The organism is Sulfoacidibacillus ferrooxidans (assembly GCF_022606465.1).
In the GTDB taxonomy this organism is placed as follows: domain Bacteria; phylum Bacillota; class Bacilli; order Alicyclobacillales; family SLC66; genus Sulfoacidibacillus; species Sulfoacidibacillus ferrooxidans.
In genome coordinates, this window is the sequence record NZ_JALBUF010000001.1 from 115,344 (window position 1) to 173,014 (window position 57,671).

The following is a 57,671-nucleotide window of genomic DNA, read 5'->3' on the forward strand; positions in this document are numbered from 1 at the left end:
CGAATAAAATCCACAGTCGTCTCAAAATAAGCATCTGTCTCACCAGGGAAACCTACGATCACATCACTCGTGATCGCAAGTTCTGGTAACGCATAGCGCACTCGATCTAATTGATATGCGTATTCCTCTATTGTGTAATGTCGATTCATTTTGCGTAAGACTTCGCTATGTCCAGCTTGCAATGGTATATGCAGATGTCTGCACACTTTGTTTGAACGTCCAATCACATCAATAAACTCATCCGTGATTTCACTCGCTTCTATCGAAGAGATGCGAATACGGTGCAAGCCATCAACTTTTTCTAAATCCAATAGCAACTTCGCCAGTGTGTACCCATCTAGATCCTCACCATATCCACCCGTGTGAATCCCTGTGAGTACTATTTCGTAATAACCTGCGTCCACAAGTCTTCTCGCTTGTGCAAGGACGCTATCAGGCTTTCTACTGCGCACAAGACCGCGTGCGTAAGGAATAATGCAAAATGTACAAAAATGGTTACAACCATCCTCAATCTTGAGTGATGCTCGCGTACGTTCTTTGAACATCGGTACATCTAAATCCTCAAATTCTTTTTGTGCGAGTATCGGTGCCACTGCTGAAAATGGTTGCCGTTCTATGGACACTTTCTCAACCATGTCCACCATTTGCGAGCGAAACTGATTGCCAACCACAAGATCTACACCGTCAATCCCCAGAATTTCACCAGGTGCCATCTGTGCATAGCACCCTGTAACGACGACGACTGCATCCGGGTTATTGCGCACCGCACGGCGAATCATTTGTCTTGACTTTCGATCACCCTCATGTGTAACCGTACATGTATTAATCACGTAAACATCAGCTTGCTGTTCAAAATCCACCTGCTCATATCCACGCGCAGAAAATAACTGCCATATGGATTCTGTATCGTAATAATTGACTTTACATCCGAGTGTATGAAACGCTACTGTTTGCGTACGTTCCACTTCACTTCACCTCCATGTGGTCCAATTCATAGAGAACAATTGCGGCAGTAACTACAGCCGCAGTTTCCGTGCGCAATATGCGCGGCCCAAGCGTTAGAACTTGTCCGCCTTTTTGCTCAGTCAACCACGACACCTCACCAACAGAGAAGCCACCTTCTGGTCCAATCACAAAGCCGATGGATACATCCTCTGATAAAAGCTGATCTTCACTTGCATCAACGATAGTTCGCAACACTGTTTTTATCGAAGGCATCTGCCCATCTTGTCGTTCATATGGAATGAGCAGTGCTGTTGGTGGATCTATGTCTAGCGCCTGCACAATAGACGTTGCAAAAAACACATCCGGAATGCGCCTACGTTTTGCTTGCTCTGCAGCTTCTTTAGCGATTTTCCGCCATCGCAAAAGCCTTCCTTCACGTTTATCAGAAGAGATCTTTGCAACGGAATGATCTGCAGCATAAACAATAATTTTCGTGACTCCAACTTCACATGCCTGTCTAATAATCAGATCGATCTTTTCACCCTTAGGTAGTCCTTGATACAAGGTAAGCTGATAGGAAGTGTCACTTGCTGGTAATACTTCTAGCAGTTCAACTACAACCTGATGCTCTGTAATATCAACAATGGATCCGAGATATACTTCGCCCTTGTACCCGATCTGTACTTTCTCACCAAGTGACATCCGCATCACATGTACAATGTGGTGGTAGTCCTCTAAAACAATTGCCACTCTGCCTGCATCTAACGCCACATCATCTGAAAGAAAGTAACGTTGCATCTTTTTTACCCTTTCTTACAGCCAGAAATAACAGCCCAATCATCCAAATACTGTACACTCACATCAACAAACTGTGCTTCTTCCATCGCCTTTACGATCCGTTCAACTTGTGACATGACGATTCCTGAAAACAGAACTACCCCACCCGGAATGATATATTCATCCAGATCAGGAAGCACACGTAGCACAAGATCAGCAAGTAAATTTGCCGTAATGATGCGATAACCCTGTTTAGGTACATTGTGCAACAAATCCGAACAAAATAAGTCAATGCGCTCGTCTACTTCATTTAAACGTGCATTTTCTCGAGCAACACGTACTGCAACCTCATCCACATCTACGGCAATCACTTTTTTTGCGCCAAGTTTTGCTGCTGCGATCGCCAAAATGCCAGTTCCTGTCCCGATATCAAGCACCATCATATCTTTTCTAACAAGCGATTCTAACGCTTGCAAACAAAGCAATGTCGTCTGATGTGTTCCTGTCCCAAAAGCAACACCTGGATCGATCAACAAATACGTATGGCCATCGATAAGTGGTGTCTTTCCCTGTTCCCACGATGGAATGATTGTCATTTGCGATGATACGTTGATCGCGTGGTAATCTGCCTTCCATGTATGAAGATAGGATTCACTTAATACCTCCGTCCACGCGTAAGAAAGAGAACCAACATCAAGGCCTGAGAGGCGCACACATTCTAACCGAGACTCAATACTGTCATCCATTGTTTGAGGAAACGTTTTTGACAGATACTCAAAGTATCCGTGAACCAGAGCGCCTTCCTTCAACTCTGCAAAATCCTTCTCCCATACCCATTCACCAAACTTTGGCTCATGCAATTTGCGCTCCCACTCTGCACGATCTTCAATTTCCACCGCTACCGCTCCAACTTCCTCCAGTGCGACACTGACCGCATCTGCCGCTTCCGATGTGGTAGAAACGGAAATACGCCACAAATCCACTCTAAAAACCCCTTTTCCCTGCATGGACACAATACTTCCGCACAATAGTTAACATTAGGTGTAGTGTAACATACTAGAGGGAGCAAAGCGAAAAGAAAGGTAGTGTAACGAGTGGATGATTACTGAAAAGCTACGTCCTGAGCTACTTGTGTTATTTATAGGATTCAATCCTTCACTTCGATCTTATGAGCGAGGATTCAATTATGCAGGACGTGCTAATCGATTTTATAAAGTACTTTATTTGTCTGGATTAACAGAAAGACTATATGCACCAGAAGAAAGTGATCAGCTGCTTGACGACTATCGCTATGGATTTACAAATATCGTCACACGCCCAACAGCTCGAGCAGATGAAATCACCAAGAACGAGTATCGCGAAGGTGCAAAGATCCTTTATCAAAAAATATCATTGTATAGGCCAAGAATCGCCTGTTTTGTTGGTAAAGGTGTATATCTCTCCTATAAGGGGACATCTAGACAGCAGTCTTGGGGCTTTACAGAGACCCCGACTATACAGAATACGCGAGATTTTGTGGCCCCATCCACCAGTGGATTGGTGCGCATGAGACTCGCTGAACAAGTTGCAATCTATTCACAACTTGCAATCGCCATACAACCATGTAAAGGTGCTACGTAAATGTTCTTCTTGTAAAGTGCAGTGGTACTTCATACAAAGATAGCCGTAGTCACTTTACATGATAAAAGTGACTACGGCTATTCTAAGCATGCAACACGTCTATCTTGCAAAGATCATTATTCTCCGCGCAATGCGCTTTTTACACGATCAAAAAAACTGCGCGACTGTTCATGTGCTTCTTCTCCAAATTCACGTGATAACTCCCTAAACAACTCACGCTGTCGATCAGTCAATCGACTTGGCGTCTGCAAAACGACACGCACTCGTTGATCGCCACGTGCTACGCCATTGCCTAAACGTGGCATCCCCTTGCCACGCAACGTAAAAACTGTACCCGTCTGCGTGCCTTCAGGGATTTTTAGTGTTTCGCGACCATAGAGCGTTGGCACCGTTATCTCGTCGCCAAGTGCAGCTTGAACGATTGTGACAGGAACTTCACAATAAACATCATTTCCATCGCGTTGAAAGAAATCGTGTTTATTGACGCGAATGACAATATACAAGTCTCCGGACGGTGCACCATGATCTCCCGCCTCGCCAGCTCCATTGACGCGCATTCTTGTCCCAGTATCTACACCAGGCGGAATCTTCACTTCAATCTTACGGCGTTTGCGAACAGTACCCGATCCTCGACACTCTGTACAAGGAGTGACAATTTTCTTCCCTGTCCCATGACAAGTTGGACAACTGCGCCGATTGACCATGCGACCAAGCGGCGTATTGGTTACAAATTCTTGTACGCCACTGCCTTGACAGGTTGCACAAGTTTCCACTTTTGTACCAGGTTTTGCACCACTTCCTGAACAAACGGTGCAAGTCTCCGTACGTGGAATTTCAATCTCTTTAGTCAACCCAAAAGCTGCATCTTTAAAATCGATAGCCAGTGTATATTCTAGATCGGCTCCGCGTTGCGGACCTCGTCCACGCCCACCGCCGTTGCCACCAAAGAACATATCAAAAATATCACTAAATCCACCGAAATCCCCTTGGAATCCTGCTCCACCAAACCCGGCTCCTTGTTGCGTCGGATCTTGGTGCCCGAAGCGGTCATACTGCGCTCGCTTATCTGAATCAGACAAAACTTCGTAAGCTTCGCTCACTTCTTTAAACTTGTCGCTTGCACTCGGATCGTCTTTATTGACGTCCGGGTGCAATTTACGAGCAAGTGAACGATACGCTTTTTTAATTTCGTCCTGCGACGCCGACTGACTGACCCCGAGGACCTCATAATAATCTCGTTTACTCACAGTGGCGTCCCTCGTTTCAACCTACTTCTTCTCTTCGTCTACAACATTGTAATCGGCATCAACAACAGGCTCAGCGCCATCTGAAGTTGGATTTGCAGTAGGATCTGCTTGTGCTGCTTGCTCATAGAGCTTAACAGCTAATGCTTGCACAGCACTATTTAACTCATCGTACGCAGACTGAATGGCTGCGGTGTCGGTACCATTTAAAGCCTCTTGCAGTTTTGTTTTAGCACTTTGCGCATGCTCTACTTCCGTAGCATCTGCTTTATCGCCTAAGTCTTTTATGGTTTTATCTGTTTGATACATCAAATTATCCGCTTGGTTGCGTAACTCTGTTTCTTCCCGACGCAAACGATCAGCTTCTGCATTTAATTCTGCTTCTTTGACCATGCGCTCAACTTCGTCTTTATCGAGGCCACCAGACGAGGTAATCGTAATGCGTTGACTCTTACCTGTCCCTAAATCTTTTGCTGACACGTTCACAATACCATTTGCATCCAAGTCAAAAGCCACTTCGATTTGTGGAATACCGCGTGGTGCAGGCGGCAAGTCTGTGAGTGTAAAGCGTCCCAACGTCTTGTTGTCGCGCGCAAACTCACGTTCCCCTTGCAACACATGAATTTCAACAGATGTTTGATTGTCAGCAGCCGTAGAGAATACTTGCTTCTTGGAAGTTGGGATGGTCGTATTACGCTCAATTAAACGAGTCATCACACCACCTAGTGTTTCAATACCAAGTGAAAGAGGAGTGACATCAAGAAGTACAACACCTGTTACATCTCCTGTCAATACACCCGCTTGAATAGCAGCGCCAAGTGCTACGACTTCATCAGGATTTACGCCCTTTGAAGGATCTTTGCCTGTAAGTTGACGAATCGCTTCCACGACAGCCGGAATTCTAGTAGATCCACCGACAAGAATGACTTTGTCTAAATCATTGACTGACATTCCTGCATCAGAAAGTGCTTGCCTTGTAGGGCTAAGTGTTGCTTCCACCAAATCACGCGTCAATTCATCAAACTTAGCACGTGTTAACGTCAATTCTAAATGCTTAGGTCCAGAAGCGTCTGCCGAGATAAATGGCAACGAGATACTTGTAGATACAACACCTGATAACTCTTTTTTCGCTTTCTCCGCTGCATCTTTCAAACGCTGTAATGCCATGCGATCTTTGCTTAGATCAATGCCTTGTTCTTTTTTAAATTCACTCACTAGATACTGTATGATCTTTTCATCAAAATCATCGCCACCAAGATGGTTATTGCCACTTGTCGACTTCACTTCAAATACCCCGTCGCCAAGTTCCAAAATCGATACGTCAAATGTACCGCCACCTAGGTCAAACACGAGAATTGTATGATCACCTTGTTTATCTAAACCATAAGCAAGTGCCGCTGCGGTAGGCTCATTGACAATACGTAAAACTTCAAGACCAGCAATTTTACCTGCGTCCTTCGTCGCTTGACGCTGACTATCATTAAAATATGCTGGCACGGTAATAACAGCTTGCGTAACCGTCTCGCCTAAGTATGCTTCTGCATCTGATTTTAATTTTTGAAGAATCATTGCAGAAATTTCAGGTGGTGTATATTGCTTATCATCCACTGCAACCTTATAATTGGTCCCCATCTGCCGTTTGATCGAGATCACTGTGCGATCAGGATTGGTAACTGCTTGACGTTTTGCTACATCCCCTACCAACCGCTCGCCATTTTTAGCAAAACCTACGATCGAAGGAGTTGTGCGATTACCTTCTGCATTTGGAATGACAACAGCCTCCCCGCCTTCCATTACAGCTACGCAGGAGTTTGTCGTTCCTAAGTCAATACCAATTACTTTTGCCATATGATTATATCTCCCTTCATACCTATTGATCTATTCGCTGACTTTAACCATAGCCGCGCGTAAAACTTTATCCTTCAAGAAATATCCTGGTCGCAATACCTCCAGAATTACACCTGGATCGCGATCCTCAACATGCTCTGAGACAACCGCTTCATGCAAGTTTGGATCAAACGAGTGACCAAGGACATCCATTGTTCGCAGACCTGCGCTATCTAACACAGATTGCAATTGCTTAAATACCATGTCAACACCTTTTGCCAATCCATCACTTCCACTAGATGTTTCAGCTGACTTCAAAGCAAGCGCGAAGTTGTCTAACACAGGCAACAAATCAGTCACCAACTTTGCGCTAGCATAGAGAGAGAGTTCTTCTTTCTCTTGCCTTGTTCGCCGTTTAAAATTATCAAAATCTGCATGTGCTCGAAGCAATTTGTTTTGCAGATCTAAAATCTCCATCTGTTTGCTATCTTCATGAGTAGATTCATCAACAATTTCAGCAGATTCTGCGTGTTCTTCTACGACTTCTGACTCTTCACTGTGCGTCGTCCACTCTTGCTCATCTGTCAAGTTCTATCCCTCCATAAAACGTACAACGCTCAACTTACATAAAACTTTGTAAAGAGCTCTGTCATATCTTTGGAAATCTGATCTAACAGCGGTATGACGCGAGCATAGTCCATACGGACTGGACCGAGAATTCCAACAACGCCAATAGCCGTTATGCCTACATGGTACGTTGCCGTCACAAGAGAACAATCGCGCAGGGTTAATAACTCATTTTCTCCACCAATGCGCACTTGCAGTCTTTCTCCAGTAGCATCATCGCCACGCAGTACATCCATCACATTTTGATGATGTTCAAGCCATGTCAACACGCTCTTCGCCTTTTGAACGTTTTGAAACTCTGGTTGGAGAAGCATATTGGTCGTGCCTCCAACGTAGAGTTTCCCTTCAGAATCCTCGCCCATCCACGCCAACACTTGATCTAACACACGTATGGCTTCTTCAAAGTCATTCATGTGGCGAGCAAGTTCAAGCGTAATTTCTTCCAGCGCTTTTGATCGAATGCGATAGAGCGGAATTCCAACGAGTTTTTTATCAAGGATTTTAAACATCTGCTCAAAATCTTTGATTAAAAGACCGTCAGGTACGGTTACCGTTTTATTGTGAACTTGTCCGTTAGATGTAACCACTAACGCAACTGCCGTTCGATCGCTAATCGGAACCAATTGCAAACTCTTCAATGTTGTATCATACACCTGTGGGCCAAGCACAACCGCAGTATATTGCGTAAGGTTTGATAAAAACGACGCTGTTTGTTGAGCTACTCGTTCCATCTCGCCAATGCGTTCTGCAAATAAGGACTTGACTCGCCCAATTTCTTGTGCAGACAGATCGCTGCCCTGTGACAACAAATGGTCTACATAAAAGCGATATCCCAGTTGCGAGGGAATCCGTCCAGCTGAAGCATGCGGTTGTTCTAAGTATCCCATTTCCTCTAAATCGGCCATCACATTGCGGATGGTGGCTGCGCTAAGTCCCAAGTCTGCTTGTTTCGAAATGGTGCGCGACCCAACAGGTTCTGCTGAAAGTACATAGTTGTCCACGATTAAGCGCAAAACCATCAATTGACGCTCCGTCAACACATGTATTCCCCCTATGGGTAAGAAATAACCACCTTGTTAGCACTCAGAAGTCGTGAGTGCTAACGATCAACCAAAATGTATCAAATCTTATACGACAGTGTCAACTATAAATAGCCAACAAATAATGAAAAAATCTCATTGGCTACTTCATCATACTGTGGAGGAATCCAGACACGTTCGTTATTTTGCGCAATCCATCCGCGCTCACACAACGTTGTTAGTAAAGAACCAAATACAGCATCGAGTTCCTGACCATGAAAACTAAAGAAGCGTTTTCGCTCTACACCTTGCTGTAAACGAAGCCCTAACATCATCGTATCTTCCATCGCTTCCGTTGCGCTTACTCTATGTGTTGACGCCACAGGCCGTTTCCCTTGCCGAATCACTTCACTGTACGCAGATAAGGACCGTTCATTTTCGTAACGCTGATTGCCTGTATATCCGTGTGCACCAGCGCCCACAGCTAAATAAGAACGGTTTTCCCAATACATCAAATTATGTCTAGCTTCATCAAAGGGCTTAGAAAAATTACTGATTTCGTATTGAGCAAATCCTTCATCTCGAAGATACGCCCGCACATACTCGTACATTTCCACTTCAGCTTCTTCTTGTGGCAAATGTAGCAACCCTTCTTTTTGCCACTTATAAAACGGCGTATTTTCCTCCACCTTTAATCCATACGCGGATATATGTGAAACTCCCGTTTGCAATGCACGGTGCAAACTTTCCTCCACATCCGCTAGTGTTTGTTCTGGCAAGCCTAACATTAAATCCAAATTGATTCGTGTAAAGCCTTGCTCAATGGCCGCATGCACACTATGTTCTACATCATGAGCATCATGTAACCGACCGATAACTTGCAACAGTGTTTCATTAAATGTCTGGGCACCAAAGCTTAGTCTATTGACCCCATTTTCCCATAAAGCGGAAAGTTTCTGTCGATCTACTGATCCTGGATTTGCCTCTACTGTCCACTCAGTTTCATCGCCTATGTCATATAATGCGTGAATATGCTTTGCAACTTCTGTAAATTCTGATGAAGTCAGTAGTGTAGGTGTTCCACCGCCAAAAAAAATTGTCTCTAGTTTTGGACGAGCATGTACGCCAAACTGTTCATCATGCAACATGGAAATCTCCACGAGCAAAGCGCGAACGTACGCAGCGCGAACCGCGTCAGAGGAAACAAAAGAATTAAAATCACAATAAAAACATTTACTACTACAAAACGGGATATGAACGTAGAGTGCCTTTGGTGGCATCGCAAACAGCGGCGCCTCAATCAATTTTTAACACCGCCATAAATGCTTCTTGCGGAACTTCCACGCTGCCCACTTGTTTCATCCGCTTCTTGCCCTCTTTTTGCTTTTCAAGCAATTTTCGTTTGCGCGAAATATCGCCACCATAACATTTAGCTAATACATTTTTGCGCATCGCTCGTATCGTTTCGCGCGCGATGACTTTATTGCCTATGGTTGCCTGAATAGGCACTTCAAACATTTGCTGTGGGATGAGCTCTTTGAGTTTTTCACAAAGCATCTTCCCACGTTGGTATGCTTTATCCCGATGAACAATAAAGGACAAGGCGTCTACTACTTCGCCATTGAGCAGGATGTCTAACTTCACAAGATGAGATGGACGGTACCCAATTAACTCATAATCAAATGACGCATACCCTTTTGTCCCAGACTTTAGACGGTCAAAAAAGTCATACACAATTTCTGTTAAAGGAAGCTCATAAATCAGCGTAACTCTGGTGTCGTCTAGATACTTCATATCAACGTACGATCCGCGCTTCTCCTGACAGAGTTCCATCACGGTGCCGACAAAATCCTTTGGAGTCATAATGGAAGCTTTCACATAGGGTTCTTCTACGCGCTCGATGAGACCAGACTCAGGTAATAAACTAGGATTATCAATCTGAATCATCGTATGATTTGTCAAATAAACATGATAAATAACACTAGGTGCAGTGGTAATCAGTGTCAATCCATATTCTCGTTCGAGTCGCTCTTGAATAATTTCCATGTGCAATAAGCCGAGAAAGCCACAGCGAAAGCCGAACCCTAGCGCTGAAGAAGTTTCTGGCTCATAGCGAAGCGCTGCATCATTTAACTCAAGGCGCAACAACGCCTCACGCAAAAGCGGGTAATCGGATGCATCTACAGGATATACCCCACAAAACACCATGGAATTCATCCTGCGATACCCAGGTAAAGGAGTGACCGCCGGATCGTGTGCATCTGTAACTGTATCCCCAACACGCGTGTCTCGAACCGTTTTAATCGCTGCAGCGATATATCCAACGTCTCCGGCGTGTAGTTCCTGCACAGTGGTCATGCGTGGGCGAAAGACGCCGACTTCAACTACATCGTATTCTGCACCAGTAGCCATCATATGCATGCGCGTTCCTTGTTTAATTACACCATCTACAACGCGCACATAAACGATCGCCCCTTTATAGGCATCATAGTGCGAGTCAAAGATCAGCGCTTTTAACGGTTTCTCCATATCCCCAATAGGTGGTGGAACGCGCCGTACCACTTGCTCCAAAATCTCATGTATACCAATACCTGCCTTAGCAGAAGCAAGTACTGCATCACTGGCATCTAGACCAATCACCCGTTCAATTTCATCGCGAACGCGTTCTGGATCAGCAGAAGGAAGATCTATTTTATTAATGACAGGAATAATCTCTAAGTTATTTTCTAGTGCTAAATAAACATTTGCCAATGTTTGCGCCTCAATACCTTGCGCCGCATCCACGACAAGTAATGCTCCTTCACAGGCTGCCAGACTGCGTGAAACTTCATAAGTAAAGTCGACATGTCCTGGTGTATCAATCAAGTTTAACGTATACACTTGTCCATCATCTGCAGGGTATGTGATACGTACAGCCTGCAGTTTGATCGTTATGCCGCGCTCGCGTTCAAGATCCATCTGATCGAGCACCTGCTCCTGCATTTCACGCGTGGAGAGTGCTCCCGTATATTCTAAGATGCGATCTGCAAGGGTAGACTTCCCATGATCAATATGCGCGATGATCGAGAAGTTACGCACACGCGAAATATCAAATTGTTCAGACACAGTTATCCTCCCTGATCTGTTACAAATAAAAAATCATTACCTCTCATTGTACGATACTGATTCAATGAGTTGCAATGATAAAGCTAAAACTTACTGTCCGTTTGTCAAGGGAACGCCTGCTGGTTCAACAGATGGAAAGTTTGCTGTACGCGTTGCACGGTCAAAAATAGATAATAACCAGTCATGTACTTCTCTCGATAAGTATAAACCTGTATCCACTGCATCCTCTTGCACATATGCATCGGCGGGATTTTGTGTATGGGCGATCCACTGATCAAGTGCATCGCCGACGGTAGGACGTTTAATTAAAGTTACCTCAATATGATTTAAAGAAGCAGGTGTTTGGACAGCTGTAGCGGAACTATTCTGCGTTTTATGCGTGGTAATAGATGATGAATTAGGTGATGTGACTTGGTTTGCAGGGCCACTTGCATGCGCTGGAGCAGGTATCATGAGTTGTGTCTGACCCACGGTATAAACAGGATATGGATTGGCTGGTGGCATGTCCATGCGCGTGATGATCACATGCATAAATGTTGCCACCATAAATACACCGCCAGATAGGGTTAACCCGCTGACAAATAAAAAGATAAGCACACCGATTAATCGTTGTAGCCTACGTGGCAAATGTTTATGTTCTAGCAATTCTTCTGCCACCTCTTGACGCCATATCTCCACATGACTCTTCAGATCGAACTGACTCATATGCTCTCCTCTTTCACACTCTATCAATAGTAGATTCCTATGATAGAAAGATTCCGCATATGCATAAACCCTCATTCATATGTCGTTTTAGTGTGTGAGTTCTCTTGCGTCTTCCATCGACATACCTGGATGCATGGCTACATTGACTCCCATTGCCACAACATGTGCTATATCGTCTACAAATTCATCAATTTCCTTTGGTGTAACCATTAAATTATTGCCAATAGGTTGAAGAACCTCTGCTATAAGTGCTCGTTTTTCTTGTGAGTCAAATTGATCAAAGATGCGACCCGCTCCATTTCCTGGAACTCGTTGTTCGAGCGTTTTTAGCAACACATCCATAGCATCTGATGTAATGGTCGCGGCGTCTACAACTGTCGGTATTCCAATAGCAACGACATCCACACCAAGCGTCTCTTTATTTAATGCTTTACGCCTATTACCTACACCAGCACCTGGCTGAATTCCAGAGTCGGAGATTTGAATCGTTGAATTGACACGATCAATCGAGCGCGCAGCCAGTGCATCCACGGCGACTACAAGGTCAGGATGTAGACGTTCGACAATGGCTTGTACAATTTCACTTGTTTCAATACCAGTGATTCCAAGCACACCAGGTGCCAAAGCACATACCGAACGAAACCCCTCATCGATAATTTCTGGCATTAACGAAAATAAATGTCTAGTAACAAAGAGATTTTCGACTACTAGTGGTCCTATTGCATCTGGTGTTACGTTCCAGTTGCCAAGCCCAATAACAAGAACGATGGCCTTTTCAGGTACCTTAATAAAGGCTTCCAATTCTTTTGCAAACCGTTCTGCTACACGAACTTGCAATTCAGGATCTTTTTTGCGTAAATCGGGAATCTCTAACGTCGTGTAATTTCCTTTTAGTTTCCCAATCTGCCTAGCTGCAGCTTCTGTTTTGACAGCAATTCTGGTAATGTGAATCTGCGGTTCATCTTCTGTTTCAATCTCTACGCCGCGAATATCTGACTGTGCTTGTTGTAATTCATGGGCTTCAATGGCAAGGTCCGTTCGCACGCTATACGACTCTGTTCCGCTGTTCTCATCGACAACTGATGGCTGAGAGATATTCTTAAAACGTTGCATTGTATGAGTCATTCGTGACATATAGCGCATAAGTGGCAGTGTTAACCCCTTCCCCTCTGTTGTATGATAGTAGTATGCCCATATGGAATTTCGTCCATGCTAACACCGTATATCGCGTCCGAGTTACTTGCGCATATGTTTCTGTGCATGTTACAATGTAAGCTGTTTATTTAAGCGATACGAATGCGTAAGGAGGTGAAATACATGCCGAATATCAAGTCTGCGATTAAGCGCGTAAAGATTACGAAAGCTCGTACGCTGCGCAACGCTTCTGCAAAATCCGCTCTGCGTACAGCACTCAAGAAGTTTGAGGTTGCTTTACGCGAGCGCGACCTGGAGACGGCGCAAACCGCCCTGCGCAGTGCAACTCGCTCGTTGGACAAGGCTGCGACAAAAGGAATTGTTCATCGTAACTACGCTGCACGTAAAAAGTCTCGTCTCACAAAGCGCTTACACAAAGTCAATCAAGCAATGTAAGACAACCTGGCTAGACAAAAGAGGCGAAAGGAGATCGCCTCTTTTTATTTCTATCCCTACTGGTTTTTATGACTTTGTTGCTCTTGTTGTAGGTGTTGTTCTGCAAGGGACACTAAACGCTTCATCATCTCACCACCGATAGCTCCACCGCGTTTGCCTGCCTCGTAGGTTGTCGTTTCACTTTGGCCAATAGGCTCTTGTATAGGATTCAAAGCGCTCCCTTGCAACGAATCCTTCATGACGTCTTTTTTCAATTGCTTCATTGCAGCTCTCGCTTCAGGGATTACTAACCGATTATTTCCCATAATAATGCCCCCAATTTATGCAGTTGACGTAGCTAGATGACGTAAAAACAACAAGTCTAGTGCTACATGCTCCGCCAAACCACCGGACTTTACCTGATACTCCAATAAAGCAATAGCTTCTATCTCCTGTTTGGCCGTATCAGCCGAGATGACTCGAGCTTGTTCCCGTGCTACTTTTAATGCATAAGGATGCACACCCAGTTTTACCGCAAGATCTTGATCTCGTCCCGCTCCTAAGTGCATAGATTCACTCACCCTTGCAATTAGGCGATACTGTCTAACCAAAAGCGCCAGAAAAGCAAATAACGATCGATCTTCTAATTTGTTATATAATGAAGATGAAAGTGCATATCTGCCTTCGATAAAATGACGAACCACTTCGAAGACGTCTACCTGTTTTGAATCCCCCACTAAATCATTCACTTCTTCCGTACTAAGTGACGTGCGATCGCCAGCATACGTTTCCATTTTTTCAAACTCTTTTGCAAGTAATCCAAGTGAATGCCCAGTTTTAGCAATGACTAACTCGATTTGCGAAGAGGTGAGTAACGAACGTCCCCCTAACAATAATCGGGCTAGTTCTACCCATTCTTTTGACGTATGTTTTCTCGTATCAATCGTCGTAATTTGTTTTGAGGCTCGCAATTTTTTTGTGAGTTTCTTACGCTCATCCAATTTTTCTGCTGCAGTCAACAAAATTAATGGCGCTTCCAGCGGATGCTCCATCAACCATTCGATCACTTCAATGAGGTGCGTATCGTCACCTTTCGTTTTGTATGTCGTAGTTAATACATCAAAATCACTACATAATGCCACAAAACGCGATCCAAACAACCCACCATCAGTCAATTCAGAGACAATCTGAGCTAGCGGTTCCGTTTGCAGTGAGTATTTAACCACATCTACCTGCTCGGAGTCCGTAGGCTGACCCTGTTGCATGGCCTCTCTACACGTTTTTGCAAACCACTGTGAAGTAAAACCATCTGCTTCACCTAGTAAAACGTAGACTCCCCCGTAAACACCTTTACGCACTGTCTGCAATGCTTCATAAAACGAACTCTCCACAGGCAATTTTCTCCTCACAACAGCCGCGGTTCGGACCGCGAATTAATATTCTCGAACAAGCGGTTTACGATTGCGTGACACCATGCGCATACCACCTAGTTGCCATAAATATTTAACCTTAGTCAGCTCTTTTGCAAGTCCAGCTGGTGCCCCAGAGGTCTGCACACCACCCACTAATCCAACACCCACATCGCGTCCAAGTGATGCTAAAGTACCCAATATCTTAGGTTCAAATGGTTTCATTGTTGTTTGATTGCTATGAGCCAAAACATTTTGGGCTACAGTCACACCCATCTGCGTAGCCAACTGTGCAGTAGGTGGAAGTGGCCTGCCGGCCGAGATAAAAGAAGCATTGTCACCAATAATAAAGATGTGTTCATCATCCACAGACTGCAAATACTCATTGACTTTGGCACGGCCACGACCATCACAAGTAAATCCGGCATCTTGTAAGAGCGGATTTGCGCGTACCCCACCTGTCCACACAATCGTCTTAGCCTCTACAATTTCACCTGACTCCAAGTATACCGCATCTTGCATAACCTGAGTAATCTTCGTATTTGTACGAATACGCACGCCTTTTGATTCAAGGACACTTTGCGCTTTATGTTGTAGATTTTCCGAAAGGGCAGGTAAAATAGCTGGTGCCGCTTCTACATTTTGTACTTCAAAAAGGTGGTTTGGAATACCCAGACGGTTGCATAAACCTGGCAACCAATCGATAAGTTCGCCTACAAATTCTATTCCTGTTAACCCTGCACCGCCTACAACGATTCGCAATCTACTTTGATCGCGATCATCGCGATACGCTTTTACTTGTTGTTCGATATGGGTGCGGATCTGTCTTGCCGTTTCAAGAGAACGAAGTTGCATGCTATATTGTGAAAGACCTGGAATACCAAAAAACTCTGGTGCACTTCCTAATCCAATAATGGCATAATCATAAGGATATTCGTCATGTTTCCCTATTACTTTTCGTTGCGTACGATCTATGGAAACTACTTCATCCTTGATGATAGTTGAAAGCCGTTGCCTAAAAATCTCACTTAATTCCACTTTATAATCATCAATTTGATGACGGCCACCTGCTGCTTCATGCAACCATGTAATAAACTGATGATACGAATGTTTATTGACTAAAGTAAATGGTTGCAAAGCTTTTTCAAATTGTAATCCTGCCATCACCCCACCATATCCTGCCCCTACAATAACAATTGACGCCATAGATATCGCTCCTCACTTACGTGATCTACACCCGATCTTGCTATAGTGTTCACAGAAAAGAAAAGGCACATTCTCATGACTAGAGAACATGCACGGTTGGATCTGGAGCTATGATCTTTGAATCTGGATGACGTGTTGTAAGTATCGTAACCTGCCATATTGTTGTACAAAGTAACGCAATTACGGTAAAATACATGATTTGCTTAGTCATGAACGCTCGTCAACAAGTGATATCACTTCTGTTGTAGATAGTGGGATGTGTATGTGACAACTAGGACATACTGTATAGAGCATCGTGGTTTCAGATCCTGTAAATAAGACCTGTTCTGCATCCAACGGCCAGTCATGAAGACACGCCATACAAGTTAACGACAGAGTTGGCGCGAACTCCACTGTAAAGCCTCCTCACGTTCTTTGAGGTATTTAGCTACTTCTGATGTCGTCTCAAGAACAGCAGTTAAAGTTTTAAAACTCGGTTCATCGCGAAAATAAAATGCATCTGAAATTAATTTTTCTGCAAGCAATTCTAAGTCAGGTGCTTCTGTAAAAATCATTTCATCACCTTCCCCATTTTGTAAGTCATAGATCGAACACCTATACAAAGTATTTGCTGACTTTGCCAAAAATATACCGAGTGACACTATAAAAAGGAAACAAAATCGCAGTATAATACATCATCAGTATCCATATGGGCGGTTTTGTAAAATGAAGTGAGAGAGGGTACGCCCGCATAGCAAGTATTTGTGTACTCAATATATGCGCAACTTGTGCTATCTCAGGTTCTATAGGCACCATCATACGCGGATCGATACAGGCGATCGTACATAATACAAATGAGATAGGTATTACCCACTCCAATAGGGGATACAAAAAAAGATTAATTAACAATGAAAAATACGGTAATTGCCCAAATTCCTCCGCAACAAGCGGCATGATACCGATTTGTCCAGCGATCCCTCGACTAACGACATGTCGCACAGAAGGCCATGTAATCACACGACCGATGTATATATGGACCTTTCTTGGCAGTAGCGCTAGTGTCGTGGCTGCACCGTAGGATAATACGACACCTGGATCAACCAACAAATGTGGCTCTATGAGCGTAATCCAGACGAGTGACACCGCATTTGCAGTGAAACGATCATAAGGTCTTTTCATTGCAACAGCTGAAAGTTCGTATCCATAAACAATCCCAGCGCGCACAGCAGGTGGTGCAAATCCTGTGCAAAACACGAGCATGACCGTACTACATATTGCAATTGGATACCACCATGCAGAGATTTTTAGCCATTTCTGCAACCTGGTTACTACAGGAGCTATCGTCATTCGAATCGTAGCTCCCGATGCTACAAAAGCGTGTATAATACCAAGTGATGTGAAGACTTGCAACACTTGCCGATTCATTTCTGTGCGGTCCCCAATGGCAAAGGATAATAAAAAAGTGCTTGCAACTTGTCCATAACTAGCATCCACACGAGACTTAATCCATCCCAGCAATTGACCCTGTAATGCATCCACATCCCAAAATGGCCGTGCACCACCTCTCATCAAGGATACGCTGTATTGCGATGAATCTCCGAGTAGCATGATCCCCTTACGCAAAAGTGCTATAGCAAATGGTCCCTTTGGCACTCGTTTCACTCGCATAAAAAGACTGATCACTGCCCCTGCATGTAGCTCGTTGATCTGTGAATAATACTCTGCAATGGTATGACTTTGTGATACTCCACCAGGAGTTGCATGACGACGAATAGACCCATCATATATTTGCACCCACACGATCGGTTGATTGGGTAGCTGTTGTAAACCAGACATTGTATACACTGCCAACACTCTGCACGGCATCTGTAATGATTTTGGAGTGCTTTCAATTTCCCCTACAATGCTAACTACAGCATTAATCTCACCTGTGTGACTAGCTGCGAGAGTTAGCAGGGAATACGCAGCTATACGACGGGAACTTTGCTCATCATGAGCTGTAGCCGTTCCTATTGCCATACATAAAAGAAGCGCTACACATAGTAAGAGTGTAGGTCCTAAGCTCCATTGTCTCCATACAATCAGTAGCTTGCTTATCTTACGTGTATATATAGTTACCACATTCCCTTTGTTCATGAAAAGTACACTAATTTGCAACAAAAGCACCATGCTTATACCAATTAAAACACTCATATAAACCATAAAATCCCTATCCCACACATCCAACAAAGCACCCAGACAAAATGCCAAACTGAGATACGCGATGATCCGATACACACGAATCTCTCCTAAACTTATAAAATCTCAAATTTACTGTTGTCACACTATGTCGTAACTGATAGAATTATAGCCAAGAGTGATATTGCCGAATCCGGTGACTCTGACCGGTACGGGGGACGCAACACCGCGGGGTGAATCTGAAGCTTTCAGAGGGGCAACCTTTCAGCCCTAACCCGTCAACTAACCTCGAAGGCAGACGAAAGGGGCCTATTCTTTGCGCATATCCACATGGGTTGCGTCCCTATCTATTATTGGGACGGCAGCTGCAACTTTGTTGTTGGCAAATCCCGCCTTTGCATCTACCAGTTCAGTGATTATGAAAGCTGGTGTGCAAGGTCCGGCAGTAGCCACATTAAAGACTGATTTAAAAGTTCTTCACGATTACCCTAAGTCAGTCAAAGTAACAGATTATTACGGGCCCCGTACTGCACATGCTGTCATTGAGTTCAAAAAAGAAAGAAAACTCGGATCAAATGACGCTGTAACGTATTCTGTTTTTGATGACATCAAGTCTGATGCTGCACATACGCTTGGTGAGCAAATTGTACAAAAAGCACTTACGTATTTAGGCGACCCTTATGTGTGGGGTGGTACTAGTCCTTCTGGCTTCGATTGCTCAGGTTTTGCACAATATGTGTATAAACAATTCGGCATGGATATTCCGCGCACAGCGGCAGCGCAAGCAACTGTTGGTACATATGTCGCTAAAGAAGACTTACAACCTGGCGATCTCGTATTTTTCCATACGATGGGATATGGGATTTCTCATGTAGGTATCTATATGGGAAACGGTTTGTTTGTTGATGCAGCAAGTACAGATGTAGAGATAGACAATATTAACAACCCCTATTACTGGAGTAGTCGATATGTTACTGCAAGAAGCTTGTTAAACTAACTTGCATATTGACTACCTACACTAAACAAATCAATAAACCTTTGAGGATGCACGTACTTTATGTACTGTGCATCCTTTTATCTCATTATAAAGTCACATAAGGCAGTATTTTAGCCAATAACCTTGGACCAATACCCTGAACTGATTGCAACTGCATAAGAGACGAAAACGCGCCATGAATAGCTTTATACGTTAAGATATTTTCTGCCTTTTTCTTTCCTATTCCCGGTATTTCCATCAACGTGGCTAAGCTCGCCTGATTGAGCTGAATGCGTTCTCCCGGTTGTAATTTACCATTTCGATGCCTACTTCTTTTTGTATCCGTACTTTGTAAAGAATTCGTTGCTACTGTCCCTGTTGTTAATAAAGCAGATGTTCCCCCATTACTTGCCACCTGACTTACATTTGGAACGACGATCTGCATACCATCCTCTACGATAGCTGCTAAATTAATTGCATAGAGATCTGCAGAATTTGTTGGACCGCCCGCTACCTTTAATGCCGCACTTACACGCGCATCAAGTGGCAGCTTATAGAGACCGGGATGACGTACTGCACCGACTACATACACTGTCATCACATCAGGTGATGTAGTCACTGTGACCAAAGGTACACTCTGTTTGTGTTCATAAGGGGTACTCATGGTGACTGATGCAGTTTGTCCGTGTGGCATAAAAAAATATAATCCCCAAGCAATAACGAGAATTCCCCCAAATAAATACACAATCACGCGTTTGCCAATACCGGCACTATGCACAATCCCACCTCCACTTGCGTATACTTCATAACATCCTGTTCGCAAGAAGAAGCAAAATTCCTTTTTACTAAATGCTATCATCCAAAATCGTAAGTTAAAGCCTTTCTATGAACCATAGCTGCAACTGATTGCGCATGATTTATGCAATCTCAGAGCATTTGTAGTACAATAATGCAGAATCTCAGTGAAAGTGGGCGACTGCATGCTTACGCCTAGCATGGAAGACTATTTAGAAAAAATCTATGAACTGATGAAGGACAAGGGGTATGCTCGAGTTTCAGATATTGCCACTTCTCTCGCCGTACAACCTTCCTCAGTGACAAAAATGATTCAAAAACTAGACGAATACGAATACGTGACTTATGAAAAGTATCGCGGAATCATTCTCACTAAATCCGGAGAACAGATGGGGCGAGCAATGAAACAACGCCACTCCATGCTTGCAGAGTTACTGCGCATGCTCGGTATTACGGAAGAAACGATTCAGGTAGATGTCGAGGGGATTGAGCATCATGTGAGTCCACAAACCGTAAAAGCATTAACGAACCTCGTCAACTTTTTTGAGTGTCATCCAGAGTATGTAACCGCATTAGCTCATCACACTCATAAAACAACGCACGCAAAAAAAGATACTCCTGACACAAGCGCAGAGATATAATCTGCTCTCATGTCAGGAGTTACCGATGGGCAAAAAACACAAAACGCTCGGCTTGATAAAGAGAAAGCTGTTTTTCTAATTGCTGTACTTGCGCATATTGCTCTTCTTCAGTCCACTTTGCAAATTGAACGACATCCACAGGTACACAGTCCACGTCTAGTTTCCCATCAGCACCTACATGGACACTTTGAAAGCCTGCCTTAGACAGTCCCCCAAATACTTCCCACAACTGATATGCACGCTGCTCGTGATGCTCATCTATGCGTTCATATAAGCCGTTTTGTACCCATCCAAAGAGCGTCACTTCATAGCTTACTATGAGGCTCTCAGGATCTACTGACGTCACCATCAACGTGGCATGTTTATCAGTCACATCGTAATGGACTTGATTGCCAAGCACATGCAGGACTTTATACGGGCTGTGCATATCAAAGAGAAAATGCCCATTTTCTGGTAAAGAGCGCGCAACTGCAGCAAAAGATTGAATTAACTCTTCTTCAATGACCATGTAATTAAACACATCACAAAAAGAAACACATAGATCTGCTTGCACCTGAACTGGCAGACGTGCGGCTGTCGATTGAACAAATGACACACGATTACTATATGCACTTAATTTTTCCTGCGCGATAGCCAACATGTGCTCAGAAGGATCCACCCCAATGACAGTACGCGACCGACGCAATAGATGCGGGATCATAACACCGGTACCACATCCTAGATCCATCACGCGTGTACATGGGGCTCCCGCGTAAGTTACTGCTTGCTCAAAAAGTTGTACAAATTGATCATATGGGATATCTTTCATCACCACATCATACACATGTGAAAATCCTTCGTACACTTTCTTGCAACTCCTTTATCAACGCCACCGCATGCCCATTAAACAGACATCGACAAGCGAGGAGCATCTCCCCAAAGTCGTTCTAAATCAAAAAAGCGTCGTTCTTCTTCTTGAAATACATGAACAATCACATCTCCAAAATCCAATAACACCCATTTCCCGTCGCGGTGTCCTTCCGTACCTCTCATCTTCACACCGCGCAATTCCATGTGCTCTTCAATTGAATCTGCAATCGCCTGCGCTTGAGTACGTGAATTTGCACTACAGATTACGAAGTAATCGGCTATGATCGATAACTCCCTTATATCAAGAATCACTACATCATTTGCCTTTTTGTCTTCCGCTGCATCTGCAGCCAATTTGGCGTACTCTCTACACTGATCGCGCATGCGCCAACCTCCTATAGGATGATAATTACCATTTTACTCTACGCTATTCAATTCGTTTCGTCTATCCCTAACCATAATTGATTACGCATTTCAACCGTTTCCCAACAGATAGGCAAATGCTGTTTAACTAAAAATAAGATAGCTGAATCTGCAACACAAGCAACTGCATAGGGTAAACTTTTCTGTGCTGCCAAACGCAATTCATCAACACCCGCGTATGAACGACCTGGTTCAATCGCATCTGCTACATACAGAACCTGTGCAACAGCAGACATCTGAGGATGCCCTAACGTATGGCTTGCAATTGCATCTTGTATCTCTTGATCAAAAACTGCAAAATCAAGTGGTAATCGTTTTGCTGCAATAGGTCCATGCCAGGTTACTGGCGCTGTTGTAGGAACAGTAACATCGACTTCCAACGCTAGACGAGTAAGTGTTTCAACATCTAATTCACGATAGATATCATGTAACCATGCAGCGATCATCGCCTGATTTTCATCTACCCCAAACTGTTTAGCCAATAACTTTGCCGTGTAGACGACTCCTTCTACATGTTTAAACCGCTTAGGAGTTAGCCTGGATTTCACTAGGCTATACCAATCATTTACGATTGCTGATACACCCCCTGTTGTACAATCCAGTTCCATACTCCATCTGGTAAGAGTGGATCCACACGCAATCCAGCAACCAATCTCTCTCTCAACCAAGAACTGGAAATATCTAACGCTGGCATTTCAAGAAAGATGATCTGAGAAGCGGACAATGTCATTTGACCTTTAGAAATGGCTTGATCCACATCTTGGTATGGACGTGGCGCAACAAGTAGCGTTACTTCCTTTGCGATCTCCTGTGCATCTTTCCATGTTGGAAAGTTCTCAAACATGTCTGCTCCAAGTATTAAAAACAATTCAGCGAAAGGATACAGTTTACGATATGCAAGTACTGTATCTACCGTATAACTAGGACCTTCACGCTGGCATTCGATAGGACTTACTTCAAATGACGAAAATGGCTTAACCGCCATGGCAACCATCGCTAATCGAGACTCTACATCTGTAATGTCTTGATGTTGCTTATGTGGTGGAATCGCTGCAGGAATGAATACCACGCGATCTAACTGAGCCATTTCACGAGCTATTTGCGCAACCATCAGGTGCCCTACATGAGGAGGATCAAATGTTCCACCAAATAAACCAATACGCATACATCACCTAACGCGGTAGCACAATTGTGCGATGGTCTTGTGATCTTCGATACACGATCATGATGCGACCGATCGTCTGCACAATCTCTGCCTTCGTTCCCTCTTGTACTGCCTGTGCTGCTTCTTGAACTGACAGCGGACTATTGGATAACACAGAAATTTTAATGAGTTCCCTAGCTTCAAGCGCTAAACCAATCTGATCAAGTACTTGATCAGTCATGCCACCTTTGCCTATCTGCATAACAGGCTGTAATGGATGCGCTAATGTGCGCAGATATCTTGCTTGCTTCCCTGTAAGTGTCATACTTTCCTCCAATGCATCTTTTGTTACTCATGATGGTTCTTCATATCGTGTAAAATCGCTTGTTCCATCACAGATCGTGGTGGATCACACCCAAACCATGCATGAAAAGCTAATGCTCCTTGCGCGATGAGCATCCCTAATCCCCCGTGTACTAAAGCCCCGCGATTTTTAGCCGCAAGCAATAAGGGAGTTTGCATAGGGCGGTAAACAAGATCGCTTACTATCATAGTAGAATGTAATAGATGTTCTGCGATAGGCATCTGCCCTTGTGCAAGTCCATGCATACCCACTGGCGTCGTATTGATTAAAAGGTCAATGCCGTCTGTGGATAGCTGATCGAGCCCTACCACCTGTATAAGAGATTGTTTATACCATGTTTGCAGATGAACAGCAAGTGTTTGTGCTCGCACGACATCGCGATTGGCAATCGTAAGTGATTCACAGCCAGCTTGGAGTAGCGCATCACAAATGGCGTGTGCAGCGCCACCAGCGCCAATAACGACAGCTCTGACACCCGTTAGTGACAGCGAAAGTTCTGTCGTGATAGACTCCAACCAGCCAGCACCATCCGTGTTGTCTCCAATCAAACGATTCTTATCTCTGATAACTGTATTGACAGCTCCAATGCGTTGCGCTCGATCGGTCAACTCATCCATGTATTCGAGCGCCCGCTCCTTATGCGGAATGGTCAAATTTGCGCCTAAAAATCCAAGCACTCGCATTCCACAAAATGCATCTCGCAACTGCTCTGGCGCCACATCAATAGCCGTGTATACAGCATCTAATCCTCGATCAACAATAGCGGCTTGATGCATAATCGGAGAAAAGGAATGCCTAATCGGATGTCCAAGAACAGCAAGTAGATCCGGCATCGCGACGTCTCCCTTCAAAAATCCACTAATCACTCAAATTAGCGCAGGTCTGACAGCAGCCTCGATTCGCACTGGTGTATGCAATCGCAAATCCACTGCAGAGCCTGACAAACGAATCCAACCGAGACCAGGAATCACAATATCGACGGGACGACCAGACTTGAAACCCATCTTTTTTGTTGTCATCTGTTGCAATGATTCATCACATGCAGAACAAGGTGGGGTCAACAACTGCCCTCTTTGTCGTGCATAGAGTTCATCAGCGTTCTCGAGTTTCGTCCGATGCACAAGTAACTGGTTTGCTGCATAGATGACAAATGATTGTGGATCACCAGACACAAAATCAAGACGCGCCAGTCCACCTAAAAACAGTGACTGACCCGGTTGCAACTGATATCCACGAGGTCGCAATGGTTGCTTTGGGAGAATCTGCTTCAAGGAAGACCCACACACACGATCTTGCAATCGATGAGTTCCCAGTAACCCTGGAGTGTCAATCACAGTCATACCCGTTTTACCGATTTTAAACGCAACTGATCCAAGGGTAGTTCCCGGAAATGGACTCGTCGTATACAGTTGACCTTCATCTGGATCACTAAGATGTAAAATGCGATTAAGCATCGATGATTTTCCTACATTCGCCATGCCTACCACGATCACAGGCTTGTCCCGCGCTTCACGAATCAATCGTTCATAAAGTCCATCAATGCCAAATCCAGTCTGTGCACTTACGACAAATATCTCTGCAGGTTCAATTTCATGCCGTCTAGCCTCTCTCCACAACCAACCGCGAACCCGATCAGGGTTTGTTCGCTTTGGGAAAAGGTCGAATTTATTGGCCGCTACAATGACTTTGTGTTGGTTGAGTAGCCCTTGCAATCCACGTACGACACTGCCATTAAAATCAAACAAATCAACCGCATAAAGCACGACTGCTGGGCGTTCCAGAGCACGCATCACAGTTGCGCGGTAATCTTGCTCCGTAACGCTCACAGGAGTGATTTCACCATAGTGTTTGATGCGATAGCAGCGCTGACAAAGCGGAAATTCACGCATAAATGCGTCTCCAGTAATATATCCCTTTTCACCCTCGCGTTCCATCTGTAACGGAACGCCACATCCTGTACAAACCATACTCATGAATGAAATTCTTCTCCTTCTTTAGCAACTCCGAGGGGAGCATATGAATCATACCATGCTTCCCCCTCACTTGGTCTCTGACCTTCTAAAATCCTTCGTTCAATACGCCGAACGAACCGCGTACCTATAAATTCATGCGGATGCACCGGTTCCACTAAAATAGTATAGAGTCCCATTCGATTGCCACCTAGGATATCTGTAAATAATTGATCTCCGATCATGGCGGTTTCCTCAGGTTGCGTCTCTAGTAGTGATAAAGCCGTATAAAAAGACCGCTTACGCGGTTTGCGCGCTTTATGAAGTGCAGGAATATTGAGCGGGCGCGCAAAACTCATGACACGCAATGCATCGTTATTGGATAAAATGCAGATGTGAAAACCCATTTTTTGAACTTCTTGTAACCACGCCACAAGTTTCTCTGTCGCAATCGGAGAATTCCACTCTACTAAAGTATTATCAAGATCCGTAATAATCCCTCGAATACCTTCTTGCCATAACCGCTCAAGGTGGATGTGATAAATCGATGTCACATACTCCCGCGGTCGCAGTGAATCGAGCACCGACATTCCGCCTTCCATTTCGTTGTAGTTTATGGTATCACAGCGACTATTCTGATGCAAAAAGGCCGATATCAAAAGTTTACCTATTGTCCAGATTTCATGAATTGTTCTTGCAATTTGTGTAGTGCTCGTTTTTCAATGCGCGAGACATAGGAGCGAGAAATCCCTAACTCTCTCGCGATTTCTCGCTGTGTCTTTTCAGCACCGTACGGCAACCCAAAGCGAGCCCAGATAATCTGACGTTCGCGTGGATCGAGAACGGCTAATCCGCTATAGATCCGATCGCGATCCATGCGGAATTGAATGGTCTGCAATAGTTCATCATCTTCCGTGCCAAGTACATCTAGCAGTGAAACCTCGTTACCTTCTTTATCCTGCCCTATAGGCTCGTGTATGGACACGTCTTTTTTCACTTTTCGAAGTGCTCTCATATGCATCAAAATTTCATTTTCTATACACCGCGCTGCATACGTGGCTAAACGCACACCTTTATCCGGTTTAAATGTTTGTATGCCTTTGATCAGACCAATGGTCCCAATAGAAATTAAATCATCCCCATCGTCTCGACCCTGATCATACTTTTTCACAATATGCGCCACTAGTCGCAAATTGTGTTCAATCAAAAGATTTCTAGCCTCTTCATCCCCTTGTTGCAATTTAAGAATCGCCTTTTCCTCTTCTTCACTAGCGAGCGGTTGCGGAAAAGTGTGATTTTTTACAAAGGAAACAAAAACGGACAGTTCTCGCACGAGCATGGCCAATATGGTCAAGAGCCCCATCTGTAAACCTCCTTTGCGCCGCGAAAAAATTGTATGCGCATAGGACAGTGAACATGCGGGGCTATACGATAGCTCTTGACTTACTATTGTTGACGCTTTGCAAGATTTTGAGCTCGTTTCGCTTCATTAGCTAATTGCTGTGCATAAGTTGTTGCAAAATAACTAGCACCTGTCCCGTTCCCTTTTGCAACATAATAGTAATAATCGGTTTTTGCAGGATGTAATGCAGCCATAATAGAATGAATGCCAGGATTTGCAATCGGACCTGGTGGCAATCCGTAAAACACATACGTGTTATATGGATTATTGACTAAAAATGCCGACGGTGGCAAAGTTGAATGATACCCTATCGCATATAAAACAGTCGCATCAATGCGTAGACGCATGGGTGGATGATGATGCAAACGATTATAGATGACACTCGCAATCAACGGGCGTTCACTATTCAATTTTGCTTCTTTTTCAATCATCGACGCAACCGTCATCATCTGCGATAACGTCATATCTTCCTTCTTTAATGCTTGTAGGCGTTCTGGCGTCAATACTTGATTCATTTCACCAAGCATGGTTTGCAAAATCAATGTCGGAGACTCACCTTTTAGAAAATCATAGGTATCCGGAAATAAATACCCTTCAAGCGGATCTCGTACCAACTTGTTGTGCGGAATGTCCTTTATAAACCCATATGAAAAATGATCATGATGCACAGCATACATAAATGATTGAACTGAACATACCTTATCTTGTGCTAACACCGCAGCAATTTGTTGTACAGTATATCCTTCTGGAATCGTCACCTTAACAGTATTAAATTGTGCAGCACCTAGTTTTAATTCTTGGATGACTTGAACCATACTCATCCCAGACGAAAACCGATATCGTCCTGCTTGTAAATCCCCACCTTGATGAGTAAGAAACAAGTATGCGCGAAACCAAAAGGGGCTACTGATAAGACCTTTCGATGCTAATGTATCGGCGATGTCTACACTCGCCATGCCCTGATGCACATCCACCCACTTACTTTGCCCAGGAACGCCAGACGGTCGATTGGCTATAAAATACAATGCACCAAAAGCAGCTAGCATGATGAGCACGAGTAGAATCACAACCGCTGCGACCACAAAAATGACGCGACGGATGGTCCCCCTCGCGAAACGAGATTCTATCATCAGCTTTGATCATCCAATTCAAAAAGAATGGTATCAAACGCTTCCGCCACATTTTCCCACTCTTCATCATCTTCAATTCCAGAGAACGTAATATTGTCAGTTTCGATATTTCCTTCAACGCGCAAAATCAATGGTTCTTCCTTTTTGTCTACTTCCGATTGCAAAACGACATAATGCCGTTCATTCATCTCCATGACGCGCAACACGCGATAAGGTTCTTCATTCCCCTCATCATCTACTAGCTCCACGCGTCCTTGTAGTAATTCATCCATCATGTCGAGTTCTCCCCTTAGACTCCAAATACGTCTGCAAAATAAGTGCAGCAGCAATTTTATCAATCACTTTTTTGCGCTTATCTCTACGTACATCAGACTGTATAAGCAGTTTTTCTGCACTTACTGTCGTTAGCCTTTCATCGATCCACTCAATAGGAACATCGACAGCTTTAGCTAATTCACTAGCAAAAGCTCTGGTTTGTTCTACTCGAGTGCCCATCGATCCATTCATATTGACCGGCAATCCGATGACGATAACCGAGACTTCCTGCTCCGAAACAATGGATGCTACGCGCAAAATAGGATCTGCAACTTTTTTGCGATCAATCACTTCAAAAGCTTGTGCAGTAAAAAATAACGGGTCACTTAATGCAATTCCAATCCGAGCGTCTCCATAATCAATACCAAGCGCTCTCATTGAAGACGTGCGGCTAAATAAGCTCGTACTAACTCTTCGATTAACTCATCGCGCTCCACTCTGCGAATCGCATCACGTGCATCTTTAAAACTTGTGATATACGCCGGATCACCAGAGATTAAGTAGCCTGATATCTGGTGAATGGGGTTATACCCCTTCTCTATCAGAGCATCATAGGCTAGCATCAGCGCACGTTCCGCTCGATTCGGCTCATCTGGCCGAAGTCGAAATTGCATCGTTTCTTCAAATGAAGACATACGGGCAAGACTCCCTTCGCGATGCTTATTCACTACGCTCGCTATATTCCACATCCTTGACCTGCAATCCTCTTTTATCAAAAGATCATTTGCAGGCCAAGCATCACAGTATCGCTACCCATTATTCTCTATTATTTTCGATTCAATGTAAAAACGCAACCTCTGTCAGCATATCATCTCAATTACACAGAGAGTAACCTGCGTGCAGTCGCAAGTGCTGCATCTATTTGCAAAGGATTTTTACCCCCAGCTTGTGCGATGTCAGCTCTCCCACCACCCGAACCACCAACAACAGCTGCGATTTCTTTTACCAACTTACCAGCATGATATCCCTTCGCTTGTAGAACAGTTGGTACATACACGACAATTGCTACCTTATCGTCTTTAACAGAACTAAGGATCATCAATAAATCTTGACGTTGTCCCTTCAATTCATCAACAATCGCTCGTAACTGATCAACATCCATCTCCGCTACTTTTGCAATCAACATAGCGCTATCTTGAAGAAGTTCAATCGATTGAAGTAACTGCATCGCTTCTAAGCGCCCTAACTTGCTCGTTAGGCTCTCCATGTCCCGCTCTAGTTGCTTAGCGTGTAGCAGCATTGATTCGACACGTTGTGGCAATTGACCAATATTTGCGCGAAGAGATTCTCCTATCGACAATAGTAGCTTCTCTTGCGCAAGTACGTATTCATACGCATATTTCCCCGTAACAGCTTCAACGCGTCGAATCCCGGAACCAATGCCACCTTCTTGCACAAGTTTAAATAGTCCAATTTGACCTGTACGCGCTACATGACAACCACCACAAAGTTCCAATGAATATGTGCCTGCCTTTACCACTCGTACAATATCGCCATACTTTTCACCAAAAAGCGCCATCGCACCGAGCGACTTTGCTGTTTGTTGATCCATTTCTTCGATAGTCACAAGTTCATCTCGCCATATTTCCTCATTGACAAGACGCTCCACGCGATCCATTTCTACCCTGGACATTGCCCCTACATGAGAAAAGTCAAAACGCAAGCGCTCCGGTTCCACCAAAGACCCTGCCTGTGCCACATGCTCACCCAGTACTTCACGCAACGCTTTGTGCAAAAGATGTGTCGCTGTATGGTGCTTTGTGATATCTGCGCGAGCCTCTAAGTCAATCGCCGCAGTCACAGTAGTACCAGCTTTAGCTACCCCCATGATCACCTCGCACTCATGGACATGCTGTCCATGCGGTGCCTTTTGAACATCCAGTACGCGCAATTCGAAGTCTGAGTGGATGATCATGCCTCGATCACACACTTGTCCACCACTTTCCGCATAAAACGGGGTGCGATCAAGGATCAGCTGCACTCGCTCGCCAAGACCTGCTGTCATGACTGGTTCACCTTCTACCATCATCCACTCGATCTTCGCAACCGTTGCATACTCTGTATATCCGACAAACGAACTGGCAACATCCAAATCCCTTAGCACAGTCGTCTGCACCTGCATACTCCCAACGTCTTGCCTTGCACTGCGGGCACGCGTGCGTTGTTCTTCAAGTGCTAAAGTAAAGCCTTCACGATCAACAGTAAGACCGTTTTCGAGAGCAATTTCCTCTGTGAGATCGACTGGAAATCCGTACGTATCATATAATTTAAACGCTTGATCGCCAGGAATCATCTGTTGATCCAAAGATTTCACTTGCTTCATCACTTGTGTCAATAATGCTTCTCCCTCAGTAAGAGTTTCAAAGAAGCGCTCTTCTTCTATGCGAATCAAGCGTTCCACGTACTCCCGCTTGTGCAAGACTTCAGGATAGTAGTCCCCCATCACTTCACCCACGACACCTACAAGCTGATGCAAAAACGGTTGACTATACCCAAGTTGTTTGCCACTTCGAACCGCACGGCGCAACAACCGGCGAATCACATAGCCTCTCCCCTCATTACTCGGTGAAACACCATCTGTAATAGAAAAGGCAACTGTGCGCACATGATCAGCAATAATCTTTAACTTCGTATCCACGTCAGTGGATGTGCCATAGTTCACGTGAATCAGTCGTGCAGCTTCTTGGATAATAGGTAAAAATAAATCGGTATCAAAGTTCGTAGCAACATTTTGCAAGACAGATGCCGTACGCTCAAGGCCCATTCCTGTATCAATATTTTTCTTTGGTAAGGGTGTATACGAACCATCAGGATTATGATTGTATTGACTAAAAACTAGATTCCATATTTCTAGATGGCGATCGCAGTCACAAGAAGCGTCACACTCCGGTCGGCCACACCCCACATCTTTTCCACGATCATAAAAAATTTCTGAGTTAGGTCCGCACGGTCCTTCGCCAATATCCCAGAAGTTTTCATCTAGCCGGAGAATTTTCTCTTTTGCAACCCCAATTTCGCGTTGCCAGATCAAGTATGCTTCCTCATCTTCAGGATGAATAGTGACGGATAAACGCTCTACCTCCATGCCTAAACGATCGGTAATAAATTCCCACGCCCAGTGAATCGCTTCGCGTTTAAAGTAATCGCCAATCGAGAAATTCCCAAGCATTTCAAAAAAAGTTTGATGCCTAGCTGTCTTCCCTACATTCTCTATATCATTTGTACGGATACATTTTTGACTATTCGTCATTCTTACATTAGGCGGAACTACCCGTCCATCAAAATACTTCTTAAGGGGTGCCATACCACTATTGATCCACAGCAAAGATGCATCATCTTGAGGAACAAGACTAGCACTTGGCATAATGTCATGCCCTTTTTCACGGAAAAATTCCACATATTTTCGTCTAAGTTCGCTACCCTTCAAGTTAAACCCTCCATCTCATACTCAAATAAAATAAGCCTCTCATCCTCAAAGGGACGTGAGACTCACGCGGTACCACCCTCATTATGCCAATATCTCTATAGAGAGATCGACATCACTTTACGCGCGTTAACGGGCGCATCCGTCACGTTCATGTGTGCAGCCTTGGGACTAGCTTCCCTACTTCTTCACATGTAAACTTTCTCAGCACAAACGAAGTCTACTCTCTGAATGTGGGCTAGAAGGTACTCTTGTCCTGCGTCGCTATTTGAGTTGGAGTATAGCAAATGTGTATGGTCTGTGCAAGTGCCCACATAGATGTAAGTGACAATTAAAAAAGGAAGTCCATAACTGGACTTCCCTACTTGCCTGGCAACGACCTACTCTCCCAGGACCCTGCGGTCCAAGTACCATCGGCGCTGGAGGGCTTAACCTTCGTGTTCGGGATGGGTACGGGTGTGTCCCCTCCGCCATCATCACCAAGCTCACGATTAATATACTATAACAGCGTGAGCTTGTCAACTATATGTATCGTTTGTCATGAAGAAATTTATTTGTCAACCGCATGCTCTGAGACATGATCAAAAATAACCTTCAGCACAGCAACGATCGGCACTGCAAAAATCAGTCCAGCAACACCAGCTACTTCCCCAGCAAACATGACCGCTAACAATATCAGTACAGGGTGAAGATTCATCGTCTTCCCCATGATCCATGGCGAAAACACATTGCCTTCTAACTGCTGCACAATTAGATTGACAAGTAACACTTTAAACAGCATGACATGAGATACTCCTAATGCCATAAATAACGCTGGAGCCGCACCAATAAATGGCCCAATATACGGAATAATGTTGGTCAGTGCAACAATTAAAGACAACATGAGCGCATAAGGCATACCAACGATCATCAGACCAATAAATGTAGCTACCCCAACTAACAGCATGACAAACAGTTGACCACGTACATATCGCCCGAGCGACCGATCAATGCCGACCATGATCTCTTCGACTCCGGCACGCGAGCGACGAGGAAATAAACGAACGACAAGCGCTGTAAATAACGAGTAATCTTTGAGTAAGTAAAATACAAGAAATGGAACAATAAAAGCTTGGATAGCCCCGCTCACCATGTCCTTAACCCCGACCAGCGTTTGTGAAACCCCATTTAGAAGTCCTTCTTCAGCTCCACTTAACGTCTTTTCAAGTGCGACACGAACTCCATCAGGCAGTATCCTTGTCGCAAACGAAAGCCGATCAATCAACCCATCGATAGCTGTTACATACCCCGGTAACTGACGAATAAAGGCCTGTATTTGCATGGATAGTAACGGGAGAGCATTGATCACTAGGATCGCCATAAAAATGACAACAACCGCATAAATAATTAAAATAGCTAGTGATCGCGGTACTTTACGAGCAGCAAGTGCATCTACAACAGGCCGTAATACGTATGTGGCAATAATACTGACGACAAGGGGCAGTAAGATCGCCCAGATAATGTCCCACATATCAAAAAGAAAATCGCGCAATTGTCCAATGAGATCAAGACACGCCAATACTACGAGCACGAAAATCGCAGTATAAAGGGCTCGATCTTTGCGATCTTGAAGCTTCATACCATAGCCCCCATTTCAAACACCAGGACGAGCATAACTACGCAACATGTATATGATACAAGATGCATAGCTACAACCTGTTATCTTCTAGCGGGGCAGACTCACACGAGGACAACTATCCTACTCCCAATACGCCTAGTCTTAGGATGGGTGTTTCGAGGAGGGATCTTCATCATCCTCCATATCCTGCATGGCACTTTCCCTTAGCTGATGAAATCTCTCTACATGGGTTTGATTTAACTCAAATTGATCATAATCACGTGTTCCTTCAGACTCTATCGTTTCATCTATGCGTTGCTCACGCTGCTCCTCAATGCGCTTTAAAATGCGATCTGACACTTTCCTACTTCTACTTTGCAAGTAAAATAGCAAGCCAAATGCTACCACTGCCACAATGACTCGTTCTGTCGTCACAATCATTTGAATACCCCTTCCATGTACTATGTACATCTACACAAACACTATACATGTTGTTTACATAACAAAAAGATCTGAGCCTAGGCCCAGATCAACATATCATACAGTATACTAAAATTCTATGGTGGAGATAAGCGGACTCGAACCGCTGACCCCCTGCGTGCAAGGCAGGTGCTCTACCAACTGAGCTATATCCCCATGTAGTGACGAGTCAAAAGCATTCAATCTAAGAATACTCTGGTGGGCCTAAGTGGACTTGAACCACTGACCTCACGATTATCAGTCGTGCGCTCTAGCCAGCTGAGCTATAGGCCCTAACCTTCGACTCTCGAAGAACTTGCGTCAACAACATGTAGGAATATAGCATACATATTCATAGTAAGTCAAGCCATTAACGCATTTCCGATAAAACAATTGGACTTTCTTCTACAATTGCAACGCCCGCATCGGGCGCCCATGCTACTAGACTTCCGTCTTCATCCACATGATAAATTTTCACTTCTTCGCCTACTAAAGCGAATTCCATAAAGCAATTCCAACAGTAAAATTGATTATTCCCGATCTTCCCTATATCTTTACAATTGCAATGCGGACACCGTTCCACTTTTCACACCTCCGCCATAGATTATGCCTTCTATGATATCCAATTTAAACCACATATAATCATAAATCATGCATCTTTCACATACTTGTCCTATCTACACCTCGAAATAAAGATTGCAACCTATGCACATGAAATTCAATCCGATCGATCGCTCGCTCGACCTCTGCTAATGTGTTAAACGAAGAAAAACTAATCCGTATAGAAGATAGCGCTTCATCCTTTGGAATGCCCATCGCTAAGAGCACATGCGAAGCGTCTACAGAACCCGCATGACATGCGGAGCCATTTGACACCGCTATTCCATCTAAATCAAGAGCCATCACTAACGCATCTGCTTGAACTCCTAATAAGGTCACATTGCAAATTCCAGGAACACGAAAATCCATACCATTTACCCGAGCAAATGGTATCTTCTCTTGTAACAAGGTTACAAATCTACGATTCAACTGCATCATGTGCCGCGATCGAACTTCTCTCTCAGTGCACAATAACTCTACTGCCGCGCCAAACCCGACTACTGCAGCCACGTTTTCCGTTCCAGCGCGACGCCCCCGCTCCTGCTGTCCACCACGCAATACAGGTGAAAATGGAGTTCCATCGCGAAGATACAGGGCACCGATACCTTTTGGGCCGTAAATTTTATGCCCACTAAGAGATAATACTGACACAGGTAACTGGCTTACGTCAATAGGAATTGAAGGGAGTGCTTGAACAGCATCCGAATGGAGAAAAACCCCTCTCGTTTGCAATTCTTTCGCCAGCGTTTCAATAGGTAAAATAGCCCCTGTCTCATTATTTACCCACATGACACTGACTAAGCCTGTATCAGGACGAAGGGCTGAAAGAATATCCTGCACCTCCACCTGTCCATTCGATCCAGGTTTTACATATGTCACCTCATAGCCCCATTCCTCAAGCCATGAACATGTGTTAAGAACTGCATGGTGCTCCACTTGTGTAGTGACTAAGTGACGTTTACCAGTAGCGCGCAAAACACCTACTAAGGCAAGAAAATCAGCTTCTGTTCCCCCACTTGTAAATATGATTTCGTGGACATTAGCACCAATCCCACGTGCCACCTGACCTCTTGCTTGTTCCATCGCGCGGTGTGCCTTCTGACCAAATTGGTGAATACTTGACGGATTCCCAAACGTATCACGATAAAACGGCTGCATTGCTTCTCGCACATCTTTATGAGTAGGAGTGGTGGCCGCATTGTCTAAGTACACAGGCATGTCCAAAAACAAGTAAACTCCTTTCTTGTCACAATCCTCATTCTACGAACGCTCAGTGCTCCTCTTCCATTTGCGCGGACGAATTTTTGCTTCTGTACCTTCTTGTGTTGGCACATAAAAAATCTCGTCTTGCAACTCATGAGGAAGATACACTTGCTCTACATAATGCTGCGGATAATCATGTGGATATAGATACGCCCGATCATCATTGCCTTCACGATAAAAATGTCGATCGCGAAGCCAACTAGGAACCTTTGCATGTGGATAGGTCTTGATGGCCTCCTCCACGCGAGCTAGTGCCGTCACCACACTATTTGATTTAGGCGCCTCACACACAAAAATAATTGCTTGCGCAATGACAATCCGCGCCTCTGGCATCCCGACTTGCATTAGTGCATCAACTGCCGCCACAGCTTGTAAAAGTGCATGCGGACTTGCAAGTCCTACATCTTCACTAGCATGTACAATTAAACGACGTACAGGTATGCGAGGATCTACCCCTGCTTCAACCATACGCATAAACCAATACAGTGCAGCATCGCTATCGCTTCCGCGTATGGACTTACCAAACGCACTGAGCATGTCATATAAAATCGACTCATCGAATGAAGCCATCGTTTCTTGCGTTGCTTCTCGCACATCGCCAATGGTCACGATATGTACGTCAGGTTTCGCAGAAACATATTGAACAGACGCCTCAAGAATTTGTAGTGCTTTGCGCAAATCTCCACCCGACATCTGCACCATGACTTGAATCACATCAGGGGCAACCTGCATCGAGAACGCACCTAACCCGCGCTCACTATCATGTAACGCCCGTTCCATTGCACTAACCATGTCTACTTCTTGCAAACTCTTTAGTTCAAACACTTGCAAGCGACTAAGTAAGGCACGAGTTAGGCATATACGAGGATTTTCCGTCGTACTAGCTAGTACAAATACCACACCACGTTCAACCGCAGGTAATAATAAATCTTGCTGCGCTTTACTATAGCGATGGATCTCATCGATGAAAAGCACAGTTTGCATACTATACATACGTTTTTCTTGCTCTGCAGCAGCGAACACTTCACGCAATTCCTTGGCACCAGAAGAGACCGCAGATAACTCTATAAATCGAGCATCTGCTGCCAGTGCGTACATTTTTGCAAGCGTCGTTTTCCCCGTCCCAGGTGGCCCCCACAATACAGCAGACATGAGACGCCCCGCATCTACTGCGCGGCGCAACACTTTTCCACTACCAACCAATTGTTGCTGGCCAACAAATTCGGACAATTGTCGGGGGCGCATACGTTCTGCTAACGGAACCTGAAAGTCTGGTTCCATGTTGTTCACCTCATTCGGGTCGTAAATGCAGCAGCCGCTATGGTCTCATCAATATGATCATCAGTGATATCCACGTGCGTCACAAAACGCACCAACGTACCACCAAATCCAGCAGCAAGAACCCCACACTCAGAAAGTGTCGCTAAAAATTCATCTGGCGTCAGTCCACTGTCGCGCACATCCGCAATCACAATATTTGTCTCTACGCGGTCCACATCGACTACGATCCCTCTGATATTGGCCAGCCCTTGTGCGAGACGCTTTGCTCGCACATGATCATCCGCTAAGCGATCAACCATCTGCGTTAGTGCAATGAGGCCTGGAGCGGCAATCACACCCGCTTGTCGCATCCCACCACCGAGCATCTTGCGCCATTTGCGCGCTTTTTCAATGAACTCAGCAGTACCTACCAAGACAGAACCTACCGGTGCGGCTAACCCTTTCGATAGACAAAACTGCACAGAATCTACAGTTGCAGCATACTCCTTGGCAGAAATACCCGAGGCAACTACCGCATTAAATAGTCTTGCCCCATCCAGATGAACGGGTATATGATTTCGATCTGCGAGCTCTTTCACTGATTGCATATAGGACAGTGGGAGTACAGTTCCACCTGCACGATTGTGCGTGTTTTCAAGACAAATAAGACCAGTCTCTGGAAAATGGATATTTTGTGGGCGGATCGCTTCTTCCATCGCTGTCAGGGGCATCATGCCGCGTTCTCCTGCTATCGGTCGCGTTTGTAACCCACCAAGCGCTGCCATTGCCCCCACTTCGTAATAGAAAACATGAGCATCCGCTTCAACAATAACCTCTTCTCCACGTTTTGTGTGTGTCAATATGGCGACTTGATTCCCTTGCGTGCCACTTGTCACAAATAGCCCTGCTTCTTTACCAAGCATCTGTGCTGCCGTCTCTTCCAACTTTGTAACCGTCTTATCTTCCCCGTATACGTCGTCCCCAACGACTGCTTGCGCCATCGCCTGGCGCATCGCAGTGGTTGGTTGCGTAACCGTATCACTTCGCAAGTCAATCATCCAAATCCCTTCTCCCTGTGTTTGCTTTCCTGTAAACAATACTCACACATGCTATGGATCGACTATTCTTCAACATCTTTAGTCAATAAATGCAGCGTATCCAATTGCTCTTGTGCAACAGGGGATGGAGCTCCCGTTAACAAATCTGAGCCACTTGCCGTTTTTGGAAATGCGATGACATCGCGCAACGAACTTTGTCCAGTCATGACCATCAACAAGCGATCTAATCCAAAAGCAATACCACCATGGGGAGGTGTACCGTACTCAAACGCATCGAGCAAAAAGCCAAATTTTTCACGAGCAGATTCATCTGATAACCCAAGACTAGTAAACATGTGCTCTTGTAGTTCGCGCTGATAGATTCGCATGGAGCCCCCACCTATTTCAAATCCATTCAACACGACATCGTATGCTTGTGCACGCACAGCACCTGGATCACTTGCAAGAAGCTCAATATCCTCTACCATAGGCATCGTAAATGGATGATGGACAGCCACATACCGTTTGGCATCATCGTCATATTCTAATAGCGGAAACTCAGTCACCCATGCGAATGCAAACACTTTTTCATCAATTAAACCGATCATTTTACCAAGGTGCACACGCAAAGCTCCTAATGCATCCGCGACAACTTTTTTCTTGTCTGCCACAAAGAGAAGCAAATCACCCGCTTGTGCTTTGGTCGTCGTGCGAATCGCTTGCAGCTCTGATTCTGTAAAAAACTTAGTCAGTGGCGAGCGAATGCCCTCTTCCTCTACGATCATCCATGCAAGTCCCTTTGCCCGATACCGCGCGGCAAACTTAGTCAGGTCATCTAGTTCTTTGCGACTAAATGTTCCACATCCAGGAGCGAGTAACGCCTTCACTTGCCCACCTTTTTGTAAGACATCCTGAAACACCTTAAAACCACAATCGGCAAGAATACCCGACAAATCAAGTAACTCCATGCCAAAACGCAAATCTGGTTTGTCTGAACCATAACGTTCCATGGCCTCATGGTAAGTCAAGCGCAAAAATGGTCTTGGCACTGCAACATCTAAGACAGAAGAAAAAATCTCAACAATCATTTCCTCCATCATTTCTTGCAAATGCGCAGCGTCTAAAAATGAAGTTTCTATATCTAATTGCGTAAATTCCGGCTGTCGATCAGCCCGTAGATCTTCATCTCGAAAACAACGTACGATCTGAAAATACCGTTCAAAACCAGACACCATCAACAGTTGTTTAAAAAGTTGGGGAGATTGTGGGAGAGCATAGAATTCACCTGGATGCACACGCGATGGCACAAGATAATCTCGTGCACCTTCAGGAGTACTTTTTGTGAGCATTGGCGTCTCCACTTCTAGAAAATCATGGCGATCTAGGTAAGTCCGGATGACTTGATATACGCGATGCCTCATTTTAAACGTGTTTAACATAGGCGTTCGACGCAGATCCAAATAGCGATAGCGCAAACGAACAGCTTCATCTACATCGATATCTTCTTCGATTTGAAATGGAGGATTTTTAGCTGCATTTAAAATAGTTAGTTGCGTGACCTCAATCTCTATGTCACCCGTGGCAATCTTGGGATTGATCGACTCTGTATCTCGTATGACTACTTGTCCTTCGACTCGAATCACATATTCACTGCGCAAGCGATCAGCTAACTGCAATGCAGTTTGATCGATGTCAGAGCGAAAAACAAGTTGCACGATCCCACTTCGATCCCGTAGATCCACAAAAATAACGCCACCCAGATCGCGTCTGCGCGAAACCCAACCTGACAACACCACATTTGTCGCTGCATGTTCTTTGCGTAATTCATTACAAAACACTGTACGGAAATCCATAAGCTCCACCTTCCTATACTTACAGCACGTTAGATCTCACTCTGACCATTTGTTACTCGTTCTAAAAGATAGTTCACCACACGATGTTGCTCGACTAACACTTGCTCTCTCGTACTCAAATCACGCACAGACACACTTTGTGTAGACACCTCATCATCTCCTATGAGTACAACGTAGCGAGCACTGAGCCTATCAGCCAATTTGAGCTGGCCCTTCACTCCCCGCCCATAGTAATCAACATCCGCTGTTATATGGGCTTTACGCAACTCGTGGAGCACACGCACAGAAGCATTCATAGCTGAATCACCCATAGCCACGACGACAACATCCACCTGATCTTTTGCCTGTACAGTCTCTTGTCGTGCGGCGCGCGCAAGGAGCAGTCTTTCCACACCACCTGCAAATCCGATACCTGGCAATTCAGGACCGCCTAACTCGTGAATTAACCCATTATAGCGTCCACCTGCAAGAATCGTACTAATCGCACCTATACTTCCTTCTTTAAACTCAAACGCTGTTTGCGTGTAATAATCAAGCCCGCGCACCATGGTTTTGTCAATCTCATAAGTGATACCCATCTCATCAAGATATGTTTGTACAGTAGCAAACTGATGGGCACAATCGTCACACAAAGCATCCGTTATAGTAGGAGCACTCATCACAACGGGATGATCGTGATCAATCTTACAATCAAGAATCCGAAGTGGATTTTTTTCAAAACGAGATTGACAATCTTTACATAACTCATTTCGAATCGGCTGCAAATGTTCAATCAAATGTGCCTTATGACTTGCCCTACACACCGGACAGCCCACAGAGTTCAAATGCAATGTAAACGTATCAATTCCCAACTGGCGCAAGAAGTGATCCCCTAATCCGATCACTTCTGCATCCACTCGCGGGTCGCTCGAACCAATAACCTCTATACCATATTGGTGAAATTGCCGATATCTCCCAGCTTGTGGTTTTTCATAACGAAACATGGGCCCAAAATAATAAAATTTTTGTGTATTTGCTACCCCATATAATTTTTCTTCCACATAAGCGCGAACCACACCTGCTGTTCCCTCAGGACGAAGCGTCAATGAACGATCGCCACGATCCATAAACGTGTACATTTCTTTTTGCACGATATCAGTCGTATCGCCGACTCCGCGCAAAAACACTTCCGTATGTTCAAATATGGGCGTGCGAATTTCACGGTAATGATAGATGGCAAATAGTCGCCTTGCTTCATCTTCAATCGCGCGCCAATCCGCTACTTGATCAGGCAAAATATCTGCTGTGCCACGTGGTTTTGCATATTGAACCATCATGTAGTCCCCCCTTATGAACGCAAAAAAGCACCCTTCGTCCAAAGGGACGAACGATGCTATGACCGTCCGCGGTGCCACCCCTCTTCGAGTGCCTACACAACATCTTTCCATTATCGAAGGACATGTAGACAAATGCGCTTATGATTGGATAACGGGAACATCGGATCCCGGTCACTACTTTTCGTATAGGACATCTCCAAGGTGTCTTTCCCTCAAGCACTGATAAAGCGACTTGCAGCCACGATCGCTTCTCTCTATATCAGTTACAAAAGGTACTCTCCTCATCATCGACTCAGATTAAATTGTCTACTTATTGTACCAAACGTCAACTCAAATGTCCAAATGATTGTATCGCTGATAAGACTCGATGTAACGCCCGTTCCTTTTTCTCGAGCATCTGTTCCATATGTGCAATGTAGGCACTCGGTTCACTCGCATTTTGCTGTTGTGTAATCGTACCGTCTGGCATCACCCACTTACTTGAGGCGCCGCCCCCTATACCTATAATGGTTTGCATCTCTTCAATCGTAATCATGTTGTAAATACCCTCTTTACCAGGCAATGAATATCCTACATTTTCGAGATTAGCCAAAATATCTTTTTGCCGATATAAATAATAAGGTACATAGTTAGCTACTTTCATTTGTCGTGCAACATGATCCATCATATCGTACACTTCTGAATCTTTGGCAACGGCATATGCATCTCTATGATCCGTAACTTCGGATGCTCGTTTAAACGATAGCGTATGCACTGTTATTGCATCTGGCTCTAATTGGAGCGTGCGTTCTAATGAATACTGTACATCACTCAAACTCTCGCCAGGCAATCCTAAGATAAGATCCATGTTGATATTTTGAAAAGAGGCCTCGCGAAAAAGGTGAAACCGCTTATCCACAATATCCGGTGAATGTCCTCGTCCAATTAATTTTAAAGTTTGTGCACGAAATGTCTGAGGATTGACACTCACCCGATCAACGCCATATGTTTTTAGTACATCGACGCGATCTTTTGTAATCGTATCGGCACGCCCGGCCTCCACGCAAAATTCACGCCAAGCCTTATGTCCTGGAATTTCTGTGACTACGCTCTCCAATAATTCACTGAGTTCCTTAGCTTTTAGACTAGTGGGCGTTCCGCCCCCGATATACACAGTAGTCACAGGAACTTTGTACTCCCGCAACAACCTTCCAACCATCTCAATTTCTCGCATCATCGCATCGAGAAATCCCTCTGCATAGCGCGCCTTGTCTACCATTGAGTAAGCAGGGAACGTACAATACGCACAATGTGTGGGACAAAATGGAATGCCAATATAGATACTCACTTCGCGCTGTTTGAGCGAATACAAATCAGGTACGACCATGAGTTCCCGCTTTGCAATATCAGTCAGCAACTGTGATCGTACTGCATCTATGCGATAGTTAGATTGTAATTGATGAACCACTTCACTCCATGTGGGTGCTTGTGGCTTATGCAACAAGAGATCGTGCACCAGTTTTCCTGGACGCACCCCAGTTAATATTCCCCACGGCTGAGATGTGCCAGTAAACGCTGCAAGTGCCTCATGTAGTGCATACACCATCGCCCTTTTGGTAGCACGCCTGATCTGTACATCAGTGGCATGTTCTGGCAATATTAATAGGCGACTCTTACACTGATACAGTGGACGCGATCGATCCACTCCCTTTACTGCTGCAAGAGTTTCAACGCTAACGATTGCGTATATTGTATCTGGACTACTTTTTATATTCACATGCACCATGACATCCTGATCTGCTGTTTTTTCTATCGCACTACTCTCGAGCACTTTCACTTGCATGTGTGGATAAAAAAGCGAGAGCATACGGATCACTTCTTGTTCATAAGCTTGCTCTTTGAAGCGCACATAAATGACGCCTTGTAAAGAAGCAGAGTTTGACTCTTCTTGCTTAGCTACTTCTATCATTGTTGCTCCTATCTGCCATGTTCACTCGGCTATTGCATTCATTGCATTGCGAATTCCTTGTACAAGCTCTTCATAATCCCATTCAAATAATGTTCGAACGTCAAGAATTACTTCATCTTTTGCTATTCTCGCGATAATTGGTGGCGACTGCTCACGTAACGCCTTCAATAGTCGTGATGACGTGCTGGAGATCGGAAAAAGTGCTAGTGCAAATGTAGGGATGTCTTCCATAGGCAATGCACCACCACCTACTTTTGATGTGGTTTCAAGTACGCGACAACGCGCATGCCCACCTACACAAAGAGTCACTTCCCGAGCTAGCTGTTCTGCAATCATGCGCAACTCTTCACTATTGGTTGTTAGCATGCGAAGCGTAGGAATGTTTTTCCATGCTTTTTCTTCATCAAGGTAGAGTCGTAGCGTTGCTTCAAGGGCCGCTAGCGTCAACTTATCTACTCGCAGTGCACGCAATAATTGATTGTTCCTTATCCGATCAATCCACTCTCGTTTACCACAAATCACTCCGACTTGCGTAGCGCCAAGCAGTTTGTCGCCAGAAAATGTGACAATATCCACTCCGGCTAAGATGCTAGCTCGCACACTCGGTTCGTCGCCAATTCCCTGCGAGCGCAAATCCAGTAAACTACCACTTCCTAAATCTTCAATAATAGGCACCCCAGCTGTATGTGCAAGTGCCACAAGCGCAGATAGTGGCGGCTGATAGCTGAATCCTACGATGCGAAAATTAGATGTATGCACACGCATGACGAGGTCAACTCCATCGGCAAGCGCTCGTTCATAATCATATTCATGCGTTTTATTTGTCGTTCCCACTTCTACAAGCGTTGCTCCACTCGCCCGCATGACTTCTGAAATGCGAAAAGATCCACCAATCTCTACTAACTCCCCACGGGAGACGGCCACTCGTTTATCCTTTGCCATTTCATTAAGTACAAGCCATACTGCAGCAGCGTTGTTATTGACTACAAGAGCAGCTTCTGCACCCGTCAATTCACACAATAATGGTTCAACGTGATCGTAGCGATGGCCCCGTTCCCCCGTTGTGAGATCTAATTCTACATTACTGTATCCTTTGGCGACATCCATAATAGCCACTAACGCCTCTGGCGCAAGAGGTGCACGTCCTAAATTGGTGTGTAACACCGTACCTGTGGCGTTAATCACCCTTTGGAGATGCATCTGTGCGCGCTGCTCAAGCCATTGGTGTGCAAAACTAAGGATCCCCTCTACAGAAAGGTCAACATCTGGTGCATCCTCTGCCACAAGTCTACGCGCCGTATCGATAGCTACTTGTAGTGCTAACAGAACGTTGGAACGCGCTTCATCTTCTAACCATTGTTCTACCTCTGGATGTGCGAGTAACCGATGTACTGCAGGTAGTTCGCGGTAACGCTCTATGTCCATGTGTATAGCCACACCCTATCCTTATTCTATAGCTACGTGTGCGATATCTTTCTGTGTATGGTTCTATACTCTCATTATATCAAAAGCAAGGCAAATCACAGATATTCGCAAACTCAATTGTGCTATGATGCTCACTGAGGAGGGAATCACTCATGAATACTGAGCAATCAAGCATTTGGCATGAACGTGCAAAACAAGTTATTATCGGCGGTGTAAATAGTCCTTCACGATCTTTTAAAGCCGTTGGCGGCGAAAGTCCTATCACCATAAGCAAAGCACAAGGCGCCTATCTATACGATGTTGATGGAAACCGCTATATTGATTACCTTGCTGCATATGGGCCTATTATCGCTGGGCACGCACATCCTCACATAGTAGAACAAGTAAACCTCGCCATGTCAGAAGGGAGTCTATACGGCACTCCTACGCCCTATGAAACGTTATTTGCCGAACGTCTCCAGGCCGTCATCCCAGAACTAGAACGCATTCGCTTCGTCAATTCAGGTACGGAAGCGATGATGTCTGTTATTCGTGTTGCACGCGCGTATACAGGTCGCTCCAAAATTTTAAAGTTTGCAGGTTGTTATCATGGACACGCAGATTTAGTCCTCGTCGCAGCCGGATCAGGTCCCTCATCGTTAGGTGTACCTGATAGCGCAGGTGTTCCAGCATCTGTAGCCGAAGAAGTAGTCACCATTCCGTACAACGATGTATCTGCTCTAGAAGCGGTCTTCGCCGCACGCGAAAACGAATTTTCCTGCATCTTAATCGAACCTGTCGTAGGCAACTTTGGCATTGTAACGCCAGATGACGGATTTCTCGAAGCCGTACGCCTCGTAGCTACACAATACGGAGCGCTGTTAATCTATGACGAAGTCATTACTGCTTTTCGCTTTCGTTTTGGCGCTGTGCAATATAATGCAGTAGAGCCTGATCTGATGGCACTTGGTAAGATTATTGGTGGCGGATTACCGATCGGCGCATACGGTGGCAAACAAGCCATCATGGAACAAGTCTCACCTTTAGGTCCCGCCTATCAAGCAGGAACACTTGCTGGTAATCCGTTATCCATGCGCGCGGGTATGGCCTGCCTCGACGTCCTTATGCAACCGGGCACATATGAAGCACTCGCCAAAAAGGCAGACATTCTTACTAAAGAGATTCATGCCGCTGCCAATACATACGGCATTCCGCACACCATTAATCGCTATGGCGGGGCATTTACTCTATTTTTTGGAGAGCGTCCAGTTCGAACCTATCAAGATGCGGTCCATACAGACGGGAAACAATTTGCATCATTTTTCCACGCCATGTTGCGCCGCAATGTATGTCTTGCACCGTCTAAATATGAGGCTTGGTTCCTCACTATCGCACACAGCGATGACGATATCGCACACACTGTTACAGCCGTACAAGAAAGTATGCGAGAACTACAATCGCTCCAGTAAAAAATGAGGCCCACAATCTTGTGGGCCTCATGGTTAGATCTTCCTTGCATTTCAGTTCTTACCCATTAACCAAGCAGATCTGCAATGCGCGCTTGTAACTGTGCCTTTGGCATATATCCAACCACTTGGCGAACTGCTTTCCCATCTTTAAATACAACTAGGGTTGGAATGCTCATAATGCCAAATTGACCTGCGATTTGTGGGTTTTCATCCACATTCAACTTTCCTACCTTTAGCTTACCTTGCAAGTCTTTTCCTAGCTCTTCCACAATAGGAGATAGCAATTTACAAGGACCACACCATGCAGCCCAAAAGTCGATCATCACAGGAAGATCGCCCTTGATAAATGATGCAAAAGATTGATCAGTAACATCTTGAACAGCCATTCTCTACACCCCCGAAAAAATTATACTGCAATCACATCGATCACTTCTGGAACAGATTGTTTAAGGGCGCGTTCAATGCCCATCTTTAATGTCATCGTTGACATTGGACACCCACTACAAGCCCCTGTGAGATGTAATGTAACAATCCCCGCTACGAAGCTCACCAGTTCCACATCGCCGCCGTCCGACTGCAAGGCTGGACGGAGACTCTCAATGACCTCTTGCACTTGCTCCATCATCCGAATTACCCCCTCCACATGGAACCACCTCTCATTATACCAAATGCGTCAAACAGCAACATGGATTTAGCTGTCCCCTAATAAGCGCTCCGCTATAACTGCATAATCTTCTTCGGATTCTAAGAAAACAACCACATACTCAGGTCTGCCTGGAACCATTCGCACAGCGGGAACAAGCAAGATCATGCCCTCTACACCGCGAACAAGAAATTCACGAGCCTCGTTTAAACCCACAAGAACCGCAGTTTCATTTGCCATATGAGCTAGTGCACAGAATTGCTTAACAACTTCTTCATCATAAGGCTGATCACTCGCCACAACATCACCTGATAGCAATAAACTAATCCACCCTAGAACGCGCGGATGAGCCAATCGAGCACGCAATAAATCCGAGAAAACTTCTGTTTCAGTAACTTCTTGTTTCATCTCGTGATTCATCCCAGACTCTATATCTTGATCTATATCATCAGTAGAATATAAATCATATGCAGATAACCGTAGCACATTGTCCTCATCTAAGCTACTTAGTGATGATTCTACCTCATGTTGTTCTACTACTACAGGGGCTTGTGAAAACTCATCACCTTGTAATGCTGAATAACCAGACTTCCCTTGTGATTCATGATGATACATCGTATGTTGATCATCTTTTGCAACCACAGCGTTAACCATTGGTGCCATTTTTTTTTGCTTGCGCACTCGTGCAACCACACGTTGTGCATATATCTCTGGTTGTTCGGGCTTCCTCGTCTCCGTGGCTTGCTTGACAGGTTCTTCAAATACATCGGCTCGTTGTGGTTCAACTTGTCGTACACGCTCAAACGGTCGATCACGCGTGCCTTGATTCTCTAGTCCTTGATCCGCTTCATTTCTTGCCTTTACTCTCGCTTCATATGCTCTTCGCCGCTCAGCCCATAACTCGTCCTCATCTTCATTTGTCTCATCCACAGGATCACTATCCCGCTTTTTCTTAGTTCGTTGTGGCTTCTGTGTTCGTTTATCTGTAGCCGATTGATTTTGACGACTCAGTTGATTCACATTCCAAACCACTAATAGAATAATAACAACGAGTACAACAATTCCTGCTACGATCCAAAAAATTGCATTCGATCCCATTCTCTCTGCATCCTTCTCGTTAAATTTTACCTTAAAAAATCTTGTTTCGTTCACCATAACACAGCGACCGTTGAGAAAAAAAGCCCTGTATCAAAATTTCCTCAAAGCCAATCATCTCAATAGCCATTTCACTGCTCGCTTTTTCAACAAAATAAAAGCCCCTGGTCGCAAGCGCCAAATACTTGCTAAAAGAAGCAATAAACTCCCAACAAGATAGACAATTAAAAAAGTGAGCCATGCTGTAGAACTAGCTAAATTGTGGTTTGTAACAACAACAAAAATAGCTGCAACAGCTGGTTGATGAAACGCGGGTGTTATGAATCCTAAGGTTGCCTCGAGACTGGCCTGCATATACACAGGATTGATACTATAACAAAAACCTGCAATCCATTGAATTATTTCTTCGTCAGGACTATGGTTTGCAAGATCATCTAAAAAATACCCAATAATCGCTGAACCTAAAAACATCATGGCCACAGTTGCATATGAAAGCACTGTGCTCCAACCAGTTTTGCGAAGTAAAGTTGACCAAAACACACTAACACTCGCAATGGTTAAAAGCGTAATGCATTGCTCTCCAAACACCGCAAGCACTTGCGACGGAACGACTCCTCCAAACAAAAATACAATACTATAGAGTGGAAGTGTCATGATAATGAGAAGTAACAAAAACGAAATAGAAGAAATAAACTTTGCAATAATAATGGACCCTGGTGAAAGCGGTGTAGTTAAAAGCACACTGAGTGTTTGCCTTTCTCGTTCGCCACTAATCGCACCTGCTGCAATACCCGGTGTAACAAATGAAATCATAGCCAATTGGAGATAGGACAAAAACATAAATAATTCAGCGGTCCGCGTAGGTTGCAATAAAAGCGTTTGACCTTGAACATTGACATACATAAAAACAAATGCAACCGTCCCGATGACAAAGAGATAGAGTGACATAGCGAGCACTGTGCGTCCAGAACGCATTCGCTGACGCAGTTCTTTGCGCCATAGCGGATTGCCCAGCCACCGTTCGATCATATGCACACTCTCACCATCCTCTAGAGCATCTGTTTTGATGCAGCCGTCTGTTGATCCACGCGTTCCTCATCTTTCGTGAGGTGCAAGAATAGATCCTCAAGACTTCCCCCGACCTCATGAAAAGATTTTAAATGATAGCCAGCCTGCAATAATTCGCGTACAAATTCCACCTGTTCCTGATCGCCACCTGCAAATAATAACTCCACTTTACAGTCATCACTAGAAAGAATATCGGTCACCCATTCATGACGACGCACAAAATGAGCTAATAATTGGCCTTCACCTAAGACCTCAAGGCACATCTGACGCTGCCCATTAGCTCGCGCTGTCACAACTTCAACAGATGCACAGGCGACCAGTTGGCCACTCTTAATGATCCCTATTTCATCACACATATCAGCTAATTCAGGGAGAATATGCGAGCTAATAAGAACTGTCTTCCCACGTTCTCGCAACCCTTTGATAATCTCACGCATTTCGATTCGCGAGCGCGGATCCAGTCCTGATGCAGGCTCATCCAGGATCAGGACGGGGGGATCATGCATCAAACAGCGAGCAAGGCCTAACCTTTGTTGCATGCCACGTGATAGTGCATTGACATAGGCATCCGATCGGTCCTCCAAACTGACCATGTGCAATAACTCTTGAGTCCGGGGCTCAAGAAGAGTATTTGCAACACCATAAGCTGTGCCATAAAATCCAAGGTACTCGCGGACAGTTAAATCATCATATACGCCAAAAACATCTGGCATATATCCAATCAATCGCCGGACCATAGCAGGATCTGAAGTAACCTCTGCAGTGCCAACAAATGCTCGCCCTGATGTTGGCAACATCAATGTGGCTAAAATAGACAGTGTTGTTGTTTTGCCCGCCCCATTTTCGCCGATAAACCCAAATACAGTACCCGGTCTCACATCTAAATTCAAATCGTGAACGGCTTCAAACTTCCCATACCGTTTGCATAAATTTTCAGTCCGAATCATGATTGATCCCTCATTCCACTACGGGCATAACAGGAAGTACTTGTCTAACGATCCACTGTGGTGTTGCCGGTAAGGTTGTGCCAAGCGGATTAAACAAGTTCGGTTCATCATGTGTCCAACCAATAAACAACACGTCACCTTGTGGGGCCTTCGCTGCTACAAATGAACCGACATCGCCAAACAGTGCATGTCCAACCCCATACGAGGCACTCTGTAATGCCATGGAAAGGCCTGCAAGCACATCGTGATGTGTAGAATTTGAGCGAAGCATAGCATCTACATCGATCACTTCTCCGCGTTTTATGGGCCCAAGATCGATGACCTGTCCATCTTTCACTAAAGCTGCATCAGAAAAGTTGACCCTTGTGTCATTCACTACGTCGCCTGCAATCGTGTTCCCCGTAGAATATAAGTTTGCATCCATGTTCCCAAAATGGTGTGCTTCATGAACAGAATAGACAAACCTTCCGCCCCACGCTCGCACATGACTAAATGTTGTACGGTTTTCCGTATGCAAAAAGCTCACGCGTCCATCATCTGCATATCCTGTAGCTTCTTCAGCAAGCGCGACACTCCACGTCGATGGTGGCGTCACAATACTATACGACCGCATTTGTGGAGACATGAGTGCCTCGACACCAACCGTTTGTGCTAAATGATCATCAAAAATATCAACTAATCCAACGTTTTGTGTAAGAATACCATTTGGACGTTGCAGTACTCCCATTTCATAAATGGCACCAGCAACCACAAAAGCGATCAGCGGCAGTACAAACCAGGCCCATTCATTTTTGCGATGTCTACGCAATATAATATACAACGCAGGTCCACAAATAAATGTATACAATCCAAACGTGATCTCCCAGATCCATAGCGGTGGCGAATGCAACTGTGGAAACTGCTCAGCTGCTCCCATGATAGAAAGTGTACCATTTTGCCCAAAAAGATCAGGTTTCACTGCCAAAATAGCACTATGTAGCGAGCGCGAGATGGCATCCCACAATAGTGCATTTCCAGACCACGACACGAGTACTGGAGACGACGCATCAAAACCAACATACACCACTTCTCCGCGTCCAAGAGGCGCATCAGCAATCAATGCCTGGCTTGTACTCCCTACAAGAACTGTTGCTGATTGTTTAGCATGCCCATACAATAGTGCAAGAGACGAGTGAAGTGGAGTTGACCCAGCAAATGATGCCAATTGCGATCCTGATCCGTCCAATACTATCGATCCATTGACAGGACTTAGCCGAGAAAATAAACCGATTTGCCCAGCATTCGGCTCTACGCCTCCTAAAACTAAAATCCCACCTGATCGCACCCAATCTTCCAAAGCCTTGACCTGACTCGAATGAAGTTCAGCAGCTGCTGAACCATCGATATATATATACCGCAATGTCTGCAAAAGTTGAACCGAAGGTGGTAATGCTTTTGGATTTATGTATGCAGTCACTAACTCTGATGTCCCATTAGCAGAAGAAACTCCTGCTAGAAACTGAACAGACTGCGGATGATCACTAACTACACCTGCCACATCGGAACCTTCAACAGAGATGCCAATCATATGAGCGCTTGCGTACACAGCACCGTGATATTGAAAGGTGATATCTCCACCAAGGCGCAATAACTCTCCTGGAACGCCAACAGTAACAACATTTGTCTGATGTGGACGTAATGTTATCGGCCATTCCATGGTTCCTTCATATGGATACTTACGTGCCACGTGATACACAATATTACCTTGAATACTCTTTTTTCCTGAAAACGCAAGCACCACGCGAACAGGCACCCACACATTTGGATCATAATAACTTTGAAACCCTACCCCAACACTCATGTTTACAGTACTTGTGGCGGCACGACTGACTTCACTTGGAAACAACCAAAAGAGCACGAAGACAAGTACCATGCCTATGTGCAAGAAGCGCCGGCTAGCCATAGCGTCAGTCCTATCTCTCACTTTCATAGCCACATTGTATCACGCGTTAAAAGTCCTCGCGACTCTTTGTACAAACACTTCCATACACTGAACACAAATCATTGTACAAGGTCGCATCAGCGGCCTTGTACGCCCTTTTCGGTTGCTAAGAACAACCCAAAATCCACCGCCAGATCAGAAGCTTTTCGCTGCATGTCAGGAAAAAGTAACCGTCTTGCCGGCTTAGGATTTAATTCAATGAACCAAGGCTGACCATTGACATCAAGTCCCAAATCATAACCGATAATGCCAAGTCTCTTATAGCGTTTGATCAACATTTGTCCTACTGCAAGTGCAGTGCGTTCAAGCGCCACTTCATCAATCGTTAACCCCTGCTGCTTTAATGCCGTTTGCAAGACGCTAAACCGCATCCTACTTCCACCCGCAACCAGATTGGTCACCACACCATTGGGAGCTGCAATTTTCGGTACGATACCGACTAACTCCCACGCACCACTGCGATTGCGTTGTATGACTACACGAAAATCGACTTGCCCACCACGATAGGTTAAAAGGGGAATACGCTCTTGCGCAATATGGGGTACTCGGAGTACATGTTTTGCAGCAAAACTACGAAACTCAGCTGGGTTTAGTGATAACCGCAAATGCCCACGTTCATAAAACCGGTCACAGTGGACGCTAATCTTCCCACGATCTTTCGCTATTCGAAAAACTCCCCGTCCGCCATAGCCACCCGATGGCTTTACATAGAGCACACCGTACTGCATCAACATATCATCAATAACATCAACTGAATGAATTTTTCGCGTAGCAGGTACATGAAGTCCACAACTTGAACAATCAGCTATCCACTTCGAAGTGGCAGCTTTCCCTGATATCAGTGGATTAAATACAGGTATACCGTGTAGTGCCGCCTGTTGTCTTAAGGCTCTAACCTTACCTTGCATGACCAGATGAACAAACACATTTTCATAAATCACATCGGGCAATCTAGCCGTTACTTTTTCAAATCCCTGCTCGCCCCGATGGTCCCACTCATAGCCTGTCATAACGCCTTGATTAGCATGAAAATGTTCTGGATGAAACAAAATAAGGCGAGCGTCATGTTCGGCCGCACGCCTCGCCATCTGTCCAAAAAATCCACTGTTACGCGGAATCACCGTTGTCGTAACACCGATAATTGGTTGCCGCAAAACCATGCCATGCATCTCCCCGTTGCTTCCTCGTACAACACATCATTCGTGTGGTGCACCTTCTGCTCATGCATGTGTATGTCAAAAAGACGCATTTGGTCCATTGGCAAAACCAACTATCTGGTACGATTAGGCTTGTTCCCGCTCGTTATACTCTACTTTTACAGTGGTAGAGATCCCGCCGCGCACATTAAACTTCCCGATCACTTCAACATATTTAGGCTTCGCATACGAAATAAAGTCATCGGCAATTCGATTGGTAACTTCCTCATGAAAATGGCCTTCATCCCGAAAATTCCAAAGATACAATTTCAATGACTTGAGTTCAATAATATAAGGTCCTGGACGATAGCGGAATGTGATCGTGCCAAAATCCGGTTGCCCTGTTTTCGGACATAACGTCGTAAATTCTGGCGCCTCAATATAAATTTCATAATCTCGTTCTGGGTAAGGATTTGGAATTGGATCTAACACTGTACTTTTTTGTGTTGACACGTTCTTACGCCCCTTTAATCCATACATTCTATTGCAACGATCTTGTTAAAAGTAGCAGGGCGTCAAGTGCTTGTCAATTGGCGGATTCATCCTCTGAAGACTGTTTCTCATGTTTTAACTCTTGTAGCACCTCATTTTGTGTCTCCTCATCGTACGCAGAAATCCCGATATTTAAAATACCTTCCAGTGATTCGATGTGTAATTGATCAATACGGTATTCGATTTTTTGGTGTTTCAGAGTGCGAATAATCGCTTTTAATGTGGAGACTTCACGCTCTAAGATACGCACGCGATCAAACCACTCACGAGCCGTTTCATTTTGTAAAAACCAGTCCTCATCCACCACCATCACCTCGCAGACCTATTGGCAGAGTGTTTTTCCTCCATAGAATGAATTGTATCTGTTGCTTTTTTAGAAGGTTTAACCGCAATACCCACTCCTATATTGATTCGTCCGCCTTCAACTGACTCAATGCTCATCGCGCGAATAGACACACGTGCATCGATGATGCGATCTTCGCATGCACTCACGTTTTCTCCCCCTATCACCTACACTCACCCGTGACACTTGCCTAGTTCTTAGCTCGCCCCTATACTATGCGTGAACCGTAACAGAGGTGAAAGAAGGCTATACAAAATGAACCTACCTCATGATTTTGAAATCATGTATCGCAAAGTCTTTGGCGAAACAGCATGGTTTGCCTATCTAGACGGATATTCTGATCGTCCTTGGCGCGCCTTGCGGGTGAATCCCAAACGTCCCATTTGTGCAGAATTGTATCCCTTATTACATACACCTGTACCATGGGCTAAAGATGCCTATATGATAGAAAATGATCTTCCATTAGGGGGCGATCCACTACATGCAGGTGGGCTCTTTTATCTACAAGAACCCTCTGCGATGGCGCCTGTGGCAGCATTACACCCAGTAGCTGGCGAAAGCATTCTTGATTTATGTGCTGCACCAGGTGGTAAAACGACGCAGATTGCAGCTGCCATGAATGATCGCGGAATACTTGTGGCCAATGAAATTCATCGCGAACGCTGCTTAGCGCTTGCAGAAAACACAGAGCGCATGGGGCTTTCTTCAACTTGCGTCACCAATCTAGAACCGCATGCTTTGATTCCCTATTTTGAACAGTTTTTTGACGCTGTGCTCGTCGATGCGCCTTGTAGTGGGGAAGGTATGTTTCGAAAAGATCCACAATCCATTGCACAGTGGAATGAACACCTCCCAGAGCACAATGCAACACGCCAACTCGATATCCTCGATTCGGCATATCAGATGACAAAACCAGGCGGACGAATCGTCTATTCTACATGCACTTTTAATCCGATCGAAAATGAAACTGTCCTCTTGCGGTTTATCGCTGAACATCAAGACGTAAGACTTGTGCCACTTATGCTTCCTGAGGCGTTGCCTGGCTTATCCATAGATCAACTACGGTCATTGGCAAATGAACAGTGGCCACTCCTAGAAGATACTTTGCAACTAGTAGGAAACGACGATCTTGCTCGCTGTGATACCACTCGCAGCAATCGTTATTTTCCTTATTCATCTAATGGGGAAGGACATTTTGTCGCGCTGATCGAAAAGCAAATAAGTTCATGTGCTCCATCACAACACATAGGTACAGCTCACGGGAAGAAACGATCTTTAAAAAAACGGACAGCAAGCGCACAACAACAAGAAGTGATCGAATTATTTACTGACTTTGCATGCGCTACCCTATCCAAAACCTACTGGCGCAAACTACAAGAAACACATACACTAGCACTTCATGGTGAGATCTTATATGCCGTGCCACATAACTTACCCCAAACAGTGCCATTTGCACATGGGATTTTACGCAAAGGTCTGCCTCTTTGCACAGCGCGGAATCACCATATCGTTCCCTCTCATGCCCTTGCGCTTGCACTGACAGCCCATGATGTGCAACGTGAGTTGCAATTATCCTATGGAGATATTCGCGTACTAAATTACTTGCGAGGCGAAACGCTATCTGTTGATGAGAGCAATGGATATCTGTTAGTTACTGTAGATGGTGTGCCACAAGGCTTTGGTAAGGTAGTCGATGGCATCTTAAAAAACCATATGCCAAAAGGTCTGCGCAAAAAATATACATTTGTGCTACCCCACTAAATCACACTCACCAGATCAATTAGCATAAAGGAACCTGCTATAAACTAATTGCATAGGCTATATGAGCATAAGCCACTGCAGGGAGCGTGAACTCACATGTCAAATAAGGTGTCTCAGCCCACTGTTTTTCTACCAACTAGCACCAGAAAGACGAGTGAGACAAGAGAACCACAAAAATCCACATGGATAACTACTATGGAAACAGACCCTATTGTGGACAATAGTTGGAGTCAGCGCGCTTTCGTTCCTATCGAGTCAGACCATAAAACTCACACAATAAAACGTCCGCGCACACAATTGCCAAAAGCTCCAGAGGAAGTAACCGCGCTTCGTGCACATCAATCCACGATTAGCACCTATTTGCGCCAATACTTTTTGGAACGTCCAGTTTGCGTCCTCACTCAAGCAGGGCGAATCTATGGTTCGATCGTTCATGTAGATGACAAGGAGTTAACACTTTCAACCAATGCTGGTGAACACTGCGTATTAGCCATTGATGCACTCCTCAGTATTGGTGAAGCGACATCATAGACGATCTCATGTTGCCTGTTCTCGTGTAAGCTGTGTCTCTTCAAATACTTTTAAAAATGTTGTAGCTGCAAGTGATAAATAACAATGTTTCCGATATGCAAAGACCAGTGTTCGCGTCGGCTGTGTATCAAGTGCCAAGTACAGCAACTTTGGCGAGTCGACGCGGCGCACCATGGCAGGTACAATCGTCACGCCAAGGCCATGTGCTACGAGTTCTTGTGCTGTCTCAATACTGCTCGTTTCATAAGCCATCTGCGGCTGAAACCCAGCCTCTGCACACATTGCGAGTACTGTTTCCCTAAAACCATACCCTTGCTTCAACATAATAAATGGAATGTGTGCATACTCTGACAAGCTCGCACCGCATCCTTTTCGCTCTGTGTAATCTTTATTACTTGGAACAGCTAGATATAACGCTTCTGTCAAGACTTTATGCACAGTCAAGCGCTCATCACGCAGTGGCAATGAGAGTAGCGTCAAATCAGTCAATCCACTTGCCGCCATTTCTTCTAAGGCTTCTGTTGCCTCTTCGACAAAACGCACACGTACATCGCCAAACTGCGATGTAAACGCATGCAGTGCAGGTGGGAGCACATGGCCACCTGTGATCGCAGGTGCACCGATCACCAACTCTTTCTCCATTCCAAGCCCACGTTCTCGCATCTCTCGAGCCAGATCATCCCGTAAACGCATCATTTCAGTCGCATATTCTATAAATCTCCGTCCTGCCTCTGTAGGCGTGACTGCTGCATGACCACGATGAAACAACACGACAGAAAGTTCGCGTTCCAATTTAGCGACTTGCTGACTAAGTGATGGCTGTGCAACAGATAACTGCGCAGCTGCACGAGTAAAACTACCTTGTCGATAGACTTCTAGGGCGTATTCAATCCACCGTAGTTCCATCTTCTACACCTTCCTGACTACTATAGGTAAAAACAATACTATTCATAGATTATAGATGATCGACGTATAAAGGGAAATTAGATATGATAGTTACAATTCTCAATTGCGAGAAAATAGGAGGTAGAAAATGAAAGATCATGAACGCTTCCAGACATTGTTTGAAAAAATATGGGATGAACATCTAGTGCGTGAACAACAGGGAGAACCAGCACTCCTTTATATCGATTTACACCTCGTTCATGAAGTGACTTCTCCGCAGGCATTCGAAGGCCTGCGACTAGCTAAACGCAGTGTAAGGCGACCTGATCTCACTTATGCAACGATTGATCATAACGTTCCTACGACTGCGCGACATGTTCCTATTCAAGACCCGATCGCAAAAGCACAAATTGAAACATTGCGAACAAATTGCACCGAATTTTCGATACAATTGGCAGATATCACAAGTCCTGAACAAGGCATCGTACACGTGATTGGACCCGAACTTGGGCTCACCTTACCTGGTAAAACCATCGTATGTGGTGATAGTCACACAGCAACGCATGGTGCTTTTGGCGCACTTGCTTTTGGCATTGGTACAAGTGAAGTAGAACACGTTCTCGCCACGCAGTGTCTCCCACAGGCACGTCCAAAAACCATGGAAGTCTATGTACCATCCCCACTGCCTAGAGGGGTTAGCGCAAAAGATCTCATCCTTGGAATCATCGCAAAGCATGGAACAGCATTTGGTACAGGCTATGTGATTGAGTACCGTGGACCTGGTATCACTGCGCTTAGCATGGAGGAGCGCATGACCGTATGTAACATGTCCATCGAAGCCGGCGCCCGCGCTGGGTTAATCGCACCTGATGATATCACCATCGCCTATTTACATGGTCGT

61 protein-coding genes, 2 tRNA genes, 1 rRNA gene and 1 riboswitch (2 of these 65 cut by a window edge) are annotated in these 57,671 nt (G+C 44.9%); of the genes, 8 read left to right on the plus strand and 56 right to left on the minus strand.

Going from position 1 to position 57,671, the window contains the following annotated elements:
* The 3 genes in view from mtaB to prmA are tightly spaced (at most 5 nt apart) and all read right to left on the minus strand, a layout consistent with a single transcriptional unit that may run on beyond the window.
* On the minus strand, positions 1-965 hold the 5' portion of the coding sequence (gene mtaB / locus MM817_RS00695) for a tRNA (N(6)-L-threonylcarbamoyladenosine(37)-C(2))-methylthiotransferase MtaB (RefSeq protein ID WP_241711518.1). It extends 388 nt beyond the left edge of the window; 965 of the gene's 1,353 nt are visible here — the first part of the coding sequence; its start codon is at positions 963-965; its stop codon lies off the left edge, out of view.
* 1 nt (position 966) lies between these two features.
* Positions 967-1,743: an RsmE family RNA methyltransferase gene (locus MM817_RS00700; protein ID WP_241711519.1), complete on the minus strand. Its 777-nt coding sequence runs from the start codon at positions 1,741-1,743 to the stop codon at positions 967-969.
* A gap of 5 nt (positions 1,744-1,748) precedes the next feature.
* A complete protein-coding gene (gene prmA, locus MM817_RS00705; protein ID WP_241711520.1) occupies positions 1,749-2,705 on the minus strand; it encodes a 50S ribosomal protein L11 methyltransferase in 957 nt (318 codons plus the stop codon).
* Between the two features lie 115 nt (positions 2,706-2,820).
* On the opposite strand from prmA, the gene MM817_RS00710 reads away from it, so the two are divergent.
* Positions 2,821-3,342 carry a mismatch-specific DNA-glycosylase gene (locus MM817_RS00710; protein ID WP_241711521.1) on the plus strand — a complete coding sequence of 174 codons (522 nt, stop codon included), beginning with the start codon at positions 2,821-2,823 and terminating at the stop codon, positions 3,340-3,342.
* A 116-nt stretch (positions 3,343-3,458) separates the two neighbouring features.
* On the opposite strand, the gene dnaJ is transcribed toward MM817_RS00710, so the two are convergent.
* The 8 genes from dnaJ to gpr form a co-directional block, all read right to left on the minus strand.
* A complete protein-coding gene (gene dnaJ, locus MM817_RS00715; RefSeq protein ID WP_241711522.1) occupies positions 3,459-4,589 on the minus strand; it encodes a molecular chaperone DnaJ in 1,131 nt (376 codons plus the stop codon).
* Between the two features lie 21 nt (positions 4,590-4,610).
* A complete protein-coding gene (dnaK, locus tag MM817_RS00720) occupies positions 4,611-6,434 on the minus strand; it encodes a molecular chaperone DnaK (protein WP_241711523.1) in 1,824 nt (607 codons plus the stop codon).
* A 30-nt stretch (positions 6,435-6,464) separates the two neighbouring features.
* Complete coding sequence (gene grpE, locus MM817_RS00725; RefSeq protein ID WP_241711524.1) at positions 6,465-7,001, minus strand: nucleotide exchange factor GrpE; 537 nt, start codon at positions 6,999-7,001, stop codon at positions 6,465-6,467.
* A gap of 29 nt (positions 7,002-7,030) precedes the next feature.
* Positions 7,031-8,080 carry a heat-inducible transcriptional repressor HrcA gene (gene hrcA / locus MM817_RS00730; RefSeq protein ID WP_241711525.1) on the minus strand — a complete coding sequence of 350 codons (1,050 nt, stop codon included), beginning with the start codon at positions 8,078-8,080 and terminating at the stop codon, positions 7,031-7,033.
* Positions 8,081-8,184: 104 nt separating this feature from the next.
* Positions 8,185-9,363 carry a radical SAM family heme chaperone HemW gene (gene hemW, locus MM817_RS00735; protein WP_241711526.1) on the minus strand — a complete coding sequence of 393 codons (1,179 nt, stop codon included), beginning with the start codon at positions 9,361-9,363 and terminating at the stop codon, positions 8,185-8,187.
* Complete coding sequence (lepA, locus tag MM817_RS00740) at positions 9,356-11,164, minus strand: translation elongation factor 4 (protein WP_241711527.1); 1,809 nt, start codon at positions 11,162-11,164, stop codon at positions 9,356-9,358. Before lepA ends, hemW begins: the two co-directional genes overlap by 8 nt.
* 90 nt (positions 11,165-11,254) lie before the next feature.
* Positions 11,255-11,869, minus strand: a complete 615-nt coding sequence (locus tag MM817_RS00745) for a hypothetical protein (RefSeq protein WP_241711528.1) — start codon at positions 11,867-11,869, stop codon at positions 11,255-11,257.
* Positions 11,870-11,956: 87 nt separating this feature from the next.
* On the minus strand, positions 11,957-12,982 hold the full coding sequence (gene gpr / locus MM817_RS00750; RefSeq protein WP_241711529.1) for a GPR endopeptidase: 1,026 nt from the start codon (positions 12,980-12,982) through the stop codon (positions 11,957-11,959).
* A gap of 204 nt (positions 12,983-13,186) precedes the next feature.
* On the opposite strand from gpr, the gene rpsT reads away from it, so the two are divergent.
* Positions 13,187-13,459 (plus strand): 30S ribosomal protein S20, encoded by a 273-nt coding sequence (gene rpsT, locus MM817_RS00755; protein ID WP_241711530.1) that lies wholly within the window; start codon positions 13,187-13,189, stop codon positions 13,457-13,459.
* Positions 13,460-13,515: 56 nt separating this feature from the next.
* Here rpsT and MM817_RS00760 read toward each other — a convergent pair whose 3' ends face one another.
* From MM817_RS00760 to MM817_RS17165, 6 genes are all read right to left on the minus strand, one after another.
* A complete protein-coding gene (locus tag MM817_RS00760) occupies positions 13,516-13,764 on the minus strand; it encodes a small, acid-soluble spore protein, alpha/beta type (protein ID WP_241711531.1) in 249 nt (82 codons plus the stop codon).
* A 15-nt stretch (positions 13,765-13,779) separates the two neighbouring features.
* Positions 13,780-14,829 (minus strand): DNA polymerase III subunit delta, encoded by a 1,050-nt coding sequence (gene holA / locus MM817_RS00765; protein WP_241711532.1) that lies wholly within the window; start codon positions 14,827-14,829, stop codon positions 13,780-13,782.
* 42 nt (positions 14,830-14,871) lie between these two features.
* Complete coding sequence (locus MM817_RS00770) at positions 14,872-16,053, minus strand: NAD(P)/FAD-dependent oxidoreductase (protein WP_241711533.1); 1,182 nt, start codon at positions 16,051-16,053, stop codon at positions 14,872-14,874.
* Positions 16,054-16,260: 207 nt separating this feature from the next.
* The gene (locus tag MM817_RS00775; RefSeq protein ID WP_241711534.1) at positions 16,261-16,446 is read right to left on the minus strand and encodes a hypothetical protein; all 186 of its coding nucleotides are present in this window, start codon (positions 16,444-16,446) and stop codon (positions 16,261-16,263) included.
* Entirely contained in the window at positions 16,419-16,607 is a 189-nt protein-coding gene (locus MM817_RS00780) for a hypothetical protein (RefSeq protein ID WP_241711535.1), read from the minus strand. The genes MM817_RS00775 and MM817_RS00780 overlap by 28 nt, the downstream gene beginning before the upstream one ends.
* 40 nt (positions 16,608-16,647) lie before the next feature.
* Entirely contained in the window at positions 16,648-18,309 is a 1,662-nt protein-coding gene (locus tag MM817_RS17165; RefSeq protein WP_241711536.1) for a ComEC/Rec2 family competence protein, read from the minus strand.
* A gap of 76 nt (positions 18,310-18,385) precedes the next feature.
* Positions 18,386-18,522: riboswitch (cyclic di-AMP (ydaO/yuaA leader) on the plus strand.
* A 4-nt stretch (positions 18,523-18,526) separates the two neighbouring features.
* On the opposite strand from MM817_RS17165, the gene MM817_RS00790 reads away from it, so the two are divergent.
* Complete coding sequence (locus MM817_RS00790) at positions 18,527-19,207, plus strand: C40 family peptidase (RefSeq protein WP_241711537.1); 681 nt, start codon at positions 18,527-18,529, stop codon at positions 19,205-19,207.
* Positions 19,208-19,292: 85 nt separating this feature from the next.
* On the opposite strand, the gene MM817_RS00795 is transcribed toward MM817_RS00790, so the two are convergent.
* On the minus strand, positions 19,293-19,964 hold the full coding sequence (locus MM817_RS00795) for a helix-hairpin-helix domain-containing protein (protein ID WP_241711538.1): 672 nt from the start codon (positions 19,962-19,964) through the stop codon (positions 19,293-19,295).
* Between the two features lie 202 nt (positions 19,965-20,166).
* Between MM817_RS00795 and mntR the strand changes: the two genes are divergently transcribed.
* Entirely contained in the window at positions 20,167-20,622 is a 456-nt protein-coding gene (mntR, locus tag MM817_RS00800; protein WP_241711539.1) for a transcriptional regulator MntR, read from the plus strand.
* A 19-nt stretch (positions 20,623-20,641) separates the two neighbouring features.
* Here mntR and MM817_RS00805 read toward each other — a convergent pair whose 3' ends face one another.
* The 27 genes from MM817_RS00805 to selA form a co-directional block, all read right to left on the minus strand.
* A complete protein-coding gene (locus MM817_RS00805) occupies positions 20,642-21,466 on the minus strand; it encodes a class I SAM-dependent DNA methyltransferase (RefSeq protein WP_241711540.1) in 825 nt (274 codons plus the stop codon).
* A 38-nt stretch (positions 21,467-21,504) separates the two neighbouring features.
* Positions 21,505-21,855, minus strand: coding sequence for a ribosome silencing factor (gene rsfS, locus MM817_RS00810; RefSeq protein ID WP_241711541.1), 351 nt, complete (start codon positions 21,853-21,855; stop codon positions 21,505-21,507).
* 47 nt (positions 21,856-21,902) lie between these two features.
* Entirely contained in the window at positions 21,903-22,502 is a 600-nt protein-coding gene (gene yqeK / locus MM817_RS00815; RefSeq protein ID WP_241711542.1) for a bis(5'-nucleosyl)-tetraphosphatase (symmetrical) YqeK, read from the minus strand.
* Positions 22,460-23,059: a nicotinate-nucleotide adenylyltransferase gene (nadD, locus tag MM817_RS00820; RefSeq protein WP_241711543.1), complete on the minus strand. Its 600-nt coding sequence runs from the start codon at positions 23,057-23,059 to the stop codon at positions 22,460-22,462. The genes yqeK and nadD overlap by 43 nt, the downstream gene beginning before the upstream one ends.
* Positions 23,060-23,066: 7 nt before the next feature.
* Positions 23,067-23,363, minus strand: a complete 297-nt coding sequence (gene yhbY, locus MM817_RS00825; protein WP_241711544.1) for a ribosome assembly RNA-binding protein YhbY — start codon at positions 23,361-23,363, stop codon at positions 23,067-23,069.
* A 23-nt stretch (positions 23,364-23,386) separates the two neighbouring features.
* A complete protein-coding gene (gene aroE, locus MM817_RS00830; protein WP_241711545.1) occupies positions 23,387-24,235 on the minus strand; it encodes a shikimate dehydrogenase in 849 nt (282 codons plus the stop codon).
* 33 nt (positions 24,236-24,268) lie between these two features.
* The gene (gene yqeH, locus MM817_RS00835; protein ID WP_241711546.1) at positions 24,269-25,375 is read right to left on the minus strand and encodes a ribosome biogenesis GTPase YqeH; all 1,107 of its coding nucleotides are present in this window, start codon (positions 25,373-25,375) and stop codon (positions 24,269-24,271) included.
* Positions 25,372-25,941, minus strand: a complete 570-nt coding sequence (locus MM817_RS00840; RefSeq protein WP_241711547.1) for a YqeG family HAD IIIA-type phosphatase — start codon at positions 25,939-25,941, stop codon at positions 25,372-25,374. The genes yqeH and MM817_RS00840 overlap by 4 nt, the downstream gene beginning before the upstream one ends.
* 77 nt (positions 25,942-26,018) lie before the next feature.
* Positions 26,019-26,714 carry an RNA polymerase sporulation sigma factor SigK gene (gene sigK, locus MM817_RS00845; RefSeq protein WP_241711548.1) on the minus strand — a complete coding sequence of 232 codons (696 nt, stop codon included), beginning with the start codon at positions 26,712-26,714 and terminating at the stop codon, positions 26,019-26,021.
* 83 nt (positions 26,715-26,797) lie between these two features.
* Positions 26,798-27,883 carry an endolytic transglycosylase MltG gene (mltG, locus tag MM817_RS00850; RefSeq protein ID WP_241711549.1) on the minus strand — a complete coding sequence of 362 codons (1,086 nt, stop codon included), beginning with the start codon at positions 27,881-27,883 and terminating at the stop codon, positions 26,798-26,800.
* Entirely contained in the window at positions 27,883-28,158 is a 276-nt protein-coding gene (locus MM817_RS00855; protein WP_241711550.1) for a DUF1292 domain-containing protein, read from the minus strand. The genes mltG and MM817_RS00855 overlap by 1 nt, the downstream gene beginning before the upstream one ends.
* On the minus strand, positions 28,148-28,576 hold the full coding sequence (gene ruvX / locus MM817_RS00860; RefSeq protein ID WP_241711551.1) for a Holliday junction resolvase RuvX: 429 nt from the start codon (positions 28,574-28,576) through the stop codon (positions 28,148-28,150). Before ruvX ends, MM817_RS00855 begins: the two co-directional genes overlap by 11 nt.
* Positions 28,573-28,833 (minus strand): IreB family regulatory phosphoprotein, encoded by a 261-nt coding sequence (locus tag MM817_RS00865; protein ID WP_241711552.1) that lies wholly within the window; start codon positions 28,831-28,833, stop codon positions 28,573-28,575. Before MM817_RS00865 ends, ruvX begins: the two co-directional genes overlap by 4 nt.
* A 182-nt stretch (positions 28,834-29,015) precedes the next feature.
* A complete protein-coding gene (gene alaS / locus MM817_RS00870; RefSeq protein WP_241711553.1) occupies positions 29,016-31,625 on the minus strand; it encodes an alanine--tRNA ligase in 2,610 nt (869 codons plus the stop codon).
* Between the two features lie 364 nt (positions 31,626-31,989).
* Positions 31,990-32,106: ribosomal RNA gene (gene rrf / locus MM817_RS00875) — 5S ribosomal RNA — on the minus strand.
* A gap of 66 nt (positions 32,107-32,172) precedes the next feature.
* Positions 32,173-33,240 carry an AI-2E family transporter gene (locus tag MM817_RS00880; RefSeq protein WP_241711554.1) on the minus strand — a complete coding sequence of 356 codons (1,068 nt, stop codon included), beginning with the start codon at positions 33,238-33,240 and terminating at the stop codon, positions 32,173-32,175.
* 141 nt (positions 33,241-33,381) lie between these two features.
* The gene (locus MM817_RS00885) at positions 33,382-33,660 is read right to left on the minus strand and encodes a hypothetical protein (protein ID WP_241711555.1); all 279 of its coding nucleotides are present in this window, start codon (positions 33,658-33,660) and stop codon (positions 33,382-33,384) included.
* A gap of 119 nt (positions 33,661-33,779) precedes the next feature.
* Positions 33,780-33,855 (minus strand) — tRNA-Ala (locus tag MM817_RS00890).
* 40 nt (positions 33,856-33,895) lie between these two features.
* Positions 33,896-33,972, minus strand: a tRNA-Ile gene (locus tag MM817_RS00895).
* Positions 33,973-34,048: 76 nt separating this feature from the next.
* Positions 34,049-34,261, minus strand: a complete 213-nt coding sequence (locus tag MM817_RS00900) for a hypothetical protein (RefSeq protein WP_241711556.1) — start codon at positions 34,259-34,261, stop codon at positions 34,049-34,051.
* Positions 34,262-34,338: 77 nt separating this feature from the next.
* Positions 34,339-35,496, minus strand: coding sequence for a cysteine desulfurase family protein (locus tag MM817_RS00905; RefSeq protein WP_241712254.1), 1,158 nt, complete (start codon positions 35,494-35,496; stop codon positions 34,339-34,341).
* Between the two features lie 42 nt (positions 35,497-35,538).
* The gene (locus MM817_RS00910; protein WP_241711557.1) at positions 35,539-36,822 is read right to left on the minus strand and encodes a replication-associated recombination protein A; all 1,284 of its coding nucleotides are present in this window, start codon (positions 36,820-36,822) and stop codon (positions 35,539-35,541) included.
* Positions 36,823-36,827: 5 nt separating this feature from the next.
* A complete protein-coding gene (gene ltaE, locus MM817_RS00915) occupies positions 36,828-37,859 on the minus strand; it encodes a low-specificity L-threonine aldolase (RefSeq protein ID WP_241711558.1) in 1,032 nt (343 codons plus the stop codon).
* Between the two features lie 62 nt (positions 37,860-37,921).
* Positions 37,922-39,691 (minus strand): aspartate--tRNA ligase, encoded by a 1,770-nt coding sequence (aspS, locus tag MM817_RS00920; RefSeq protein WP_241711559.1) that lies wholly within the window; start codon positions 39,689-39,691, stop codon positions 37,922-37,924.
* Between the two features lie 29 nt (positions 39,692-39,720).
* Positions 39,721-41,007 (minus strand): histidine--tRNA ligase, encoded by a 1,287-nt coding sequence (hisS, locus tag MM817_RS00925; protein WP_241711560.1) that lies wholly within the window; start codon positions 41,005-41,007, stop codon positions 39,721-39,723.
* Between the two features lie 325 nt (positions 41,008-41,332).
* Positions 41,333-42,955, minus strand: coding sequence for a coproporphyrinogen dehydrogenase HemZ (gene hemZ, locus MM817_RS00930; RefSeq protein WP_241711561.1), 1,623 nt, complete (start codon positions 42,953-42,955; stop codon positions 41,333-41,335).
* Between the two features lie 21 nt (positions 42,956-42,976).
* Positions 42,977-44,380 carry an L-seryl-tRNA(Sec) selenium transferase gene (gene selA / locus MM817_RS00935; protein WP_241711562.1) on the minus strand — a complete coding sequence of 468 codons (1,404 nt, stop codon included), beginning with the start codon at positions 44,378-44,380 and terminating at the stop codon, positions 42,977-42,979.
* Between the two features lie 152 nt (positions 44,381-44,532).
* Between selA and MM817_RS00940 the strand changes: the two genes are divergently transcribed.
* A complete protein-coding gene (locus MM817_RS00940; protein ID WP_241711563.1) occupies positions 44,533-45,828 on the plus strand; it encodes a glutamate-1-semialdehyde 2,1-aminomutase in 1,296 nt (431 codons plus the stop codon).
* Between the two features lie 65 nt (positions 45,829-45,893).
* Here MM817_RS00940 and trxA read toward each other — a convergent pair whose 3' ends face one another.
* The 10 genes from trxA to MM817_RS00990 all read right to left on the minus strand — a co-directional run bounded on the left by trxA (position 45,894) and on the right by MM817_RS00990 (position 53,742).
* Positions 45,894-46,214, minus strand: a complete 321-nt coding sequence (gene trxA, locus MM817_RS00945; protein WP_241711564.1) for a thioredoxin — start codon at positions 46,212-46,214, stop codon at positions 45,894-45,896.
* Between the two features lie 20 nt (positions 46,215-46,234).
* Positions 46,235-46,453 carry a NifU family protein gene (locus MM817_RS00950; protein ID WP_241711565.1) on the minus strand — a complete coding sequence of 73 codons (219 nt, stop codon included), beginning with the start codon at positions 46,451-46,453 and terminating at the stop codon, positions 46,235-46,237.
* Positions 46,454-46,519: 66 nt separating this feature from the next.
* A complete protein-coding gene (locus MM817_RS00955; RefSeq protein WP_241711566.1) occupies positions 46,520-47,569 on the minus strand; it encodes a hypothetical protein in 1,050 nt (349 codons plus the stop codon).
* A gap of 111 nt (positions 47,570-47,680) precedes the next feature.
* Entirely contained in the window at positions 47,681-48,595 is a 915-nt protein-coding gene (locus tag MM817_RS00960) for an ABC transporter permease (RefSeq protein ID WP_241712255.1), read from the minus strand.
* A 20-nt stretch (positions 48,596-48,615) separates the two neighbouring features.
* Positions 48,616-49,581 carry an ABC transporter ATP-binding protein gene (locus tag MM817_RS00965; protein ID WP_241711567.1) on the minus strand — a complete coding sequence of 322 codons (966 nt, stop codon included), beginning with the start codon at positions 49,579-49,581 and terminating at the stop codon, positions 48,616-48,618.
* 10 nt (positions 49,582-49,591) lie between these two features.
* Positions 49,592-51,523 (minus strand): hypothetical protein, encoded by a 1,932-nt coding sequence (locus tag MM817_RS00970; protein WP_241711568.1) that lies wholly within the window; start codon positions 51,521-51,523, stop codon positions 49,592-49,594.
* Positions 51,524-51,639: 116 nt separating this feature from the next.
* On the minus strand, positions 51,640-52,722 hold the full coding sequence (locus MM817_RS00975; RefSeq protein WP_241711569.1) for a YheC/YheD family protein: 1,083 nt from the start codon (positions 52,720-52,722) through the stop codon (positions 51,640-51,642).
* A 123-nt stretch (positions 52,723-52,845) separates the two neighbouring features.
* Entirely contained in the window at positions 52,846-53,211 is a 366-nt protein-coding gene (gene queF / locus MM817_RS00980; RefSeq protein WP_241711570.1) for a preQ(1) synthase, read from the minus strand.
* A 73-nt stretch (positions 53,212-53,284) separates the two neighbouring features.
* Entirely contained in the window at positions 53,285-53,554 is a 270-nt protein-coding gene (gene gerPC / locus MM817_RS00985) for a spore germination protein GerPC (RefSeq protein ID WP_241711571.1), read from the minus strand.
* Positions 53,555-53,559: 5 nt separating this feature from the next.
* Positions 53,560-53,742: a hypothetical protein gene (locus MM817_RS00990; protein WP_241711572.1), complete on the minus strand. Its 183-nt coding sequence runs from the start codon at positions 53,740-53,742 to the stop codon at positions 53,560-53,562.
* A gap of 106 nt (positions 53,743-53,848) precedes the next feature.
* Between MM817_RS00990 and MM817_RS00995 the strand changes: the two genes are divergently transcribed.
* Complete coding sequence (locus MM817_RS00995) at positions 53,849-55,354, plus strand: RsmB/NOP family class I SAM-dependent RNA methyltransferase (RefSeq protein ID WP_241711573.1); 1,506 nt, start codon at positions 53,849-53,851, stop codon at positions 55,352-55,354.
* A 96-nt stretch (positions 55,355-55,450) separates the two neighbouring features.
* Positions 55,451-55,885 carry a hypothetical protein gene (locus MM817_RS01000; protein ID WP_241711574.1) on the plus strand — a complete coding sequence of 145 codons (435 nt, stop codon included), beginning with the start codon at positions 55,451-55,453 and terminating at the stop codon, positions 55,883-55,885.
* Between the two features lie 6 nt (positions 55,886-55,891).
* Here MM817_RS01000 and MM817_RS01005 read toward each other — a convergent pair whose 3' ends face one another.
* The gene (locus tag MM817_RS01005; protein WP_241711575.1) at positions 55,892-56,791 is read right to left on the minus strand and encodes a LysR family transcriptional regulator; all 900 of its coding nucleotides are present in this window, start codon (positions 56,789-56,791) and stop codon (positions 55,892-55,894) included.
* Positions 56,792-56,918: 127 nt separating this feature from the next.
* Here MM817_RS01005 and leuC point away from each other — a divergent pair, with 127 nt between their 5' ends.
* A protein-coding gene (leuC, locus tag MM817_RS01010) for a 3-isopropylmalate dehydratase large subunit (protein WP_241711576.1) crosses the window boundary here: on the plus strand, positions 56,919-57,671 show its 5' portion. The gene runs 669 nt beyond the window's last position; only the first 753 of its 1,422 coding nucleotides appear in the window; its start codon is at positions 56,919-56,921; its stop codon lies beyond the right edge, outside the window.

What these genes read in the sequence shown, in the direction of transcription:
- MM817_RS00905 (WP_241712254.1), bottom strand. Translation starts at nt 35,496, where the DNA reads ATGCCTGTGTACTTAGACAATGCGGCCACCACTCCTACTCATAAAGAT.
- MM817_RS01005 (WP_241711575.1), bottom strand. Translation starts at nt 56,791, where the DNA reads ATGGAACTACGGTGGATTGAATACGCCCTAGAAGTCTATCGACAAGGT.
- MM817_RS00840 (WP_241711547.1), bottom strand. Translation starts at nt 25,941, where the DNA reads ATGTCGGTGCTCGATTCACTGCGACCGCGGGAGTATGTGACATCGATT.
- trxA (WP_241711564.1), bottom strand. Translation starts at nt 46,214, where the DNA reads ATGGCTGTTCAAGATGTTACTGATCAATCTTTTGCATCATTTATCAAG.
- MM817_RS01000 (WP_241711574.1), top strand. Translation starts at nt 55,451, where the DNA reads ATGTCAAATAAGGTGTCTCAGCCCACTGTTTTTCTACCAACTAGCACC.
- mntR (WP_241711539.1), top strand. Translation starts at nt 20,167, where the DNA reads ATGCTTACGCCTAGCATGGAAGACTATTTAGAAAAAATCTATGAACTG.
- MM817_RS00700 (WP_241711519.1), bottom strand. Translation starts at nt 1,743, where the DNA reads ATGCAACGTTACTTTCTTTCAGATGATGTGGCGTTAGATGCAGGCAGA.
- ltaE (WP_241711558.1), bottom strand. Translation starts at nt 37,859, where the DNA reads ATGATTGACTTGCGAAGTGATACGGTTACGCAACCAACCACTGCGATG.
- ruvX (WP_241711551.1), bottom strand. Translation starts at nt 28,576, where the DNA reads ATGAGAGCGCTTGGTATTGATTATGGAGACGCTCGGATTGGAATTGCA.
- yqeH (WP_241711546.1), bottom strand. Translation starts at nt 25,375, where the DNA reads ATGAGTATGGTTTGTACAGGATGTGGCGTTCCGTTACAGATGGAACGC.
- aroE (WP_241711545.1), bottom strand. Translation starts at nt 24,235, where the DNA reads ATGCCGGATCTACTTGCTGTTCTTGGACATCCGATTAGGCATTCCTTT.
- aspS (WP_241711559.1), bottom strand. Translation starts at nt 39,691, where the DNA reads ATGGATTTCCGTACAGTGTTTTGTAATGAATTACGCAAAGAACATGCA.
- MM817_RS00960 (WP_241712255.1), bottom strand. Translation starts at nt 48,595, where the DNA reads ATGATCGAACGGTGGCTGGGCAATCCGCTATGGCGCAAAGAACTGCGT.
- selA (WP_241711562.1), bottom strand. Translation starts at nt 44,380, where the DNA reads ATGGACATAGAGCGTTACCGCGAACTACCTGCAGTACATCGGTTACTC.
- gpr (WP_241711529.1), bottom strand. Translation starts at nt 12,982, where the DNA reads ATGCAACGTTTTAAGAATATCTCTCAGCCATCAGTTGTCGATGAGAAC.
- MM817_RS00855 (WP_241711550.1), bottom strand. Translation starts at nt 28,158, where the DNA reads ATGATGGATGAATTACTACAAGGACGCGTGGAGCTAGTAGATGATGAG.
- MM817_RS00760 (WP_241711531.1), bottom strand. Translation starts at nt 13,764, where the DNA reads ATGGGAAATAATCGGTTAGTAATCCCTGAAGCGAGAGCTGCAATGAAG.
- MM817_RS00880 (WP_241711554.1), bottom strand. Translation starts at nt 33,240, where the DNA reads ATGAAGCTTCAAGATCGCAAAGATCGAGCCCTTTATACTGCGATTTTC.
- MM817_RS00770 (WP_241711533.1), bottom strand. Translation starts at nt 16,053, where the DNA reads ATGGCGTCAATTGTTATTGTAGGGGCAGGATATGGTGGGGTGATGGCA.
- hemZ (WP_241711561.1), bottom strand. Translation starts at nt 42,955, where the DNA reads ATGATAGAAGTAGCTAAGCAAGAAGAGTCAAACTCTGCTTCTTTACAA.
- MM817_RS00865 (WP_241711552.1), bottom strand. Translation starts at nt 28,833, where the DNA reads ATGTCTTCATTTGAAGAAACGATGCAATTTCGACTTCGGCCAGATGAG.
- MM817_RS00950 (WP_241711565.1), bottom strand. Translation starts at nt 46,453, where the DNA reads ATGATGGAGCAAGTGCAAGAGGTCATTGAGAGTCTCCGTCCAGCCTTG.
- mltG (WP_241711549.1), bottom strand. Translation starts at nt 27,883, where the DNA reads ATGATAGAATCTCGTTTCGCGAGGGGGACCATCCGTCGCGTCATTTTT.
- MM817_RS00995 (WP_241711573.1), top strand. Translation starts at nt 53,849, where the DNA reads ATGAACCTACCTCATGATTTTGAAATCATGTATCGCAAAGTCTTTGGC.
- hisS (WP_241711560.1), bottom strand. Translation starts at nt 41,007, where the DNA reads ATGATGGTTCAATATGCAAAACCACGTGGCACAGCAGATATTTTGCCT.
- yqeK (WP_241711542.1), bottom strand. Translation starts at nt 22,502, where the DNA reads ATGGAACTGGATTGTACAACAGGGGGTGTATCAGCAATCGTAAATGAT.
- yhbY (WP_241711544.1), bottom strand. Translation starts at nt 23,363, where the DNA reads ATGACACTTACAGGGAAGCAAGCAAGATATCTGCGCACATTAGCGCAT.
- rsfS (WP_241711541.1), bottom strand. Translation starts at nt 21,855, where the DNA reads ATGCGCGATCAGTGTAGAGAGTACGCCAAATTGGCTGCAGATGCAGCG.
- MM817_RS00710 (WP_241711521.1), top strand. Translation starts at nt 2,821, where the DNA reads ATGATTACTGAAAAGCTACGTCCTGAGCTACTTGTGTTATTTATAGGA.
- MM817_RS00885 (WP_241711555.1), bottom strand. Translation starts at nt 33,660, where the DNA reads ATGATTGTGACGACAGAACGAGTCATTGTGGCAGTGGTAGCATTTGGC.
- MM817_RS00970 (WP_241711568.1), bottom strand. Translation starts at nt 51,523, where the DNA reads ATGGCTAGCCGGCGCTTCTTGCACATAGGCATGGTACTTGTCTTCGTG.
- nadD (WP_241711543.1), bottom strand. Translation starts at nt 23,059, where the DNA reads ATGCGTATTGGTTTATTTGGTGGAACATTTGATCCTCCTCATGTAGGG.
- MM817_RS00975 (WP_241711569.1), bottom strand. Translation starts at nt 52,722, where the DNA reads ATGGTTTTGCGGCAACCAATTATCGGTGTTACGACAACGGTGATTCCG.
- MM817_RS00910 (WP_241711557.1), bottom strand. Translation starts at nt 36,822, where the DNA reads ATGGAACCAGACTTTCAGGTTCCGTTAGCAGAACGTATGCGCCCCCGA.
- MM817_RS00745 (WP_241711528.1), bottom strand. Translation starts at nt 11,869, where the DNA reads ATGAGTCAGTTCGATCTGAAGAGTCATGTGGAGATATGGCGTCAAGAG.
- dnaK (WP_241711523.1), bottom strand. Translation starts at nt 6,434, where the DNA reads ATGGCAAAAGTAATTGGTATTGACTTAGGAACGACAAACTCCTGCGTA.
- MM817_RS00780 (WP_241711535.1), bottom strand. Translation starts at nt 16,607, where the DNA reads ATGATTTTTACAGAAGCACCTGACTTAGAATTGCTTGCAGAAAAATTA.
- MM817_RS00940 (WP_241711563.1), top strand. Translation starts at nt 44,533, where the DNA reads ATGAATACTGAGCAATCAAGCATTTGGCATGAACGTGCAAAACAAGTT.
- MM817_RS00955 (WP_241711566.1), bottom strand. Translation starts at nt 47,569, where the DNA reads ATGGGATCGAATGCAATTTTTTGGATCGTAGCAGGAATTGTTGTACTC.
- rpsT (WP_241711530.1), top strand. Translation starts at nt 13,187, where the DNA reads ATGCCGAATATCAAGTCTGCGATTAAGCGCGTAAAGATTACGAAAGCT.
- sigK (WP_241711548.1), bottom strand. Translation starts at nt 26,714, where the DNA reads ATGGGGCTCTTGACCATATTGGCCATGCTCGTGCGAGAACTGTCCGTT.
- MM817_RS00965 (WP_241711567.1), bottom strand. Translation starts at nt 49,581, where the DNA reads ATGATTCGGACTGAAAATTTATGCAAACGGTATGGGAAGTTTGAAGCC.